Origin of the sequence: Bacillus inaquosorum KCTC 13429 (assembly GCF_000332645.1) — a bacterium.
GTDB lineage: Bacteria > Bacillota > Bacilli > Bacillales > Bacillaceae > Bacillus > Bacillus inaquosorum.
Genome location: NZ_AMXN01000011.1, coordinates 1 through 55795 on the forward strand (window position 1 = coordinate 1; position 55795 = coordinate 55795).

Genomic DNA, 55795 nt, shown 5'->3' on the forward strand with positions numbered 1-55795 from the left:
TTAGTTTTCAAAGATCATTACTGCCGCTTAACGAAGCAGCTTTATTACTATAACATTTAGCTTCTTTTAAGTCAACAACTTTTTTCGAAGCATTTAATGAAGCTTTTAATTGTTGTCAGCTGTTTATCAGCGACGAATAATAATATATCACGGATATTATCAAAAGGTCAACAACTAATTTAAGCTGCATGTGAAGAGACATTTTATCGGTTATATTCAATTGGCCATGCTCATAAGATGTAATACAAGAATGATGGACAAGATAAGGAGGCATCATCAGTGAATCACTTCTATGTGTGGCACATTAAACGAGTGAAACAATTTATCATTATACTTATCGCCGCATTTGCAGCAGCCAGCTTTTTTTATATCCAAAGAGCTGTCCCGCTTCCCGTGTTTTCAACTGACACCGGACCTAAAGCCATTTATAAAGGAGAAACAGCTTCGAAAGACATTGCCCTTACTTTTGATATCAGCTGGGGTGATGAGAAAGCAGAACCCATTCTTAATACCTTAAAAGCAAACGGGATTAAAAATGCGACGTTTTTCCTTTCCGCTTCTTGGGCAGAACGCCACCCCGACACAGTAGCGCGTATCGTAAAGGATGGCCATCAAATAGGGAGCATGGGCTACGCCTATAAAAACTATGCCAATTTAGAGAGCAGCGAAATAAAAAAGGACATTAACCGTGCGCAAACTGCTTTTGAAAAGTTAGGGATCAAAGACATACAGCTATTAAGACCCCCTACAGGACAATTCAATAAGAATGTTCTCACGGTCGCAAACCAATACAATTACACAGTCGTTCATTACAGTGTAAACTCTCAAGATTGGACAAATCCCGGCGTTGAGAAAATCATCGACAATGTGACCAAGCAAGTTTCAGGAGGCGACATTATTCTTTTACACGCCTCCGACTCGGCAAAACAAACAGAAGAAGCGCTGCCTGATATCATCCATCAGCTGAAAAAAAAAGGATTAAAAAATGTAACCGTAGGTGATCTCATTGCAAATTCTGATGCCAAATCCGCAGAGGTAAAGTAATTTACTTCGCTGCAAACTTCGGCAGCATCAGCAATTGGAAAGCATTGCACGCCATTAACGGAAAAAGCATTAAATAAAGCCAGTCCTCATCATTTACTCTTAATGCAGGGAACCATTCTAATGCAGTAATCACAACCATCAAAAACAACGATGACACAAACGTTTTTCTAGAGGACTGCTTTTGCTTTATATAAGCTGTAATCACCCCAAAGATCAACAAAAATACCGGTAACCACGCATAACCAGCCATCGATTCTCCGCTCTCTCCAAAAAATAAAAAACGCACGTACATGAGATCAAAAGCAACAAACAGGATGAAAAATAACTGAAGCAAATTCCACAATGATGAGGATCTTAATATCTCAAGTGCAAACCGGTGAACTGTTAAAAACACGAAAAAGCCCATTTGGCTGATCACACTGAAAATCATACCTACTCCGATAAACCAAAATAAAACAGAGAAAATCTGTCCAGCTTCGAAAGCAAGAAACAGTCCCTTATATTCTCCCCATTTTAAAGCAAAACCCACAATACTCGTGATAAGCGCTCCGACAGCTAAAATAGAAAAGAAAAAACGAACTAGACCACGGCTTTTCATTTCTTTATTCATCCCCTCAAAAATCGCAGACCGCGATATTTTGTTATGTATAAATCCAAACAGATGAATCATATTAAAAGTAAGACAAGTATGTGAAAGGAGCTTAAGCATGTCAAAAGCCAAAACGCTATTGATGAGCTGTTTTTTGTTATTATCTGTAACAGCTTGCGCTCCAAAAGACCAAGCAGCGGATATGGACTATGATCAGACCAAAAAAATGGTTGTTGATATATTAAAAACTGATGATGGAAAGAAAGCCATTAAGGAATTATTAAACGATGATGCGATGAATGAAGCGCTGGTGATTGACCAAGATGCGATTAAAGGAACAATAGAAAAAACACTCACCTCTAAAAAAGGTGAAGAATTTTGGAAAAACATCTTTGAAGACACTGATTTTGCCGAAGGCTTTGCCAAAACTCTTCAGACTGAGCATGAAAAAGTGATTAAAAAACTGATGAAGGATCCGGATTACCAGAAGATGCTGATGGGCGTTATGCAGGATCCGGGCATGAATAAAAAGTACAGCGAACTTGCAAAAAGCCAAGAATTCCGAAGTTATTTAGAAGAGGTTATTAACGAAACACTTTCTAGCCCGCTTTACAAAAAACAGTTCGAAGATGAGCTGAAAAAAGCAGCAAAAGATACTGCCAAAGAAAGTGAATAAAGGGAAGGCCGGGATATAGAATCCCGGTTCGCCTTTTTTTATACTTGCACTGACATTTTTGCGATTATTTTTTTTGCAATATCCTGATATATTTCTCCGATGGGATGATTTTCGTCATAAACAGACGGCGCAAATTGATCCTTATCCCAATCAGGCTGTTTCAACGGGATTCTGCCGAGCAAAGGCACGTTTAGTTCCTCAGCTAGTTTATCTCCGCCGCCTTTACCAAAGACATATTCTCTTTCCCCAGTCTTTGCGCTTTCATAGTAAGCCATGTTCTCTATGACACCAACAACCTCATGATCGGTTTTAATCGCCATAGAGCCCGCTCTGGCCGCGACAAAAGCAGCTGTTGGATGCGGCGTCGATACGATGATTTCTTTGCAGCTCGGAAGCATTGTATGTACATCGAGAGCAACGTCCCCTGTCCCAGGCGGAAGATCAAGAACGATATAGTCTACTTCTCCCCACTCTACTTCGTGGAAAAAGTTATTCAGCATTTTGCCAAGCATCGGGCCTCTCCATACGACGGGTGCATTTTCTTCTACGAAAAAGCCCATTGACATCACCTTTACCCCGAAGCGTTCAACAGGAAGAAGTTTCTCTCCCTCAATGGTTGGACGCACAGTGATACCCATCATATCCGGCACACTGAAGCCATAAATATCAGCATCAATTAAACCGACCTTTTTCCCAAGACGAGCCAGAGAAATAGCAAGGTTTACTGACACAGTAGACTTGCCTACGCCGCCTTTTCCGCTTGCTACAGCAAGAAAGACTGGCGGGTTATCCATATTTAACAGTGTTTTTTTCTCAGCTGACGGCGCCCGGAATTTAGCAACCGTTTCTTCCGGCAGTTCTTCAAATCGAAGGCCGACCGTCTCAGCGCCTGCCCCTTTTAAGACGTTTACGATCTCTTGCTGAATCTGCATTTGCTCTGCAGTTCCGGTTTTGGCAAGAGCGACTTTTACACTGACATGCCGTTTTTCAGGCTTTATTTTAATTTCCTTAACGGCATCCAATTCTCCCAGAGGTCTTTGAAGAAAAGGTTCGCGCATTTCACCGACTAGTTTTCTTACTTCATCTTCTCTTATCATCGAACCTCACCCTTTTGTGTATTCGTTTACAATCATTATTATATCATACATAAATGGCGGGTGTCTTATGCTTAGAACCATACGAAAACCCTCCTTTACTCAGGAGGGTCTCCTTTTTCTGTGAAATATCGCAAAATGCCTTTATATATGGAAGATGCCACCTTGTCCTGGTATTTCGGTTTCCCGAGCAGCATTGCTTCGCTTGGATTGGATAAAAATCCGACTTCTACAAGTGCCCCCGGTTTGGTGACGTTTTGCATTAAGTAGATACCATGAATCCGCTTTGCCTTCCGGGTTGTGTTTTCCAGGTTTCTTCTCAATTCATCCTGAATGTATTTTGCGACTTTCTCATTTTCCGCATATTTTCCGTAATAAAAGCTTTGGGCTCCGCTCCACTTTTGTGATGGAATCGCATTGAGGTGAATGCTGATATAGAGTTCAGCCTCTGAATGGTTTATTAATTTGACTCGCTGTCTTAAGTCTTCCGCTTTTCGTCTGCTGTAGCCCTTCGTTCCTTCTGGAGCGAGATCGGTATCACTTTCCCTGGTCATGATGACAAGCGCTCCTTGTTCCTGAAGGTAATCCCTGACCCTAAAGGCCACTTCCAAGGTTACATCCTTCTCTAACATCTTTCCGCCGACTGCTCCGCCGTCAGGCCCGCCATGACCTGGATCTAGATATATAATTTTTCCGCTCAAGGGCAGGCTCCACGGCTTCCAAGAATCGTTATTGCTGAACTGATACTTGAATAGAAATAGTAATACGATGAAGCCTAGCAAAAAACTGAGCCATTTAAGCTTTTTCCTCATCCCTTCCCCTCCCGCTTGTCCGTTATTACATAACTATGGGACAGGGCCGGGAAATATGATTATCGCATGCGAAGCTTACACTGTTTTTCTCTTTGGACAAATCCCTCTGTCCACCAGTCTTTAATGAACTTGCATGCTGCTTCATAGACCGTATTTTTATCAAATGTTGCGTATTGCTCGTGTATCCAATTATAAAGATAATCAAAAAACTCCAGACGAAGCTCTTCTTCTTCTCTTGCTGAGCGCGCACTGATGCTCTGCATGGATTCTCCGTAATAGCCGAATATCCCAAAACGTCCGCCTAACAAATAAGCTTCTATAGCAAAATCAATACAGCCTTCGCTAATAATATCTCTTTCATCATGTAAAAACGGAAATAATGGTTCCAGACAGTCTTTAACAGACTGAATGATTTGCCTCAGAGAGAGTTCTTTGAGCAAGTTCTTTTCTAATTCAAAATCCTTTTGGCGTTTCACATCCATAAAAGACAGTACCTCTGCCATACAAATTCACTCTCCTTTTACCGGTTATTTTGAGGTTTGGATGGTGAAACCATGCCCGAATTCGGTTGGAAATTCGCCCAAATGAAGGTGCAGAGATTGATAAAAAGAAGAGGATTTAGCAGCTTTCTACAGATTTCGGAACAAGTGTTCTGCAAGTGATTACTAAAAAAGCAGCTCCTCTAATAGGTCGCTGCTTTTCATAATTTCACGCTTCTTGTTGCAGAATATGTATGAATATATTGGTCCAATACAAACCCGCCTTTATCTTCATAAAAACCAGTGACGATAAAACCGGCATCAATTTGGCCCTTGATTTGGTCTTCTAGAGAATGGCCGAATTCCAGAGCCTCATTATTTTCAATCAGTTTTTTCACTTTATGTTTTGGAAGATCTTCTGAGTCGGCATATGGAATGGAGTGTTTTACTTTTAGAATACCTTGCTGTTCTAACTCTACATCAAATAGGAATACGACTGGATTTACAAAACCTGAAATTAGGGTGCCGTTTCTTTTCAGTACTCGGTGCGCTTCCTTCCAGACCGGGAGGACATTCTCAACAAAAACATTGGCAACAGGATGTACAATGACGTCAAATGATTCATCCTGAAATTGACTGAGATCGTCCATGCTTCCTTTGACAGTATGTATTGTGAGGCCGTCGCGTTCAGCAACCATTCTATCCTGGTCCAGCTGTTTTTCCGAGTTATCTAATACAGTGACATCCGCTCCTGCAGCTGCCAAAATCGGACCTTGCTGGCCGCCTCCTGATGCTAAACAAAGCACCTTTAGTCCTTTGACAGGGGGAAACCAATCCTTCGGAACATCTTTCATTGGTGTTACCCTTATATCCCAATTGCCTTTTTTCGCTTGTTCGATGACATGCTGCTCAACAGCAACAGTCCATTCATTGCCTACCTCTACTTTTTGATCCCAGGCTTTGCTATTATGTTTTAACGCATTCATGAATCGTTCTCCTTATTTTATTGTATAGAGTATAACAAATATTTCTAGATTGATATCGCTTTCCCTTTGCATATTTAGAAAAAAATTCATAAAAACGCAAAAAAATCACAAAGGAGATATGTGATTTACGTCAAAAGATTTACACTTATCTCATCAAATGATGTCATTAGTGAAGAACTAATATTCATCCGGACAGATGAAGAATCAGCTGTGAGATTGAACAGGTGGGAGACCAGTTGTTAAAATGAACTGGATTGGCGACATGGCCATTAAAAACTTTGACCACCTTTCCAATCATCATTCAAGTAAATTAGCTGGTAATGAAAATGAAAGATACCATGATTATTACAACAGGGCTGTTTATAATCAAGCAATTTGCTTAGACTTTATTAAGCGTTCATTTATTTATTTTTACTGAATGCGGGGGTATGCCAAGAATTGCATATGGGCATTTTATGAAAATAAAAAAGCTCCCAACACAGGGTCGAGAGCTTTGAAAACGTAAAATTAACGTTTTGAGAACTGAGGTGCACGACGAGCGCCTTTAAGACCGTATTTTTTACGTTCTTTCATACGAGCGTCACGAGTCAGAAGACCTGCACGTTTAAGAGTTGTACGGTATTCTGGATCTGCTTCAAGCAAAGCACGAGCGATACCGTGACGGATTGCTCCAGCTTGACCAGATAAGCCGCCTCCATGTACGTTTACTAAAACATCATAAGTGCCAGCTGTTTCAGTCAAAGTTAATGGTTGTTTGATATCTTCGATTAGAGCTGCAGATGGGATGTGTTCGCTGATTTCACGATTATTAACGACGATACGACCTTCTCCTGGAACTAAACGCACACGCGCTACAGAGCTTTTACGACGGCCAGTACCGTAATATTGAACCTGTGCCAAATTGGTAACCTCCTTTTTAATTAACCGCGAAGTTCGTAAACTTCAGGTTTTTGTGCTTCGTGTGGATGCTCAGAACCACGGTATACGTTCAATTTTTTGAACATTTGACGACCTAGAGAACCTTTTGGAAGCATGCCTTTGATAGCAAGCTCAAGCATTTTCTCAGGGTAGTTTGTACGCATTTCAAGAGCAGTTCTTGATTTTAATCCGCCTGGATGTTGAGTGTGACGGTAGTAGATTTTGTCAGTTAACTTTTTACCAGTTAACTCGATTTTTTCAGCGTTGATGATGATCACATGATCTCCAGTATCAACGTGTGGTGTGTAAGTTGGTTTGTGTTTTCCGCGAAGGATAGCTGCAACTTCTGAAGAAAGACGACCTAAAGTCTTGCCAGCAGCATCAACAACTAACCACTTGCGTTCAATAGTACTTGCGTTAGCCATAGGTGTTGTACGCATTGAATTTCCCTCCTAAATGATCTGTCATTTTCAATAAACTTCGATTACGTTCTATTTCACAACACAATAAGTTCCGGGGCTTATCGTGGGGTTGAAATACATACCATATGATATCTTATAACTTTATGCAGACTCTGTCAAGAAAATATTATACACCTGGTTTAGTTGTCATAGTAAACGTTCCATAAATATAGTCCATGCCCCGGTGCTGTGCGCCCTGCCGCTTCGCGATCCTTCGCTTCCAGCATGGATTTCACATCTTCGGGAGAAATTTTTCCAATACCTGCATCAAGCAAAGTACCCGCAATAATTCTGACCATATTATATAAGAAACCGCTGCCTGTGATCCGCATTTGCAGACCGTCATCCGTCTCAGTCCAATCAAGTTCGTAAATCGTTCTTACCTTGTCCTGTACTTCTGTTTTAGTCGCGCAAAAGCTTGTAAAATCATGTGTTCCTATAAGATGCTTTGCCGCTTCTCTCATGTTCTGCACATTAAGGTGATATGAAAAATGGTAAGCGTAATGCCGTTTAAATACGTCCGGGTGTTTCTCCGTGTATACAAAGTAGCGATATTCTTTTTTGACTGCGCTAAATCGTGCATGGAACCCATCATCCGCAATTTCTGCCTGTTTGACTGCGATATCGTCTGGAAGCAGTGCATTTAAGGCATACGGCCATCTCTCCGTCGGGATAGACAACGAAGTATCAAAATGAATCACCTGTCCGGCTGCGTGAACCCCGCTGTCTGTTCTTCCTGACGAAACGACCGGAATTCTGTCTTTCGACTTATGCAGGACAGCCAAGGCCTTCTCAAGCTCATCCTGAACCGTTCTTTTGCCCGGCTGTACCTGATATCCATTAAACAAATGTCCGTCATAAGAAATCGTGCATTTCAGTCTCATACAGCACCTCTAAGTCCTTAAGAAAAATAACAAAGCAGCCAAAATCATCAAGCTGACAATGACAGAAGTGTCTTTTCCTGTCCATACCAGCTTTCTGTATTTCGTACGTCCCTCTCCGCCTTGATAGCCCCTTGCTTCCATTGCCACAGCAAGCTCTTCGGCGCGTTTGAATGCACTGACGAAGAGAGGGACAAGAAGCGGGACAATAGCCTTCACTCTGTCTTTGACAGGTCCGCTTGTAAAGTCAACGCCTCGCGCCATCTGAGCCTTCATGATCTTATCTGTCTCCTCCATCAAGGTCGGAATAAACCGCAAAGAAATTGACATCATAAGAGCGAGCTCGTGAACAGGAAGCTTTATTTTTTTCAATGGATTCAGCAGCTGCTCCATTCCATCAGTAATCTCAATCGGTGTTGTCGTCAGCGTTAATAGGGTTGTGATTAAAATCAGATAGACGAATCTAAGAGAAATGAATATCCCTTGAACCAAACCGCCCTCGTAGATTTTGAAAACGCCTAATTGAAAGATAACCGGCCCTTCATGTGTCATTAAAATGTGAAGCAAGAACGTAAATAGGACAATCCAGATGATAGGCTTTAACCCTTTCATTAAAAAAGAGAAAGGAACTCTTGTTAATGAAACGACGCCTACTGTAAATAATCCAAGCAGCACATATGTCTGCACATTATTGGCTAGGAATACGATACAGACAAATAAAAAGATCGTGATAAGCTTTGTTCTTGGGTCAAGCCGATGTACAAGTGAAGAGCCCGGTACATACTTGCCGATAATCATGCTGTCCATCATAAGGTCTTCTCCCCCTGAAAAAGAGCACGGATTTCAGCAGCGGCATCTTCAATTGTGAGCATAGGCTCTTTAAATCTGACACCTAGTGCAGCTTCCAGCTGTCTTTGGAATTTTATCGTTTCCGGAAGATCCAGCCCCCAGCCAGCCATCTCTTCACCTTTTAAAAATAAATCACGCGGACTGCCTGATGCTTGGATCGTGCCTTTATGCATGACAATCATTTCATCAGCGTATGCGGCTGCATCCTCCATGCTGTGTGTCACAAGGATCGTCGTCAGGTTCCCCCGTTGATGAAGCTCATAAAACATGTCCATAATCTCTTTTCGCCCTCTTGGGTCCAATCCTGCAGTCGGTTCATCAAGAACAAGCACTTCAGGATCCATTGCAAGTACGCCGGCAATCGCAACTCTGCGCATTTGCCCTCCACTTAATTCAAAAGGCGATCTGTCCAGAAGCTCTTCTGATAAACCTACAAGCTTCAGCATCTCTCTTGCCCTTTGTTCAGCATCCTCTTTTTTCACACCAAAATTCATCGGTCCGAACGAAATATCTTTTAGAACTGTTTCTTCGAATAATTGATGCTCAGGAAATTGGAAAACGATTCCGACTTTTTTACGAAGGGTTTTCAGCTCTTTATTCTTTTTCCCTGCCTGAATAACAGTGCTGCCTAGTGATATCTGTCCCTTCGTCGGCTTCAAAAGACCGTTCAAGTGCTGAAGAAGAGTGGACTTACCAGAGCCTGTATGCCCGATAACAGCTACATAGCTGCCTTCTTTAATCGATGCATTGATATCATACAGTGCAAGGCGCTCAAACGGCGTCTTCATCTGATAACGATGCTCTACATCTTTGATTGTAATGTCCATAGCTCTTTCACCAGCCCTTCCTGGGTCAAATGATTTTCTTCCAAAGCCAGTCCATTTTCTCTTAAAAGCTGGCTAAGCTGGAATGAGAAGGGTAAATCAAGCCCGATTTGAACAAGTTCCTTATTCAATTTAAAAATCTCTTCAGGCAGCCCTTCGGCATATTTTTTACCGCCATTCATGACAATGATCCTGTCTGCTTTTGCTGCCTCATCCAGATCATGTGTGATTGAAATGACAGTCGCCATGCCCTGCTCCTTTAAATGTCTTACCGTTTCAAGCACTTCTTCTCGCCCGATCGGGTCAAGCATAGATGTTGCTTCATCTAAGATAATAATATCAGGACGTGCGGCAATAACCCCCGCAATCGCAACTCTCTGCTTTTGGCCTCCGGAGAGATGGTGCGGCTCTTGATCGAGAAAATCTTGCATATTCACCTGTTTTACTGCCCAGTCTACTCTCTCAATCATTTCTTCCCGCGGTACACCATTGTTTTCTAAACCAAAAGCCACATCATCGCGAACTGTCGTTCCGACAAATTGGTTATCCGGATTTTGAAAGACCATACCTATTTTCTTACGCACTTCCCAAACCGAATCCTCTGTCAATTGAATCCCGGCAACCTTTATGTCGCCTGATTCAGGAAGGATTAAACCATTCAATGCCCGAGCCAGTGTTGATTTCCCTGAACCGTTATGACCTACAATTGCAAGCCATTCACCCTCATACACCTGCAGGGAGACGCCGTCTAGTGCTCGTCTTTCTGCGTCTTTCCGATATCGAAAAACGATATCCTCTACCGATATCAACTGATTTTGATTCATGGAAAACCGGCCTCCTCTCAGCTAATGCTCTGCTTTTCTCTCTATATAAAAAGTTGCAGTATCTAAAAAAAGGGCATAGATCCAGTTAGAAACTGTCCCGCCCTTCTTTAGATACACAAAAAATATGTGATTAAACCAATTCGATAATTGCCATTGGTGCTCCGTCACCACGGCGAGGACCAAGCTTCATAATACGTGTGTATCCACCTTGGCGCTCCTCGTAACGAGTTGCAATGTCAGAGAATAATTTTTGAAGTGCATCTTGGTTATTTTCTTCGTTTGCAACCTCGTTGCGGATGTATGCAGCAGCTTGACGGCGAGCGTGAAGATCACCGCGTTTGCCAAGCGTGATCATTTTTTCAACTACAGAGCGAAGTTCTTTCGCACGTGTTTCAGTTGTTTCGATTCTTTCGTTGATGATCAAATCAGTTGTAAGATCACGAAGCATAGCTTTACGCTGTGCACTCGTACGTCCTAGTTTTCTGTATGACATGTGATGTCCCCTCCTTTATTGAAATGCTGTATCTGAATAATAAACACACGAAAATCCTAGTTCACAAGGGAAACTAGTCAATCGTCTTTGCGAAGTCCGAGTCCAAGTTCTTCTAGTTTCGCTTTCACTTCTTCAAGTGATTTGCGTCCTAGATTACGAACTTTCATCATATCTTCTTCCGTCTTGTTCGCAAGCTCTTGAACCGTGTTAATACCCGCACGCTTTAAGCAGTTGTAAGAGCGAACAGAAAGATCCAATTCTTCAATTGTCATTTCAAGAACTTTCTCTTTTTGATCTTCTTCTTTTTCAACCATGATTTCAGCATGCTGAGCTTCGTCAGTTAAACCAACGAATATATTAAGGTGTTCAGTTAAAATCTTTGAACCAAGCGCAATGGCTTCTTTCGGTCCAGTGCTTCCATCAGTCCAAACATCAAGTGTAAGTTTATCATAGTTTGCAACTTGGCCTACACGAGTGTTCTCTACCTGATAAGATACACGAGAAACTGGCGTATAGATAGAATCGATCGGAATCACGCCGATTGGCTGATCGTCTCTCTTGTTTGCGTCAGCAGGCGTATACCCACGTCCTCTTTGAGCAGTAAGGCGAACTCGGAAACTCGCATTCTCACCAAGAGTTGCGATATGAAGATCAGGATTTAAGATCTCTACATCACTATCGTGTGTAATATCAGCTGCCGTTACAGTTCCTTCACCCTGTACATCAATTTCTAGCGTCTTCTCTTCATCAGAGTAGATTTTCAATGCAAGCTTTTTAATGTGTAAGATAATCGTTGTAACATCTTCCACAACGCCTTCAATTGTCGAGAATTCGTGCAGTACACCATCTATCTGGATTGATGTTACAGCGGCACCAGGGAGTGAGGATAAGAGGATACGACGTAAGGAGTTACCCAGAGTTGTACCATATCCACGCTCAAGTGGCTCTACGACAAACTTACCAAATTTGGCATCGTCGCTGATTTCAACCGTTTCGATTTTTGGTTTTTCAATCTCGATCATTACTTAAAACCCTCCTTCAAAACGTCGAAACCTCGAATAGAATCATATGAGATTCCATCCGAAATTCCCCATTGTTTAGTCCCGTATGTGCTCAGGCAACGAGTCGGTGCATTCGTTTCATAAATAACTGTATCATAACCCATTATTGACAGGGACACAAAATCTATACAAACAAATTACACGCGGCGACGTTTTGGTGGACGGCATCCGTTATGAGGAACAGGAGTTACGTCTCTGATAGCAGTGACTTCTAGTCCAGCAGCTTGAAGTGCACGGATTGCAGCTTCACGGCCTGAACCAGGTCCTTTAACAGTAACCTCTAGAGTTTTAAGACCATGTTCGATTGAACCTTTAGCAGCTGTTTCTGCAGCCATTTGTGCAGCAAAAGGAGTAGATTTACGAGAACCTCTGAATCCTAAAGCTCCGGCACTAGACCAAGAAATAGCATTACCATGAGTGTCAGTGATCGTAACGATCGTGTTATTGAAAGTTGAACGAATATGAGCAATTCCAGACTCAATATTCTTTTTCACGCGACGTTTACGCGTGTTAGATTTACGAGCAGCAGCCATTGTTTAAGAACCTCCCTTACTTATTTTTTCTTGTTAGCTACAGTACGACGCGGACCTTTACGAGTACGCGCATTGTTTTTAGAGTTTTGTCCGCGAACAGGTAATCCTCTGCGATGACGGATTCCGCGGTAGCTTCCGATTTCGATCAGACGTTTGATATTAAGAGAAACTTCACGGCGAAGGTCACCTTCTACTTTCAGTTTGTCAATAATATCACGGATTTTACCAAGTTCTTCTTCAGTAAGATCGCGCACACGAGTATCTTCTGAAACTCCAGCTTCTTTTAAAACTTGCTGAGCCGTTGTGCGGCCAATTCCGAAGATGTATGTTAAAGAAATAACAACACGTTTGTCACGTGGGATATCTACACCAGCAATACGAGCCATTCTCTGGGCACCTCCTTATAAATTATCCTTGTTTTTGTTTATGCTTTGGATTTTCACAGATCACCATTACTTTTCCTTTTCTGCGAATAACTTTACATTTTTCGCAGATTGGTTTAACTGATGGTCTCACTTTCATGTGTTTCCAACCTCCTTCAGTTTCCGGAGTGCTTTATTTGTAACGGTACGTAATCCTGCCACGAGTTAAGTCATATGGAGATAATTCTACCGTAACTTTGTCTCCAGGTAAAATGCGAATGAAGTGCATGCGGATTTTACCAGATACGTGAGCCAAAACAGTGTGGCCATTTTCAAGTTCAACTTTGAACATCGCGTTTGGCAGTGTTTCGACTATCGTACCTTCCACTTCAATTACATCGTCTTTCGCCATTCAAGTGTTCTCCCTTCTTCAAATCAGTAACTTGCTTTCTGACAAATTTCAAAAGAAGTTTGTCACACGCCCTGTTTCGTTTATACTGTTCTGAACTTCCGGAGATACGCAATCATAAAGGGTTAAATGATTGATATTCTTTTTCTTAGGAGAATGTAATGTACGCATTTCTCCGTCTGCTGTTAGTACATTGATGATGGTCAACAATTCCAATGACAACGGCAAGGTGAATTCGGTCCTGCCAATGTTCATCCAAACTTTCTGCCCTATCAAGCCGGAAAAACATCTGTCTTCAGAATTATTTTCATCACCTAGACTCTCGTCAGTATATCAAAACCCGTTTCCGTAATCGCAATCGTATGTTCAAAATGAGCACACTTTTTCCCATCTACCGTTACAACCGTCCAGTTATCAGCCAATGTTTTCACGTAGCGGCTGCCAGCGTTCACCATAGGTTCAATAGCGAGAACCATGCCAGGTTTGAGCCGTGGTCCTTTATTGGGCGGACCGTAATGAGGAATTTGCGGGTCCTCATGCAAGTCTTGACCAACACCATGTCCGACATACTCCCTAACAACTGAAAACTGCTCATTTTCGACATACGTTTGTATTGCGTGGGAAATATTCGACAAACGTTCACCTGGTTTTGCTTCCTGCAAGCCTTTATATAAAGACTCCTCTGTCACTTCCAGAAGTTTTTTGTCATCATCGCTGATGTTTCCTACCGGATATGTCCATGCAGAGTCACCATGATAACCATTTAATTTAGCACCGATATCAATACTGATGATGTCACCGTCCTTCAGCACCCTGCTGCCAGGAATACCGTGAACGAGTTCTTCATTAACTGATACGCAAATGCTCCCGCGAAACCCATTATACCCCTTAAAAGATGGGATTGCACCCTGCTTCTTAATAAAACGTTCGGCAATTTGATCCAATTCTTTTGTCGAGATTCCTGGTTTAATGTGCTTTTTTAACTCTTCATGAGTTAAAGCCACGATTCGCCCTGCTTCCCGCATTATACCAAGTTCACGTGGGGTTTTACAGATAATCATTTTTTTAATCCTCCAAGAAGATCCTTCACATCTGCATAAACGTCTTGAATGTCCTGTTGGCCATTCACGTTTGCAAGATACCCTTTCTCAGAATAGAAATCGAGTAAAGGCTGAGTTTGCTTCATGTTTACCTCAAGCCGTTTAGAGACGGTTTCCTCATTATCATCTGCCCGTTGATAGAGTTCGCCTCCGTCTTTATCACAAATACCCGGCGTTTTCGGCGGATTAAAGACTAAATGATAGGTTGTGCCGCAAACACTGCAAATTCTGCGTCCAGTCAGACGTTCCATCAGAGCATCTTTGTCGACTTCAATGTTAATGACATAATCAATCGGCTTGCCGTATTCCTCAAGAATTTCTTCAAGAGCTTCGGCTTGAGCGACTGTTCGCGGAAATCCGTCCAGAAGAAAACCTCTTTCACAATCGTCTTTGCCAAGTCTTTCTTTTACAATTCCGATTGTGACTTCGTCAGGTACGAGCTCTCCCTTATCAATATAAGATTTTGCTTCGAGTCCGAGTGGTGTTTCTTCTTTCATAGCAGCACGGAACATATCTCCTGTTGAGATATGAGGAATCCCATAATCCTCAACAATTCGTTCGCCCTGTGTGCCTTTACCGGCACCAGGAAGCCCCATTAAGACTAAGTTCATTCGGATTTCCCCCGTCCTCTCTTTATTAAGAGGGAATGGATAAATCCATTTCCTCTAGTTTTTCATAAATCCACGGTAGTTTCGTTTCACCAACTGGCTTTCTAGTTGTTTCATTGTCTCCAAGGCTACCCCGACAACAATTAACAAAGATGTTCCGCCAATTTGTGCACTTTGAGGCAATCCAGCGAATTGAATGAAAAAGATAGGAAGAATGGAAATCACGGCTAAGAATATAGAACCCACAAACGTAAGTCGATACAAAATGCTCGTAATTCTATCTTGAGTCATTTTCCCTGGACGAACCCCCGGGATATAGCCACCCTGTTTTTTAAGGTTATCAGCCATTTGTTCAGGATTAACCTGTACAAAAGCATAAAAGTACGTAAAGGCAATAATCAACGCAACATATATCGCCATACCCACCGGATGCGTATTATCAAAGTAGTTTTGAATCCACTTTGTCACATCGTTTGTTCCAAAGAATGACGCGATCGTCCGCGGCGTTATCAAAAACGCAACCGCAAAGATTACCGGAATAACCCCTGCAGGGTTCACTTTCAATGGAAGGTGTGTAGACTGACCACCGCCAGCAGGTGAACGACCTGTGCCTTTAGCATATTGAATCGCAATTTTCCGTACGGCTTGCTGAATGAAAATAACTCCAACAATAACTGCTAAAATCGCAATCACAAGAAGTGCGACTTTCACAATATGAATAAACAACTGATCGTTGCTGCCGACAAATTGAGTCTCATATATTTGTCCAATCGTTTTTGGAATACTAGCCACAATCCCCGCGAAGATAATGATCGATATTCCGTTGCCTACTCCATGAGACGTAATTTGTTCTCCAAGCCACATTAAAAAGGCAGTTCCGCCAGTGAGCACTAAAGCAATGATGAGATATGTTGATATACCGGATTTTTCAATCAGCATACCGTTTGCCAGATTGTTGAATCCGTATGACATACCTAACGCCTGGATAAAACCAAGCACAATCGTAAAGTACCTTGTGAACTGAGCTAATTTACGGCGGCCAACTTCACCTTGCTTAGACCACTCGGTAAACTTCGACACAACATCCATCTGAAGCAGCTGAATGATGATCGAAGCCGTGATATAAGGAGTAATTCCCATTGCGAAAATGGAGAATTGGTAAAGCGCACCGCCGCCAAATGTATTAAGGAGATCAAAAACACCCATTTGAGACTGTGCCTGTAACGCTTCAGCGTTAACATAAGGCACAGGAATAAACGCACCTATGCGAAAGACGATAAGCATGAGTAAAGTGAATATGATTTTATTCCTGATATCACTCACACGCATAAAGTTGGAGATTGTTTTAAACAAGTTAGATCACCTCAGCTGTACCGCCAGCAGCTTCAACAGCTTCTTTCGCAGAAGCAGAGAATTTATTGGCTTTTACAGTTAATTTTTTCTCTAATTTACCGTTGCCAAGAATCTTTACTCCTGCATTAAGTTTGCTAATAACACCAGTCTCAAGAAGAAGTTCAGGAGTGACTTCCGTTCCTTCTGCAAAACCGTTCAATTTGTCTAGGTTGACTACAGCGTATTCCTTGCGGTTGATGTTAGTAAAACCGCGTTTAGGAAGACGTTGGAATAAAGGCATTTGTCCCCCCTCGAACCCTGGGCGTACACCGCCGCCAGAACGAGCGTTTTGACCTTTGTGACCTTTACCAGCTGTTTTACCGTTGCCAGAACCAATACCACGACCTACGCGATTACGCGTTTTGCGTGAACCTTCTGAAGGTTTTAATTCATGAAGTTTCATTAGGACACCTCCTTATCCGATCAATTATTTTTATTGTTCTTTAACAGAAACTAAATGAGATACTTTATTAATCATGCCACGGATCGCAGCGTTGTCTTCATGAACAACAGTTTGGTTTGTTTTCTTTAAACCAAGCGTTCTAACAGTAACGCGTTGATCTTCCGGGCGACCGATTACACTTCGTTTGAGGGTAATTTCTAATTTAGCCATTAATGTTCCCTCCTTATCCTAACAGTTCTTCTACAGATTTTCCACGAAGCTTCGCAACCTCTTCAGCACGCTTAAGTTCACTTAAGCCTTGAAGTGTTGCACGAATCATGTTGATCGGTGTGTTAGAACCTAAAGACTTAGAAAGGATGTCAGATACACCAGCAAGCTCAAGTACCGCACGTACAGGGCCTCCAGCGATAACTCCAGTACCTTCAGAAGCAGGTTTTAACAAGATGTTACCTGCACCGAAACGTCCGATGATTTCATGTGGAATTGTAGTTCCAACCATTGGTACTTCAATTAAATTCTTTTTCGCATCTTCAACAGCTTTGCGGATCGCTTCTGGTACTTCTTGTGCTTTACCAGTACCGAATCCTACGTGTCCGTTTTTGTCACCGACAACGACTAGAGCTGCGAAGCGGAAACGACGACCACCTTTAACAACTTTCGCTACGCGGTTAACCGTAACTAAGCGTTCTTCTAACTCTAATTTGCTTGGGTCAATACGACGCATAATCATGTGTCCCTCCTTCTTTTATTAAAATTTAAGTCCAGCTTCACGAGCGGCATCAGCCAAAGCTTTTACACGTCCATGGTATAAGTATCCGCCACGGTCAAATACTACGTCAGAAACGCCTTTTTCAGCAGCGCGTTTTGCAACTAATTCTCCAACTTTAGTAGCAGCAGAAGTATCTCCAGTGCTTTCAACGTTCAAGTCTTTATCGAGAGTAGATGCACTAGCAAGTGTAACACCATTTACATCATCGATGATTTGAGCGTAAATGTGCTTGTTAGAACGGAAAACGTTCAGACGCGGTCTTTCAGCAGTACCGGAAAGTTTAGCGCGAACACGAGCATGTCTTTTAAGACGAGCAGCATTTTTGCTAGTTTTCGTAATCATCTAGGTCACTCCTTTCTTCACTTTAAGCGATCTTACTTAGCAGATTTACCTTCTTTGCGGCGAACAACTTCACCTTCGTAGCGGATTCCTTTACCTTTGTAAGGCTCTGGAGAACGTACAGCGCGGATGTTAGCAGCAATAGCTCCTACACGTTCTTTGTCTGTACCTTTTACAACTACTTTAGTTTGAGAAGGAACTTCGATTTCGATGCCTTCTTCAGGAACGATCTCAACAGGGTGAGAGTATCCAACGTTTAAAACAAGTTTATTTCCGGATTTAGACGCACGGTAACCGACACCGACTAATTCCAAACCTCTTTCAAATCCTTTAGATACACCTTCAACCATGTTGCCAAGCAGACTGCGAGTTGTACCATGCAGTGCACGGTGCTCTTTTTGATCAGAAGGACGAGTGACTGTAAGCACATTGTCCTCTACTTTAATTTCCATATCAGGGTGAAACGTACGAGTTAATTCTCCTTTTGGTCCTTTCACAGCTACAGTGTTGTTATCGTTTAACGTTACTGTAACATCAGAAGGAATCTCAAGTAACTTCTTACCTACACGAGACATACCAAACACCTCCATTCATGTTAAACTTCTTACCAAACGTATGCTAGAACTTCTCCACCAGCTTGTTTTGCACGGGCTTCTTTGTCCGTTAAAACACCTTGTGATGTAGAAATAATCGCGATTCCAAGACCGTTAAGTACGCGAGGTACTTCATTTGATTTAGCATAAACACGCAAACCAGGCTTGCTGATTCTTTTAAGACCAGTGATAACGCGCTCGTTGTTTTGTCCGTATTTCAAGAAAACGCGGATGATACCTTGTTTGCTGTCTTCTACGAACTCAACGTCACGAATGAAACCTTCACGCTTTAAAATTTCAGCAATTTCTCTTTTCAATTTAGAAGCAGGAATTTCAAGCTTCTCATGACGTACCATGTTTGCATTGCGAATACGAGTTAGCATATCTGCAATTGGATCTGTCATAACCATTATATAATTACCTCCTTCCCTTTCTTGGGGATTACCAGCTGGCTTTTTTCACGCCAGGAATTTGTCCTTTATATGCAAGCTCACGGAAACAAATACGGCAAAGTTTAAATTTACGAATGACTGAATGCGGACGTCCGCAGCGTTCACAGCGTGTGTACTCTTGCACTTTAAACTTTGGTGTACGTTGTTGTTTCGCAATCATAGACTTTTTAGCCACGATTTCGCCTCCCTTTCATTGATTATTTCTGGAACGGCATACCTACTTGAGTTAATAGCTCACGAGCTTCTTCGTCAGTATTAGCAGTTGTTACGATAACGATGTCCATTCCGCGAACCTTTGTTACTTTATCGTAGTCAATTTCAGGGAAGATTAACTGTTCTTTGATACCAAGTGTGTAGTTACCGCGACCGTCGAAAGATTTTTTAGAAACCCCGCGGAAGTCACGTACACGCGGTAAAGATACAGAAATAAGTTTATCAAGGAAATCATACATGCGCTCTCCGCGAAGAGTTACTTTCGCACCGATAGGCATTCCCTCACGAAGACGGAATCCAGCAATTGATTTCTTCGCACGAGTAACGACAGGTTTTTGACCTGCGATAAACGTTAATTCTTCAACAGCACTGTCGATTGCTTTCGCGTTTTGAACAGCGTCACCAACACCCATGTTGATTACGATTTTTTCGATTTTAGGCACTTGCATGACTGAATCATAGTTGAACTTAGTCATTAAAGCAGGTGCAATTTCTTTATTGTACTTTTCTTTAAGGCGGTTCATGAGATAGACCTCCCTTCCTTTTAATACTATTTATCTAGAACTTGCCCAGATTTTTTTGCAACACGAACTTTTTTGCCATCTTCCACTTTGTATCCTACGCGAGTCACTTCACCTGTTTTAGGATCGAGCGGCATAACGTTTGATACATGAATTGGCGCCTCTTGATTAGAAATACCGCCTTGAGGGTTAGCTTGAGTTGGTTTAGAGTGTTTCTTTACCATGTTAACACCTTCAACTAAAACGCGGTCCTTTTTAGGGAAAGCAGCAAGGATTGTTCCTTGTTTGCCTTTATCTTTACCAGAGATAACCATAACTTTATCGCCTTTTTTTACATGCATCCTGATCGCACCTCCTTGAGTAAGGCATTTATTTCATTAGATAACTTCTGGAGCTAGAGAAACAATTTTCATAAAGTTGTTTTCACGCAATTCACGAGCAACTGGTCCGAAGATACGAGTTCCGCGTGGGCTCTTGTCGTCACGGATGATAACACATGCATTCTCATCGAAGCTGATGTATGAACCGTCACTTCTGCGCGCTCCGCTTTTCGTGCGAACGATAACAGCTTTTACGACTTCACCTTTTTTGACAACGCCTCCTGGTGTTGCTTGTTTAACCGTGCAAACAATTACATCACCAATGTTAGCTGTTTTACGTCCAGAACCACCAAGAACTTTAATAGTAAGTACTTCACGTGCGCCAGAGTTGTCAGCTACTTTTAAACGAGTCTCTTGTTGAATCATTATTTGTTACCTCCCTTCGGAAAAAGAATTCCGAACTTTATTAGATAATAACAGCTTCTTCGACAACTTCAACTAGACGGAAACGCTTAGTTGCAGACAATGGACGAGTTTCCATGATCTTTACGATGTCACCGATTTTAGCTTGATTATTTTCATCATGTGCTTTGAATTTTTTTGAGTATTTTACGCGTTTACCGTAAAGTGTATGTTTTTTGTATGTTTCAACAACAACAGTGATGGTTTTATCCATTTTGTCAGAAACAACACGGCCTTGGTAAACTTTGCGTTGGTTACGTTCGCTCATGCTCACGACCTCCCCTCAGTGATTATTTATTAGCAGCAATTTCTCTTTCACGAATCACAGTTTTCATGCGCGCGATAGCTTTGCGCACTTCACGAATGCGAGCAGTATTTTCAAGTTGTCCTGTCGCTAATTGAAAGCGAAGATTGAAAAGTTCTTCTTTAAGAGACTTTACTTTTTGTTCAATTTCAGCAGTGGTAAGGTCACGAATTTCATTAGCTTTCATTTGATTCACCACCAATTTCTTCACGTTTTACGAACTTCGTTTTAATTGGCAATTTGTGAGATGCAAGACGAAGCGCTTCACGAGCAACCTCTTCAGACACACCAGAAATTTCAAATAAAACTTTGCCCGGTTTTACAACAGCTACCCAACCTTCTGGAGCCCCTTTACCGGATCCCATACGTACCTCAAGTGGTTTAGCAGTGTAAGGTTTAGAAGGGAAAATTTTGATCCAAACTTTACCGCCACGTTTCATGTAACGAGTCATCGCAATACGTGCAGCTTCGATTTGACGGTTAGTGATCCAAGAAGCTTCAAGAGCTTGGATACCGAATTCACCGAAATGTACTTCAGTACCGCCTTTCGCACGACCACGCATTTTTCCGCGATGCTCTCTGCGATATTTAACGCGTTTTGGTAATAACATATTATTTTCCTCCTTCCTCAGTTTTCTTCTTAGTAGGAAGAACCTCTCCACGATAGATCCAGACTTTTACACCAAGCTTACCGTAAGTAGTATCAGCTTCTGATGTTGCATAGTCAATGTCCGCACGTAATGTGTGCAATGGAACAGTTCCTTCACTGTAATATTCAGAACGAGCGATATCTGCACCGCCAAGACGACCAGAAACCATTGTTTTCACACCTTGTGCTCCAGCGCGCATAGTACGTTGGATTTGTTGTTTCTGTGCACGGCGGAAAGAAACACGGTTCTCTAATTGACGAGCGATGTTGTCAGCAACTAGCTGTGCATCAAGATCTGCTCTTTTGATTTCAAGAATGTTAATGTGTACACGCTTGCCAGTAAGGCTGTTAAGGGCTTTGCGAAGTGCTTCAACTTCAGAACCGCCTTTACCAATAACCATACCAGGCTTAGCTGTGTGGATCGTAATGTTAACGCGGTTTGCTGCACGCTCGATTTCTACTTTAGAAACAGAAGCGTCAGAAAGGCGTTTGCTAATGTATTCACGAATTTTTAAATCTTCGTGCAGGAAGTCAGCGTAATCTTTACCAGCGTACCACTTAGATTCCCAATCACGAATGACTCCGATACGAAGACCGACTGGATTTACCTTTTGACCCACTACTTATCCCTCCTTCTTTTCTGATACAACGATTGTAATGTGGCTCGTACGTTTGTTGATTTGGCTCGCACGTCCCATAGCACGTGGGCGGAATCTTTTTAACGTAGGGCCTTCGTCAACGAATGCTTGAGAAATAACCAGGTTGTTAGCGTCCATTTCATAGTTATGCTCAGCATTTGCAATAGCGGATTTTAATACTTTCTCGATAATTGGAGAAGCAGCTCTTGGTGTAAGGTTCAAGATTGATACTGCCTCACCTACTTGCTTGCCTCGAATCAGGTCCATTACTAGACGTGCTTTACGAGGAGCAATACGGACTGTTCTTGCAACAGCTTTAGCTTGCATTTAAAAGCCTCCTCTCTTAGCGTCTTGTTTTTTTGTCATCACTAGCATGACCTTTGTACGTACGAGTTGGAGCGAATTCACCCAACTTGTGCCCTACCATATCTTCAGAGATGAATACAGGCACGTGTTTACGTCCGTCATATACTGCGATTGTGTGACCAATAAACTGTGGGAAAATAGTAGAACGACGAGACCAAGTTTTTACGACTTGTTTCTTGTCTGTTTCATTTAATTTCTCGATTTTTGTCATCAAGTGTCCATCGACAAATGGTCCTTTTTTCAAACTGCGAGCCATTTTGGAACCTCCCTTCGTGATTGCACTACGGTCCGAAGTGAACCGTAGACAACCCCGTTATTTATTTTTACGACGACGTACGATAAATTTATCGGATTTGTTCTTTTTCTTGCGTGTCTTGAATCCAAGAGTCGGTTTGCCCCATGGAGACATTGGTGATTTACGTCCGATTGGCGCACGTCCTTCACCACCACCGTGTGGGTGATCGTTAGGGTTCATTACAGAACCACGAACTGTAGGACGGATGCCTTTCCAGCGAGAACGTCCAGCTTTACCAATGTTGATAAGTTCGTGCTGTTCGTTACCTACTTGACCGATAGAAGCACGGCAAGCAGAAAGAATCATGCGAACTTCTCCAGAGTTAAGACGTACAAGAACGTATTTACCTTCTTTACCAAGAACCTGAGCAGATGTACCAGCTGAACGTACGAGCTGTCCGCCTTTACCAGGTTTTAATTCAATGTTATGCACAACTGTACCAACAGGGATGTTGATAAGTGGTAGTGCATTACCTACTTTAATGTCAGCTTCAGGACCTGACATGATTTCAGTACCCACTTGAATTCCTTTAGGAGCAAGAATGTAACGTTTTTCTCCGTCTGCATAGTTGATTAGAGCGATGTTAGCTGAACGGTTTGGATCGTATTCAACTGTAGCAACGCGTCCAGGTATACCATCTTTATCGCGTTTGAAGTCGATAACACGGTATTGGCGTTTATGTCCGCCACCTTGGTGACGTACAGTCAATTTACCTTGGTTGTTACGTCCACCTTTTTTGTGAAGGGGAGCAAGCAAGGATTTTTCCGGCTTGTCAGTCGTGATTTCAGCAAAATCTGAAGTTGTCATGCCACGACGTCCATTAGAGGTCGGTTTATACTTTTTAATCGCCATTTTGAATTTCCCTCCTTCTTTTTACAGATAATTAAGCTTCAAAAATTTCGATTTCTTTGCTGTCTGCAGTAAGTTTTACGATCGCTTTTCTGCGACGGCTAGTCATACCAGTGTAGCGTCCGACACGTTTTGATTTACCTTTGTAGTTCATGATGTTGACTTTGTCAACTTTCACACCAAAGATGCTTTCAACCGCGTCTTTCACTTCTGTTTTGTTAGCTCTTACATCAACTTCAAAAGTATATTTCTTTTCAGCCATTAAATCAGCAGAACGTTCAGTAATGACGGGGCGCTTTAGAACATCACGAGGATCTTTCATTATGCAAGCACCTCCTCTACTTTTTCAACCGCTGCTTTTGTAATCAGAAGCTTCTCGTGGTTGACAACGTCTAAAACGTTGATTCCGTTAGCTTCAACTACAGTAACTCCAGGAATGTTGCGAGCAGATAAAGCCACTGCTTCGTTAGCATCCGCAGTTACGATTAAAGCTTTTTTCTCAACAGATAACCCTTTAAGGATAGCTGCCATTTCTTTTGTTTTAGCCGTATCAAGAGTAAGATCTTCAAGAACGATGATGTTGTTGTCGTTCACTTTAGAAGACAATACTGATTTGATTGCCAAGCGGCGAACTTTTTTAGGTAATTTATAAGAATAGCTGCGTGGTGTTGGGCCGAATACGACACCACCTCCGCGCCATTGCGGTGAACGGATAGAACCTTGACGGGCACGTCCAGTACCTTTTTGACGCCATGGTTTACGACCTCCGCCGCGTACTTCAGAACGATTTTTTACTTTATGAGATCCTTGACGTAAGGAAGCTCTTTGCATAAGAATAGCGTCGAATACAACACTCTCATTTGGTTCGATACCAAATACAGAAGCGTTTAATTCGATGTCACCAGCAGTAGAACCGTTTTGGTTGTATAATGCTACTTTTGGCATGATCAATTTCCTCCTTTCCTAAGAGAGTTATTTAGATTTAACAGCACTTTTAACAGTGATTAAAGATTTCTTCGCACCAGGTACGTTACCTTTGATCAAAAGAAGATTGCGTTCTGCATCAACTTTTACGATTTCAAGGTTTTGAACAGTGATTTGCTCTCCACCCATACGTCCAGGTAATAATTTACCTTTGAATACACGGTTAGGATCTACAGGTCCCATTGAACCAGGACGACGGTGGTAGCGTGAACCGTGAGACATAGGTCCGCGAGATTGTCCGTGGCGCTTGATCGCACCTTGGAAACCTTTACCTTTAGATACTCCTGTTACATCTACGATTTCTCCAGCAGAGAAAATTTCAACCTTGACTTCCTGACCAACTTCATACGCATCCATTTCCACTCCGCGTAATTCTTTAACGAAGCGCTTAGGAGCAGTTTCCGCTTTTGCAACGTGCCCTTTTTCAGGTTTGTTAGAAAGCTTTTCACGCTTATCGTCAAAACCAAGCTGGATTGCTTCATAACCGTCGTTTTCAGTTGATTTCTTTTGAAGAACAACGTTTGGAGCAGCCTCGATAACAGTTACCGGAATAAGATCACCATTTTCAGCGAATACTTGCGTCATACCAATTTTTCTTCCTAAGATTCCTTTGGTCATTCGTCACACCTCCTATTAAGATCATTCTATATTTTAGAATTAAAGTTTGATTTCGATATCGACACCAGATGGTAAGTCTAATCGCATGAGAGCATCAACAGTTTGTGGTGTTGGGTTCACAATATCGATTAAACGTTTATGTGTACGCATTTCAAATTGCTCACGAGAATCTTTGTATTTGTGCACCGCACGAAGGATTGTGTAAACTGATTTTTCAGTCGGTAACGGGATCGGACCAGATACGCTAGCACCAGAACGTTTTGCCGTTTCAACAATCTTCTCTGCAGATTGATCAAGGATTCTATGATCATATGCTTTCAAACGAATACGAATTTTTTGTTTTGCCATTATTTTCCCTCCTTTTCGCCTACATCAAGTTAGACAGTTCTCCGTGAGAAAAACCTGAACACCTTGCCATGGCAAAGCGGCCGGGTGTGTCAGCAACCTCTCACTTCATCGCAGTCAAAGACCAACATACACCATTATACAGAAAATAGACGTATGTTGCAAGACTTATTTAGAATATGCATGGTTTGCACACTTTTTTTATTATACAGGTGTTTTTCTTATTTATCAAGGATCTATCATAAGTGGTGCAGTGCGTGGCTACTCAGTGTGCTTGCGAATAATGACGGCTCCTCGATATGCGGGGTGTGAGCCGAATTCTCAAATTGAAGCCAGCGCTTTTCAGGTGCCTCAAGCACTTGATAATACTGTTTCGATATTTCAGCAGGAACAATTAAATCATGTCTCCCCGAAATGAAAAAGCACGGCACTTTAATAGAAGGAACTGATTTGAATGCATTAAAATTGTACAACTCATCAGTTAAATGTATTTTTGTGAATCGCTGTCCATTGAGGAATTTGTGCATGTTTTTTATTCCATACTCATTACCATTAAGCATTTGAAATAATATAGCAAGGCTTTGACGACGATGGTGAGTAAATCCTCCCCTGCCCATCTCGACACAAAACCGATAGATAATATGCTGGATATCCTTCTCCCAAGGCGGAGGGCCAATGAAGCGTATAAGCAAAGATACTATACTCACTCTCTTTGTATCAGACATTTCACGTAGATAATGATAAGCAGCTGATTCTTCATAGTGAGGGTTAACAACCTGGCTGATTCCATAATACGCATAAAACAAATCCGGATGCTGCTGCAGTACATGGAGTGCTAGCAGTGAGCCCCAAGAATGGCCAGCAAGATATAGTTTTGTTTTTGAAAAATGGTCTAGGAGCCATTGAGTGACTTGAATTGCATCTTTAACAAAATGGCTGATTGTCATGGAGTGATGAGGAATTCGTTTTGAATAAGAAAGCCCGGATCCTCTTTGATCCCAATGTACTACTGTAAAACGCTGTTCAAGCTCTTTTTGATAATGCCTAACATATCCGCTTTGGGGGGTCCCCGGTCCGCCATGTAAAAAAAGCAGCAATGGATTTTTTACATCAGCCCCATTAATCATCAGCATTTGTTTTGTATTTTCAATGCTCAGTTCTTTCATGATTGCGATTGATCTCTTTTCAGGAATCATAAAAATTAGCCCCTCGGATATGATAGGTCTTATTATACAAGAAAAAGACAAGTAAACAAAAAAACGAGACCCACAGGGGGTCTCGTTTATCAACATACTATTACTCAGTGATTGTAGAAACAACGCCTGAACCAACAGTACGTCCGCCTTCACGAATAGAGAAACGAGTTCCTTCTTCGATAGCGATTGTAGAGATAAGTTCAACGTTCATTTCAGTGTTATCTCCAGGCATAACCATTTCTACGCCTTCTGGAAGATGGATGATACCAGTTACGTCAGTTGTACGGAAGTAGAACTGAGGACGGTAGTTAGAGAAGAATGGAGTATGACGTCCACCCTCTTCTTTAGAAAGAACGTAAACTTCAGCTTTGAATTTGCTGTGCGGAGTGATTGTACCTGGTTTAGCAAGTACTTGACCACGTTGGATTTCTTCACGAGATACACCGCGAAGAAGGGCACCAATGTTGTCACCAGCTTCAGCATAATCAAGAAGCTTACGGAACATTTCAACACCTGTAACAGTTGTTTTCTTGTTCTCTTCTTGAAGACCGATGATTTCAACTTCGTCACCGACTTTAACTTGTCCGCGTTCTACACGGCCAGTTGCTACTGTACCACGACCAGTGATTGAGAATACATCCTCAACTGGCATCATGAATGGTTTTTCAGTGTCACGTTCTGGAGTTGGGATGTACTCATCAACCGCATCCATAAGTTCGAAGATTTTCGCTTCGTACTCAGCGTCACCTTCAAGAGCTTTAAGAGCAGAACCTTTGATTACTGGTACATCATCACCAGGGAAGTCGTATTCGCTAAGAAGATCGCGAACTTCCATTTCAACTAGTTCAAGAAGCTCTTCGTCGTCTACCATGTCGCATTTGTTTAGGAATACAACGATGTATGGTACACCAACGTTTTTAGAAAGAAGGATGTGCTCACGAGTTTGTGGCATTGGGCCATCAGCAGCAGATACTACAAGGATAGCTCCGTCCATTTGCGCAGCACCAGTGATCATGTTTTTAACATAGTCAGCGTGTCCTGGGCAGTCAACGTGTGCATAGTGACGAGTTTCAGTTTCGTACTCAACGTGTGCAGTAGAGATTGTGATACCGCGCTCACGTTCTTCTGGAGCACCATCAATTTGATCGTACGCCATAGCTGTACCTTTACCAGATTTCTTATGAAGTACTGTTGTGATAGCAGCAGTTAAAGTTGTTTTACCATGGTCAACGTGTCCAATTGTACCGATATTGGCATGTGATTTGGAACGGTCGAATTTTTCTTTAGCCATTCTAAAATCCTCCTTAAGAGCTTTTAATTAGTAATGTATAGAGTGATAGGAAGTGAAAGAAAGCTTTCACTTCCTCATCTTACAATAGTAGTTATACTTGAGTTAAGCGGCAAAATCAATTATTCGCCTTTATTTTTTTTGATAATTTCTTCTGCAATGCTCTTCGGCACTTCTTCGTAGTGATCCATGTGCATAGTAAACGTACCGCGACCTTGCGTATTAGAACGAAGTGCAGTAGCGTAACCGAACATTTCAGCAAGAGGAACCATAGCGCGAACAACTTGAGCGTTACCGCGTGCTTCCATACCTTCTACGCGTCCGCGACGTGAAGTAACATCACCCATGATATCTCCCATGTATTCTTCTGGAATAACCACTTCTACTTTCATGATTGGTTCAAGAAGAACTGGGTTACATTTGCTGACTGCATTTTTCAATGCCATAGAAGCAGCAATTTTAAATGCCATTTCGTTTGAGTCAACATCATGGTAAGAACCATCGAAAAGTTTTGCTTTAATGTCGATAAGCGGGAAGCCTGCTAGTACACCATTTTCAAGTGAATCTTCAAGACCTGCTTGAACAGCTGGGATGTATTCACGAGGAACTACCCCACCGACAATCGCATTTTCAAATTCAAAGCCAGCGCCTTCTTCGTTTGGTTCGAATTCGATCCAAACGTGTCCGAACTGACCGCGTCCACCAGACTGACGTACGAATTTACCTTCAACTTTTGCACCGGAACGGAATGTTTCACGGTACGCAACCTGAGGAGCACCAACGTTGGCTTCTACTTTAAATTCGCGTTTCATACGGTCAACAATGATATCAAGGTGAAGTTCACCCATACCAGAGATGATCGTTTGGCCAGTTTCTGGGTTTGTTTGAGTACGGAATGTAGGATCTTCTTCAGCAAGTTTCGCTAAAGCGATACCCATTTTATCTTGGTCGGCTTTTGATTTAGGCTCAATAGCAACGTCGATAACTGGTTCTGGGAATTCCATTGATTCGAGGATAACAAGATCCTTCTCATCACATAGAGTATCTCCAGTAGTCGTATCTTTTAGACCTACAGCAGCTGCGATATCGCCTGCGTATACAGTAGAGATTTCTTCACGGCTGTTAGCGTGCATTTGAAGGATACGTCCAACACGCTCACGTTTGCCTTTAGTAGAGTTTTTCACGTATGAACCGGAATCAAGTGTTCCAGAGTACACACGGAAGAACGTCAACTTACCAACGTAAGGGTCAGTCATAACTTTAAATGCTAATGCAGAGAATGGCTCATCATCAGAAGAATGGCGCTCAATCTCTTCATTTGTATCAGGACGTACACCTTTGATTGCAGCAACGTCAGTTGGTGCAGGAAGGTAGTCAAGAACAGCATCAAGTACTAGTTGAACACCTTTGTTTTTGAAGGCAGAACCAACAAGAACAGGGTAGAATTCAACATTTAATGTACCTTTACGGATACCTGCTTTTAACTCGTCAATAGTGATTTCTTCACCCTCAAGGTATTTGTCCATAAGCTCTTCATCAAGCTCACATACAGCTTCAATGAGGCTGTTGCGAAGCTCTTCAGCTTGCTCTTTGTACTCTTCAGGGATTTCTTTCGCATCAGAGCGAGTTCCGAGGTCATCTTCGTAGAAATACGCAACGTTTTCTACAAGATCGATGATACCTTCGAAGTTATCTTCAGCACCGATCGGCAATTGAATTGCATGAGCGTTTGCTTGAAGACGGTCTCTTAAAGTTCCTACAGAGTAAAGGAAGTCTGCACCGATTTTGTCCATTTTGTTAACAAAAACGATACGCGGTACTCCGTAAGTTGTTGCCTGACGCCAAACAGTTTCTGTTTGAGGCTCAACGCCTGATTGCGCGTCAAGTACAGCAACAGCACCATCAAGTACACGAAGAGAACGTTCAACTTCAACTGTGAAGTCTACGTGTCCTGGAGTATCGATGATGTTTACGCGGTATCCTTTCCACTGTGCAGTTGTCGCAGCGGAAGTGATTGTGATACCACGTTCTTGTTCCTGCTCCATCCAGTCCATTTGTGAAGCTCCTTCGTGAGTTTCACCAATTTTGTGGATACGACCAGTATAGAACAAGATACGTTCTGTAGTAGTCGTTTTACCGGCATCAATGTGAGCCATGATTCCGATATTACGAGTATTTTCTAAGGAGAACTCTCTTGCCATTGGGTAATTTCTCCTTCCTTATTAGGAAATTGTGTTTTTTAGTATATAAATCCTACCAACGATAGTGAGCAAATGCTTTGTTTGCTTCAGCCATTTTATGAGTATCTTCACGTTTCTTAACAGCAGCACCAGTGTTGTTAGCTGCGTCAAGGATTTCGTTAGCTAAACGCTCTTCCATCGTTTTTTCTCCGCGAAGACGCGCGTAGTTAACTAACCAGCGAAGTCCAAGAGTCGTACGACGTTCAGGACGAACTTCTACAGGAACTTGGTAGTTCGCACCACCTACACGGCGTGCTTTTACTTCAAGTACAGGCATGATGTTTTTCAATGCTTGTTCGAAAACCTCCATTGCATCATTGCCAGTACGTTCTTTAATGATATCGAATGACTTGTATAGGATTGTTTGAGACTTACCTTTTTTACCATCGATCATCATTTTGTTGATTAGACGAGATACAAGCTTAGAGTTGTAAATCGGATCAGGTAAAACGTCTCTTTTTGCTACAGGACCTTTACGTGGCATCTGAATATCCTCCCTTCATCAATTATGCGTATTTTCGTTTATTATTTTGCTTTAGGTTTTTTCGTACCGTATTTAGAACGGCCTTGTGCACGGTTTTCAACTCCAGCAGTGTCAAGCGCACCACGAACGATGTGGTAACGTACCCCTGGTAAGTCTTTTACACGTCCGCCGCGGATAAGTACAACACTGTGCTCTTGCAGGTTGTGACCGATACCAGGAATGTAAGCAGTAACCTCGATTCCGTTAGTTAAACGAACACGAGCATATTTACGAAGTGCTGAGTTCGGTTTTTTCGGTGTCATTGTACCAACACGAGTACATACCCCGCGTTTTTGTGGAGAAGATACATTAGTGTGCTCTTTTTTAAAGCTGTTGTATCCTTTGTTAAGTGCAGGAGACTTTGAGTTTTCTACTTTACTCACGCGTCCTTTGCGAATTAGCTGATTAATTGTAGGCATGATTTTTTCCTCCCTTCGTTACGTTTTATAACCCACATACCCAGGTGGTTCATCAAAAGGCAAAAAACAATGTCTTTACATAAGATAAATCTCACGTAAAAACAAAAGTACGTTATAAAATAATGGCAACAGCGGCTGCTCCTACCTCAATTCCGCAGGCTTTGCCGAGCTTTTTCATGGATTCAACCATTAAGACAGAGATACCTTGATCTTCCGCAAGTGAAACAACACTTGACGTGAGGATCGGATCTGCGTCTTTTGCAACGACTACTTCCTTTACTGAACCTCGTTTTAGAGCTTTCACTGTTTGCTTCGTACCAATAATAATTGATTTGGCCTGTGATACTTTATCATAAGACATAAACATATCCTCCAAAGTAACAGGTTTATTTCGAGCACCTTGGTTATATTATCATTCTAGGAGACGAATGTCAACAAGGTATGACATTTTTTAGTTTCGTACTTCTCATAGATAGAGTGATTTTTTATTAAAAATATCTGCTGAAAGACTGTTTTGGCAGTCTTTCAGCAGCTTTAAATCAGTTATTCAACCGGAACCATGTCTTCAGTCGGCTGAACATTTGAAACTGGTTTTACTTTACGGTATTTCATCATACCTGTACCAGCCGGAACAAGCTTACCGATGATAACATTCTCTTTCAAGCCGAGAAGCTCGTCACGCTTACCTTTGATCGCTGCGTCTGTAAGAACACGTGTTGTTTCCTGGAAGGAAGCAGCAGATAAGAATGAATCAGTTTCAAGAGATGCTTTTGTAATACCGAGTAAGACAGGACGGCCTGTAGCAGGACGATTGCCTTCAAGCAATACCTTTTTGTTCGCTTCAGTAAATTGGTGAATATCAAGCAATGTACCTGGAAGCACATCAGTGTCACCAGCGTCAATCACGCGGACTTTGCGAAGCATCTGGCGAACCATTACTTCTACGTGTTTATCACCGATTTCAACACCCTGCATACGGTAAACCTTTTGAACCTCATGGAGAAGATACTCTTGAACAGTTGTCAGGTCAGTCACTTTAAGAAGCTCTTTCGGATCGATTGAACCTTCTGTCAGTACTTGGCCTCGAGTAATTTTATCTCCTTCCGCTACTTTCAGGCGGGAGTTATAAGGTGCCGTATAAGAACGTGTTTCCACTGCGCCTTGAACCACAACTTCCTGTTGCTTATCACGAACTTCATTGATCTCAACGACTGTACCGTCGATTTCTGTAATTGTTGCCTGACCTTTCGGATTACGCGCTTCGAAAAGCTCTTGGATACGCGGAAGACCCTGTGTGATATCGTCTCCGGCAACCCCGCCTGTATGGAATGTACGCATTGTTAACTGTGTACCAGGCTCACCGATTGATTGGGCAGCAATGATACCGACCGCTTCACCGACTTCAACATCGGAGCCAGTTGCAAGATTTCGGCCATAGCATCGTTTACATACACCATGAGGCGTATTACATGTGAAGGCAGAACGGATCCACACTTCTTCAATGCCGGCTTCTACAATCTCCAGTGCTTTATCTTCATCGATCAGTTCGTTTTCATTTACAAGCACTTCACCTGTTTCAGGGTGCTTCACTTGTTTTCGTGCAAAACGGCCGATTAAGCGTTCTTCTAAGCGCTCAATGGTTTCAGTTCCTTCTTTAAGTGGCTTAGCAAGGATGCCTCGGTCAGTTCCGCAATCAGTTTCACGGATGATAACATCCTGCGCAACGTCAACGAGACGGCGTGTAAGGTAACCTGAGTCAGCAGTTTTAAGGGCGGTATCGGCAAGACCTTTACGCGCACCGTGAGTGGAGATAAAGTACTCCAATACTGTCAGACCTTCACGGAAACTTGATTTGATCGGTAATTCAATGATACGTCCAGCCGGGTTGGCCATCAGGCCGCGCATTCCGGCAAGCTGCGTAAAGTTAGACGCGTTACCACGGGCACCAGAGTCACTCATCATGTAGATCGGGTTGAGCTCATCAAGTGATTTCATCAGTTTGCCTTGGATAACGTCTTTTGCAGCACTCCAGATAGAGATAACTCTCTCATAGCGTTCTTCTTCTGTGATTAGACCACGTCGGAATTGCTTCATGACGTTATCAACTTTGCTTTGCGCTTCCTCAAGAATTTCTTGTTTATCATCGAGTACGACGATGTCAGAAACCCCAACTGTAATACCAGCTTTTGTTGAATATTTGAAACCTAGGTTTTTCATGCGGTCAAGCATTTTAGACGTTTCCGTGATATGGAATCGTTTAAAGATTTCCGCGATGATTTTACCCAGAATACCTTTTTTAAACGGTGCATTGATTGGCTGCTGTTCAATGACAGCTTTAACATCAGCACCTTTTTCTAAGAAGAAACGGTCAGGTGTTTTCTCTTCAATGTTGCTCTTCGTTGGCTCATTCATGTAAGGGAATGATTCCGGAAGAATTTCATTGAAGACAAGCTTACCGACAGTTGTAATTAACAATTTTGAGCGCTGTTCTTCGGTAAATGTCACATTCTTAAGGGAGTTAGCTGCAACAGCTACTCTCGTATGAAGGTGAACATATCCGTTTTGATAAGCAAGAAGCGCTTCGTCTGTATTCTTGAAGACCATACCTTCACCGACAGCACCGGCACGCTCAAGTGTCAGGTAATAGTTACCCAGTACCATATCCTGAGACGGTGTTACAACCGGTTTACCATCTTTAGGGTTCAAGATGTTTTGAGCAGCAAGCATCAAGATGCGTGCTTCAGCTTGTGCTTCAGCAGATAATGGTACGTGAACCGCCATTTGGTCACCGTCAAAGTCAGCGTTATAAGCTGTACATACGAGCGGGTGAAGGCGGATTGCGCGTCCTTCAACAAGCGTTGGTTCAAACGCCTGAATACCTAATCTGTGAAGTGTAGGGGCACGGTTCAGAAGTACCGGATGCTCCTTAATAACTGATTCCAGTACATCCCATACTTCAGGCTGTACGCGCTCAATTTTACGTTTCGCACTCTTAATGTTGTGAGCAAGACCTTTTTCAACAAGTTCTTTCATAACGAAAGGTTTGAAAAGCTCAAGCGCCATTTCCTTCGGTAAACCGCATTGGTACATTTTCAAATGAGGACCAACAACGATTACAGAACGTCCGGAGTAATCGACACGTTTACCAAGAAGGTTTTGACGGAAACGGCCTTGCTTCCCTTTCAGCATGTGAGAAAGAGATTTTAACGGTCTGTTACCAGGACCCGTTACAGGACGTCCACGGCGGCCGTTGTCAATTAGGGCATCGACAGCCTCTTGAAGCATACGTTTTTCGTTTTGAACGATAATGCTAGGCGCACCAAGGTCCAAAAGGCGTTTCAAACGATTGTTACGGTTGATGACACGACGATAAAGGTCGTTCAAATCAGAAGTCGCAAAACGTCCGCCATCTAGCTGAACCATCGGTCTAAGCTCAGGAGGAATAACAGGAAGCACATCAAGGATCATCCAAGATGGCTTGTTTCCTGAGTTACGGAAGGCTTCTAAAACTTCAAGGCGTTTGATCGCACGAGTACGGCGCTGTCCTTGTGATGTTTTCAGCTCTTCTTTTAACATATCAACTTCTTTTACAAGATCGATATCTTGAAGAAGTTTGTGAATCGCTTCTGCACCCATTGATGCTTGGAATTTATTACCGTATTTATCGAGATAAGCACGGTATTCTTTCTCAGACAGAAGCTGTTTCTTTTCAAGCGGTGTGTTTGCAGGATCAGTTACAACGTAAGAAGCAAAGTAAATGACTTCTTCTAAAGCACGAGGTGACATATCCAGCACAAGACCCATACGGCTTGGAATACCTTTGAAATACCAAATGTGGGAAACTGGGGCAGCCAGTTCAATGTGCCCCATTCTCTCACGACGGACTTTAGCCCGTGTTACTTCGACTCCGCAGCGGTCACAAACTACGCCTTTATAACGAACTCGCTTGTACTTCCCGCAATGACATTCCCAGTCCTTAGTCGGTCCGAAAATGCGTTCGCAGAATAGACCGTCCTTTTCAGGTTTTAACGTACGATAGTTTATCGTTTCAGGCTTTTTCACTTCACCAAAAGACCATGAACGGATTTTATCCGGTGAAGCAAGACCGATGTTCATATACTCAAAATTGTTCACATCTAGCAAGGGGCCTACCTCCCTTTTTATCTTCGGATTAACCGATGTCACTTGCCTTTATAACTAGAGATTATTCTTTTGTTACTACATCGCGTTCAACGTCTGCAGATGCTGTTTCTTCCGGCTCTTCATCACCTGATAATGCCAGACCGTCAGCTTGTTTCGCATCTTCTTCGTCTTCTAAATCTCTCATTTCTATTTCTTCTTCATCACCGGAAAGGATTTTGACATCCATACCTAAGCTTTGAAGTTCTTTGATCAATACTTTGAATGATTCCGGAACACCTGGTTCTGGAACGTTGTCGCCTTTAACGATGGCTTCATATGTTTTCACACGTCCAACCACGTCATCAGACTTAACAGTCAGAATTTCTTGAAGAGTGTAAGCCGCACCGTAAGCTTCAAGTGCCCAAACCTCCATCTCACCGAAACGCTGTCCGCCAAATTGCGCTTTACCGCCAAGAGGCTGCTGCGTAACAAGTGAGTAAGGACCTGTAGAGCGTGCATGAAGTTTATCGTCAACCATGTGAGCCAGTTTAATCATGTACATGATACCGACAGATACGCGGTTATCAAACGGCTCTCCAGTACGTCCGTCGTAAAGCACCGTTTTGGCGTCACGAGACATGCCGGCTTCTTCAAGTGTTTCCCAAACATCCTCTTCACGCGCTCCGTCAAATACAGGAGATGCAATGTGGATGCCGAGGTAACGAGCGGCCATACCCATATGAAGCTCCAATACCTGCCCGATGTTCATACGTGATGGTACGCCCAGCGGGTTAAGCATGATGTCAATTGGTGTGCCGTCAGGAAGGTAAGGCATATCCTCTTCAGGAAGAATCTTAGAGATAACACCTTTGTTACCGTGACGACCGGCCATTTTGTCCCCTTCAGAAATCTTACGTTTCTGAACGATATATACGCGTACCAACTGGTTTACGCCTGGAGGAAGTTCGTCTCCGTCTTCACGGTTGAAGACTTTAACGTCGTGGATAATTCCGCCGCCGCCGTGAGGCACACGAAGAGAAGTATCACGAACCTCGCGGGCTTTTTCACCAAAGATGGCGTGAAGCAGGCGTTCTTCTGCAGTCAGTTCAGTTACGCCTTTAGGTGTTACTTTACCAACAAGAAGATCTCCGTCTTTTACTTCCGCCCCAATACGGATGATTCCGCGGTCATCAAGATTGCGAAGCGCATCTTCACCGACGTTTGGAATATCGCGAGTGATTTCTTCAGGTCCAAGTTTCGTATCACGTGCTTCTGATTCGTATTCTTCAATGTGGATAGATGTATAAACATCATCCTTCACAAGGCGTTCACTCATGATGATGGCATCCTCATAGTTGTAGCCATCCCATGTCATGAAGCCGACCATTACGTTACGGCCAAGTGCAAGTTCACCAAGCTCCATAGAAGGACCGTCAGCAAGGATTTCTCCTTTTACCACTTCATCGCCGACACTTACGATCGGACGCTGGTTGTAGCACGTACCTTGGTTAGAGCGGACAAATTTCAGCAGGCTGTATTTATCCAGGTTTCCTTTTACTTTTTGACCGTCTACTTCTTCATAACGGCGAACCCAAACGTTTTTCGCTTCTACGCGTTCAACGATACCAGGGTGTTTACAAATAACAGCGGCACCAGAGTCTTTACCTGATACGTATTCCATACCAGTTCCAACGAATGGTGCTTCCGGCTGCATCAAAGGCACAGCCTGACGCTGCATGTTCGCTCCCATGAGGGCACGGTTGGAGTCATCGTTTTCTAGGAACGGGATACATGCTGTCGCAGCAGAAACAACCTGCTTAGGCGATACATCCATGTAGTCCACACGGTTTCTGGAAACAACGGTGTTCTCTCCGCGGAAACGGGCTACGATGCTGTCATCAATAAATCCGCCTTCGTCATCAAGACGAGCGTTCGCTTGAGCGACAACATAGTTATCCTCTTCATCAGCAGTTAAGTAATCGATTCTGCCAGTTACCTTCCCTGTTTCAGGGTCAACACGGCGATATGGCGTTTCGATAAAACCAAAACGGTTTACTTTTGCATAAGATGAAAGTGAGTTGATCAAACCGATGTTCGGGCCCTCAGGCGTTTCAATCGGACACATACGGCCATAGTGGGAGTAGTGAACGTCACGCACTTCCATTCCGGCACGCTCACGTGTTAATCCGCCCGGTCCTAATGCTGACAGACGGCGCTTATGCGTTAATTCAGCAAGCGGGTTCGTCTGATCCATGAATTGAGAAAGCTGAGAGCTTCCAAAGAACTCTTTAATGGACGCAATAACAGGACGAATATTGATCAGCTGCTGAGGTGTAATTGTATTCGTATCTTGAATTGACATTCTCTCACGAACCACACGCTCCATACGGCTTAAACCGATACGGAATTGGTTCTGGAGAAGCTCACCTACAGAACGTAAACGGCGGTTTCCAAGATGATCTATATCATCTGTGTCGCCTACTCCGTGCAGCAGGTTGAAGAAGTAGCTGATAGAAGAAATAATATCAGCAGGTGTAATGTTTTTGATCTCTTCTTCAATGTAAGCATTGCCGATTACATTAATAACCTGTTCTCCTTCTTGATCAGTCGGAGCAAAGATTTTAATTGATTGAAGAGTTACTTCATCTTCAACAACGCCGCCATTCGGATACAGCTTTCTGAAACCGATTCCGTTTTCTAAGTATGGCAGTACTTTATCAAGTGTTCTTCTATCAAGAATCTGACCTTTTTCAGCCAAGATTTCTCCTGTTTCAGGGTCAACAAGCGTTTCAGCAAGTCTCTGATTAAAGAGGCGATTCTTAATATGAAGTTTTTTATTAATTTTATAGCGTCCTACATTTGCAAGATCGTATCGTTTCGGATCAAAGAAACGAGAATCAAGCAAGCTTTTCGCATTTTCTACTGTAGGCGGCTCTCCAGGACGGAGACGCTCGTAAATTTCAAGCAGCGCTTTGTCGCTGTTTTCTGTGTTATCTTTATCAAGCGTATTGCGCAGGTATTCGTTTTCTCCTATGAGATCAAGAATCTCTTGATCGGAGCCGAAGCCGAGAGCACGCAAAAGAACCGTAACCGGCAACTTACGTGTGCGATCAATGCGGACATAAACAACATCTTTCGCATCAGTTTCGTATTCTAACCATGCGCCACGGTTTGGAATGACAGTTGCGGTAAAACCTTTTTTACCGTTTTTGTCTACTTTACCACTGAAATATACACTTGGAGACCGAACAAGCTGGGAAACGATAACGCGTTCCGCACCGTTAATGATAAAAGTACCTGTATCTGTCATAATAGGGAAATCACCCATGAAGACATCTTGGTCTTTTACCTCTCCAGTTTCTTTGTTAATTAAACGAACCTTCACTCTTAGCGGAGCTGAGTAAGTCACATCACGTTCTTTTGATTCCTCTACAGGATATTTAGGCTCACCTAAACTATAATCAATGAACTCAAGAGAGAGGTTACCAGTGAAATCCTCAATTGGTGATATGTCTTGAAACATCTCTCTAAGACCCTCATCAAGAAACCACTGATAAGAAGAGGTTTGAATTTCAATGAGATTTGGTAATTCTAACACTTCGCTAATGCGAGCATAGCTTCTGCGCTGGCGGTGTCGTCCATACTGAACTAGTTGACCTGTCAACTGATTCACCCCTCAAATCATGCGTATTATATGTGTAATAAGCATCTCTTCCAAAGAAAGAAATACTTTTACAAGACAAAAGAAAAAAGGGTTTCTAATTAAGAAAACCACATCCAAAAACAAATACCGATTTTATTAGCATTTCCATACTTGTATAATTTATACATAGATATTGACAATTCATCATATCAAGCAAAATATATACATTGGCATTTTATAATATTAACATAGCTAAAATACCGAGTCAAACTTTTTTTGCTTTTATGATATAATAGCCTTTCTTTTTTTGAACGACAGAAACTTCATCGAACAGTTCCTCGAGCTTTTCAATGGCAGAAGGCGCGCCTTGCTTTTTCTGTATGACGATCCACAACTCACCTGAAGCTTTTAAGTGTTCAGCGCTTTTCTCAAAGATAGCATGGACAACTTTTTTTCCGGCTCGGATTGGGGGATTTGTAAGAATAGAAGCAAATGTTTGAGCAGAATCAACGTTCGAAAACAAATCACTCTGATAAATCTTAACGTTTGTTACTCCGTTTCGTTCCGCATTTTCATTTGATAGCTCTACAGCTCTCTCATTAACGTCAATCATGTGGATGGTCCGGTCTTTAAAGTCGCTGGCCAGCGATAGACCTATCGGGCCGTACCCGCAGCCTACATCAAGAAAGCTGCCCTCAACTTCAGGCTCTTCAAAAGAATCAATCAGCAGACGGGAGCCAAAATCAACTTCCTTTTTAGAAAAAACCCCGCTGTCGCTGGTAAACGTGAAATCTTTATTACGAAGCCTAAAAGACCAGGTTTGCTTGTTGCTTTTTACTGAAGGTTTTTCTGAATAATAATGCTCACTCATACTCGGAACCTCCTTTTTTCATGGCTTAAAGAATGGCAAAGAAAAAGCCCGCCTCATAAAAGCGAGCTTCCCCTACAGGTAAGTGAAGATTACTTAACTTCTACAGAAGCGCCAACTTCTTCAAGTTTAGCTTTAAGCTCTTCAGCTTCTTCTTTAGCAATACCTTCTTTAAGTGGTTTTGGAGTGTTGTCAACAAGTTCTTTAGCTTCTTTCAAGCCAAGACCAGTGATTTCACGTACAACTTTGATAACTTTGATTTTTTGAGAACCTGCACCAGCAAGGATAAGGTCGAATTCGCTTTGCTCTTCAGCAGCTCCGCCTGCAGCAGCTCCGCCAGCTACAGCTACAGGAGCAGCAGCAGTTACGCCAAATTCTTCTTCGATTGCTTTTACTAGGTCGTTCAATTCAAGTACAGTTGCTTCTTTAACGGAAGCAATGATTTCTTCGATATTTAAAGCCATTTGTAATTCCTCCATTTTGTTTTAATTTATGAAAAACTGATTAGATTAAGCGCCTTGTTCTTCCTTTTGTTCTGCCACAGCTTTTGCAGCAAGAGCAAAGTTGCGAACTGGAGCTTGAAGTACGCTAAGCAACATAGAAAGCAAGCCTTCGCGTGATGGAAGTTCAGCAAGAGCTTTCACTTCTTCAACAGTAGAAACTTTACCTTCGATAACGCCAGCTTTGATTTCAAGAGCTTCGTGATTTTTAGCGAACTCATTAAGAACTTTAGCCGGAGCGACAACATCTTCAGTGCTGAATGCGATCGCGTTCGGTCCAGTTAAGAAATCATTCAAACCATTAAGCTCAGCTTGTTCAACCGCACGGCGAGTCATCGTATTTTTGTAAACTTTGAACTCAACGTTAGCTTCGCGAAGCTGTTTACGAAGTTCTGTTACTTCAGAAACGTTAAGTCCGCGATAGTCAACGATGATCGTTGATTTACTTTCTTTCAGTTTAGAAGCAATTTCTTCAACAACAACTTTTTTTGTTTCAATTGCGCTGCTCATGGTTACACCTCCTGTAGATTCTTGTGTAACACTTATACCGTTAGGTGATCACGACTGAGACGACGGATTCCATATAAAAAGCCTCCATGAGACATGGAGGCTGTATATACAAGCATACGTAACGTAATAGCTGTGATAATATACACCTCGGTAGGATAATTAAGCGGTTAGGCCCCTACTGTCTACGGTATAAATGATATTCTATTTTACAACATTTTGAATCATATCAGAATGTTGATGTCATGTCAATATTATTTTACGTTAAAAGTTGAAGAGTCTACTTTGACACCAGGTCCCATAGTAGATGTTACAGCAACGTTTTTCACGTAAACGCCTTTTGCTGCAGCAGGTTTAGCTTTCAGGATTGTATCGTACATTGTTGTGAAGTTCTCAACAAGTTTTTCATCCTCGAAAGAAACTTTACCGATAGGAACATGAATGTTTCCAGCTTTATCAACGCGGTATTCAACTTTACCAGCTTTGATTTCGCCAATTGCTTTTTCAACTTCGAAAGTAACTGTACCAGTTTTAGGGTTTGGCATTAAACCTTTTGGTCCAAGTACACGACCGATTTTACCAACTTCACCCATCATGTCAGGTGTAGCTACGATTACATCGAAATCGAACCAGCCTTGTTGAATTTTGTTGATGTAGTCAGTATCGCCAACGTAATCTGCACCAGCAGCTTCAGCTTCTTTCGCTTTTTCGCCTTTTGCGAAAACGAGAACGCGCTGAGTTTTACCAGTTCCGTTTGGAAGCACAACTGCTCCACGGATTTGCTGGTCGTTTTTACGAGGGTCAACCCCAAGACGGAAAGCCACTTCAACTGTAGCGTCGAATTTAGCTGTGTTTGTTTTTTTAACGAGAGCTACTGCTTCAGAAACGTCGTAAGCTTTTGAACGATCTACAAGCTTAGCAGCTTCAACGTACTTTTTACCTTTTTTAGCCATTTTAAAATTTCCTCCTTATGTGGTTATAGCGGAATAACCTCCCACGAATAAGGGTTGCGAACTTGTTAAAACTCGCAACCCGACAAGAAACAAATTAATCCTCGATTACAATACCCATACTGCGGGCAGTACCTTCAACCATGCGCATTGCCGCTTCAACGTCTGCTGCGTTTAAGTCAGGCATTTTCGTTTCAGCGATTTCGCGTACTTTATCGCGCTTAACGGTTGCCACTTTATTACGGTTTGGTTCACCAGAACCAGACTCAATTCCAGCCGCTTTTTTAAGCAATACTGCAGCAGGTGGAGTTTTTGTAATAAATGTAAATGAACGGTCTTCGTAAACCGAAATTTCAACAGGAATGATTAAACCAGCTTGGTCAGCTGTACGAGCGTTAAACTCCTTACAGAATCCCATGATGTTAACACCGGCTTGACCAAGTGCAGGTCCAACTGGTGGTGCTGGGTTAGCTTTTCCAGCAGGAATTTGCAATTTTACAACTTTTACTACTTTTTTAGCCACGAGACACACCTCCTTAAGTCCGTGATGTGGTAATAGGGTAAACCCTCCCACTCAAGGTTTCATTCTTTATATGAATGACGAAATATCAAGCTAGTTGCCTTGGATAAGTCCAAGACGTACCTTTGCTATATTATCATTTATATATAGCAATTTCAAGTTTTTTCACATTACAATTTATCGATTTGGGTAAATTCCAGCTCAACCGGTGTTTCACGGCCAAACATATTAACGAAAACTTTGACCTTGCTTTTATCATAATCAATCTCTTCAATTGATCCAGTAAAGTTGGCAAAAGGTCCGTCTATCACTTTCACTGTCTCTTTCAGTTCAAAGTCAATGTCAGTTTTGCGTTCGTCCATGCCCATTCTCTTCAGAATGGTTTCTGCTTCGCCTGGAAGAAGCGGCGTCGGTTTTGAACCAGAGCCGGCAGATCCTACGAATCCAGTAACGCCCGGCGTGTTGCGGACAACATACCAAGAGTCGTCTGTCATTACAATTTCTACAAGCACATAACCAGGGAATACTTTCTTTTTCACGACTTTTTTCTTGCCGTTCTTGATATCCGTTTCTTCTTCTTCAGGTACAACTACACGGAAAATTTTATCCTGCATCCCCATTGATTCAACACGTTTTTCCAAGTTGGCTTTTACTTTATTCTCATAACCAGAGTACGTGTGAACAACATACCAATTCTTTTCCATTCTCTTCAGGACTGTCCAGTCCTTCCCTCCCCGCATTTGGTTTTTGTGAATTACCAATAACGCTTCAAGCAAAAAATAGGCGGCAAGCCTATGATAACTTTCATTTTAAGCCACAATAAAAAACCCGCTGAACGGGTTTTGGCAAGTGATATTATGATCTATTATAGCACGTATTGCTGATCATTATTCAACTATTAAACGAATTAATTGAGAAATTCCTGTGTCAAGGAGGGCAAAAAAGATAACAAAAAAGATAACTGTTGAAATCACCGTAATGGTATAACGCGTTAACTCTTTTCCTTTAGGCCAGCTTACCTTTTTCATTTCTTTCCCAACATCTTTAAAGAATCTCATAATACGCATGTAAAAGACCTCCACAATTTAAAAGCGCAAAAACTATTTTGTTTCAAGATGAGCTGTATGTGAATTGCAAGTACTGCAGTATTTCTTTACTTCTAATCGCTCAGCCGCTGATGCAGAGCTCTTCATTGTCGTATAATTACGGTTTCCGCATGTCTTGCATGCTAGCGTAATCTTTTTTCTCATGTCATTACACCTTTTTCTAAATAGACATTATCTTTATCTTTAGTAACATATCATAGTCAGAAAAATACTGTCAATATAACATAAATCCCTATTACAAACTGATTTCGCGAATTTCCAAGTACTTCTCCAGCTTGCGTTTCACACGCTGAAGGGCATTGTCAATCGATTTCACATGTCGGTTCAGTTCATCGGAAATCTCTTGGTAACTTCTTCCGTCGAGATATAAGACGAGTACTTTTCTCTCTAAATCACTTAATAGTTCTCCCATTTTCATTTCAATATCATCAAATTCTTCCTGATTGATGATCATTTCTTCAGGATTTAAGGTTTTCGCTCCTGAAATGACATCAAGCAGCGTTCGGTCTGATTCTTCATCAAAAATCGGTTTATCTAATGAGACGTAGGAATTCAAAGGAATGTGTTTCTGGCGAGTAGCTGTCTTTATTGCGGTAATAATTTGGCGGGTAATACATAATTCTGCGAAAGCTTTGAATGAGGTAAGCTTGTCCTCTTTGAAGTCACGAATAGACTTATAGAGGCCTATCATACCTTCCTGAACAATATCCTCTCTGTCCGCTCCTATTAAAAAATAGGATCTTGCTTTTGCCCGAACAAAGTTTCGGTACTTCGTAATCAAGTAATCTAACGCATCACTGTCCCCAACATGAACCTTTTCAATGACCTGCTCGTCCTCCAACTGGCAAAACTGCTCTTTGTTGAATTTTCCCTTGTTGTTCTGTAGATTCACTCCGATCCCCCCGGCGCACGTAGATAGAAATATTATACAGTATTGGGCAAAAAAGCGTCAACTTAATCTAAGTCTCCCCGCCTCCACTTTTCAAACGTTTTCAAAACCTCTTCCGATAAAGCAATTTTACCCGCCGGCTTTTCGGAAGTGATTTTTCTTACTCGTCTTTCTATTCGCCTTTCAATCGCCTCTACCTCTCTCAAAAGCTCCCGGGCCGATTTCCGCAATGCCCCCTGTCCGAAAATCGCCCACTGCTCAGTGTAGTCAGATGTCGCAACGTGAATTTGAGTCGCGACATTATTCAAAGCCTGAGCAAGCTTTTCTATCCGCTCATCAGCCGTCTCATTTTCTTTTGTAAAAATCACTTCAACTCTGTGGTTGGTGTGTTTTTTCTCAAGCCCTTTTACGAGATGCGCGTCAAAAACAACAATAACCCTGTTTCCTGTATACGATTGATATTCCGCCATTTTCTGAATCAGTACGTCTCGCGCCTCTTCAAAACTGTTCGCTTTTAAATCCTTCAGCTGCGGCCAGGCTCCAATCATGTTGTATCCGTCTACTAACAGGATATCCATGGGTCTTTATTCTCCCAGAGGGTTTCGTTTCCGGTAGACTTCATACATCAAAAGACCAGCCGCAACAGATGCATTCAGTGAAGTTACCTTTCCGGCCATCGGGAGTTTAATGAGAAAATCACACTTTTCTTTAACAAGACGGCCCATCCCTTTTCCTTCGCTTCCGATGACTAAAGCCAAAGGCATGTTGCCGTCCATATTGCGGTAATCCTCACGCGCGGATGCATCCGTTCCGACAACCCAGATACCCCGCTCTTTCATTTCTTCTAACGTCCGCGCCAAATTGGTGACTCTTACTACAGGAATGTGCTCAATTGCCCCTGTTGAAGCTTTTGCCACTGTTGTTGTCAGCCCGACAGCTCTCCGTTTTGGAATCACGATGCCATGGGCGCCGACCGCATCAGCTGTTCTCATAATGGAACCGAGATTATGAGGGTCTTCAAGCTCGTCCAGAATGAGGAAGAAAGGCTGTTCATTTCTTTCTTCGGCCGCTTTATATAAATCGTCCAGTTCCGCATACTCATACGCTGCAACCTGTGCCACTACGCCTTGATGCTGCCCTGTCACCATTTGATCGAGTTTTTTTCTCGGGACATACTGAATCGTGATACCCTGCTTTTTCGCAAGCTCAATCACCTGCTGTGCTTGTCCCTTTACGGTGTTTTCCGCCATCCACAGCTTATACAGCTTACGATCTGATTTTAACGTCTCGATCACTGCATTTTTCCCTATGACGTAATCATGTTGCTGACTCATTTGTTTTCCTCCCTGACGTCCCGAATTGTATAGCTTCGGCAACGAGCTGACTAAGTCTTTCCTCTTTTTTCTCTAGAAAAAGGTAGCCCAGCAGCGCTTCAAATGCTGTACTGTAGCGGTACGTCTGAACATCTGTATTTTTAGGTGTCGTTCCCGACTTTGCATTTCTGCCTCTTTTCAGCACCGCTTCCTCTTCTTCCGTAAAAAATGATTGATCCTGCAGAAAGAATAGGATCTCAGCCTGTGACTTTGCCGAAACGATCCGGCTTGATTTCTTATGAAGATCATTTGGTTTGGTAAAACCCTGCTTAAGCAGGTGATGCCTGACATACACTTCAAAAATGGCATCACCTATATAAGCAAGCGCAAGACCGTTAAGCTGCTTTGAATCTTTTATCGTTTCAAAATCAAGCATCCGTTATTCTCCCCGTTTCCAGCGAGTGCCTTGAGCTGTATCTTCAAGAATGATATTCATGCTTTTCAGCTGGTCGCGGATCTGATCTGACAATGCAAAATCGCGATTCCGGCGCGCTTCATTTCTTTTTTCGATTAAGTCTTCAATCTCTTGATCGAGTAGTTCCTGCTCACCCAATGAAAACCCGAGGACAGACACAATGCGGTCAAACATCTCAATAAACGCCTTAATCACATGATCAGCCGTATGATCTTTCTGAAGGTAGTAATTGGCATGCTTCGCTAAGTCGAACAGGACAGAAATGGCATTCGCCGTATTAAAATCATCGTCCATCGCTTCTTCAAATGCTTTGCGTTGCTCTTCAACTTTCTCCAGCCATTGACCGTCATCTTCCGTTAAATTCGTGCTGCTGTTCAGACGGTGCTGAAGGTTGCTGTACGCTGTTTTTAAACGGTTAAATGCGCTTTTTGTATTCTCAAGAAGCTCTTCTGAATAGTTAATCGGATGACGATAATGAACAGAAAGCATAAAGAATCTCAAAAGCTGCGGATCATGCTGTTTAATGATGTCATGCACAAGCACAAAGTTGCCCAGTGATTTTGACATTTTTTCATTATCAATATTGATATAGCCATTATGGAGCCAGTACTTCGCAAATGTTTTGCCTGTCAGCGCCTCAGATTGCGCAATCTCGTTTTCATGGTGAGGGAAGGTTAAATCCTGTCCGCCCGCATGGATATCAATCTGGTCACCCAGATACTTTTTGACCATCGCTGAGCATTCAATGTGCCAGCCCGGACGTCCTTTTCCCCAAGGGCTATCCCAAGAGATTTCTCCTTCTTTCGCCGCTTTCCACAGTGCAAAATCAAGAGCATCTTCTTTTTTCTCGCCAACCCGGATGCGTGCACCTGATCTCAGTTCATCAATTGATTGCTGAGAAAGCTTACCGTATCCTTCAAATGCTCTTGTTTTGAAATAAACGTCACCTTCTGATTCATAAGCGTAACCCTTTTTCACGAGCTGATCTACGAATTCGATAATCGCATCCATGTTTTCCATCACTCGCGGATGAAGGTCGGCTTTTCGGCAGCCGAGCGCCCCTACATCTTCAAAGTATGCTTTAATAAAACGATCTGAAATGGTAGGTACATCCTCACCGAGTTCATTTGCCGCTTTAATTAATTTATCGTCTACATCTGTGAAGTTAGAGACATACTGCACATCATAGCCTTTATACTCCAGATAGTTTCGAATCGTATCATAAACGATAGCCGGACGCGCGTTCCCGATGTGAATGTAATTGTAAACCGTAGGTCCGCACACGTACATTTTCACTTTCCCCTCTTCTAGAGGAACGAATGTTTCCTTCTGTCTAGTCAATGTATTATAAAGAGTGATTGTCATTTTTGATTGATCCTTTCTTTTCTGTCTTCAAGTTCTGCCTTCAGCTCTAAAATCTGCTGTTCCAATGACTTAAAGCGATCAGCAACCGGATCGGGCAAATCCTGATGGTTTAAATCGCGTCTTACTTTTTTGCCATTTCGTACAACGACCCGTCCAGGAATGCCGACAACTGTTGAAAAATCAGGAACATCGTGCAACACTACTGAACCAGCGCCAATCTTTGAGCCCTCACCGACGGTAATTGAACCGAGCACTTTAGCACCTGTGGCTATCAATGCGTCATCTTTAATCGTTGGGTGCCTTTTTCCCTTTTCTTTCCCCGTTCCCCCGAGGGTAACCCCCTGAAAAACGGTTACGTTATTGCCGATTTCACATGTCTCCCCAATGACAACCCCCATACCGTGGTCTATGAAAAATCTTCTCCCGATTGTAGCGCCGGGGTGGATTTCTATCCCTGTAAAAAATCGGCTTACTTGAGATATAAGGCGTGCAAGGAAATAAAATTTTCGTTTATATAAAGCATGTGCAATCCGATGCGCCCATATAGCATGTAAACCGGAATAAGTTAAAATCACTTCAAAATAGCTTCTTGCTGCTGGATCTTGATCGAACACTGTATCAATGTCTTCTTTTAGCATTCTAAAAAACACATGCTTCCCCCCATTTCTCTATCTGATTTCCTCTTTACCCAATAAAAAAAGCGCCTCTGCATGAAAACATGACAGAGACGCTTTAACCGCGCGGTTCCACTCTGTTTGAAAAGCAGACTTCTGCTCTCCCAACTTCAGCCTGTAACGGCGGCGGCCGCCTTTGAATACTGATTTTGAAAAAACGTTCTTCAAAGGTCTTAAGGGCGCACTTCTAAAACCCGGCTCATGGATCTCTCTCAGCCAATGAAGATCCTTTCTGTAATGGCCTAAAGCTTTATACTCTTCCCTGTCAACAATCATCTATTTAGATGTTTTTTAAACGCTGAATTGCAGTCTCTTTACCGATCAATTCAATTGATTGCGGCAGTTCCGGACCGTGAGTTTGCCCTGTTACAGCAACACGGATCGGCATAAATAATTTTTTCCCTTTATGGCCAGTTTCTTTCTGCACTGCTTTGATCGATGCTTTGATGTTATCCGGAGTGAACTCCTCAAGCTCTTCAAGCTTCGCAGCGAATGTGCTGAGCACTTCAGGGACCTGTTCCTCTTCCAGAACAGCTTTTGCTTCTTGATTATACTCGATCTCATCCGTAAAGAACAAATCAGTCAGCTCAACAATTTCCGCACCGTAGCTTAATTGCTCATGATACAGGGAAATCAGTTTACGAACCCATTCTTGTTCTTCAGCAGTAAGCTCAGTGCCAACTTTGCCGGCTTTTTGCAAATGCGGCAGAGTCAGTTCAACAACCTGATCAAGATCCAGCTTCTTCACATATTGGTTGTTAACCCATTTTAGCTTATGCATATCAAACAAAGCTGGTGATTTAGATAAACGGTTTACATCAAAAATTTCAATAAACTGTTCTTTTGTGAATAACTCTTCTTCTCCAACCGGTGACCATCCAAGCAGGCCGATAAAGTTGAACAGCGCTTCCGGCAAGTAGCCAAGCTCTTTATACTGCTCAATGAATTGAATAATGGACTCATCGCGTTTGCTGAGCTTTTTACGGCTTTCATTTACGATCAGCGTCATGTGTCCGAACTGAGGAATATCCCATCCGAATGCTTGATAAATCATAATCTGTTTTGGTGTGTTAGAAATATGATCCTCACCGCGCAATACGTGTGTCATTTTCATTAAGTAGTCATCAATAGCTACCGCGAAGTTGTAGGTCGGCGTTCCGTCCTTTTTCACAATAACAAAGTCGCCAATGCCATCTGATTCGAAAGAAATCTCGCCTTTTACGATATCGTTGAAGGCAATCACTTTTCCTTCCGGCACTCGGAAACGAATACTTGGCTTTCTGCCTTCAGCAATAAATTTATCCTGTTCTTCTTGAGTCAGATTTCTGTGTTTTCCGGAATAACGCGGCATTTCTCCGCGGGCAATCTGCTCTTCACGCTCTTTTTCAAGCTCTTCTTCCGTACAGTAACATTTATAAGCAAGCCCTTTTTCAAGAAGCTCTTCATAGTACACTTTATAGATATCGTTACGCTCTGACTGACGGTATGGGCCGTACTCACCGCCGACATCCACACTCTCATCCCAGTCAATACCAAGCCATTTCAGATAATTCAACTGGCTTTGTTCTCCACCCTCAATGTTGCGCTTTTTATCAGTGTCCTCAACACGAATAATAAACTTACCGCCTTGATTGCGGGCAAATAAATAATTAAAAAGCGCCGTTCTGGCATTTCCAATATGCAAATGTCCGGTTGGACTCGGTGCATAACGGACGCGTACTTCGTTTCCCATTTTCAAATACTTCCTTTCATGTCATGTATGGCCTCAGGCAAAAATGTATGAATCTATTCTACCACCAAATAGACCCGGCATCAAAACAAGTTAGCCTTTTTGTATCAGTACTGTCGCCTGAGCCGCTATTCCTTCCGCTCGGCCTGTAAATCCAAGCTTTTCTGTCGTTGTTGCTTTTACATTCACTTGAGAAACGTCTGCCTCGAGCCCTTCAGCGATTCTTTTTCTCATATCTTCTATGTACGGCAGCATCTTCGGCTTTTGCGCAATGATGGTGCAGTCAATGTTTCCAAGGACATACCCCTTCTGTTTCACGATCCCCCAGACATGCTGAAGTAATTTAAAAGAGTCAGCGTCCTTGAACTCAGGATCAGTGTCAGGAAAATGCTTGCCGATGTCGCCTTCTCCCACAGCTCCCAAGCATGCGTCAGCGACAGTATGAAGCAATACGTCTGCATCAGAATGGCCGAGCAGCCCTTTTTCATACGGGATTTCAATTCCGCCAATGATCAGAGGACGGCCCTCCACTAATTGATGCACATCAAATCCTTGTCCAATTCTAAACATGTTTACTCCCACTTTCTGATTCCATGATAGCTTCAGCTGACGTCAAATCGTCTGGCGTCGTCAGCTTAATATTTGTATAGCTGCCTTCTACAACACGGACCGAACCGCCTTCCATCTGTTCAACGAGGCTGGCGTCATCCGTCCCTAAAAATCCCTTGTGCTCGGCCTCAGCGTGAGCTTTCATCAATAAAGAAAGACGAAAAGCTTGTGGCGTTTGGACAGCCCACAAGCTTGAACGTTCAATCGTCTCACTGACTTGTAAATCTTGAACGCGTTTAATCGTATCTTTTACCGGGACAGCAAGGATGGCCGCTCCTGTCTGTGCCGCTTCTGCGATCAGTTCGTCAATTTGTTCATGTTTTATAAAAGGGCGGGCGCCGTCATGTACAAGGACAATCTTTTCTTGCTTTACGGCTTTCAGCCCCTTATAAACACTGTGCTGGCGCTCATCTCCGCCTGCCACAAGCTCAATAGCGGTTTGAAACGGATAATCCGTCAGCAATTTCTGAAAGTGCTCCCGCTCGCGCTCGTTTATCACCAAAATAATTTTTTCGCACGGCCGGTGGCTGTCAAACACTCTTAACGTGTGAATGATCACCGGGTCTCCTTTCAGCTCAATGAACAGTTTATTTCTCCCTGCCTTCATCCGTTTTCCCTGTCCGGCTGCAGGAATGACCACATCATAACTCATTGTTTTTTCTCCCTTTACAGCGCCTTCTCCAACAGCTTGGGCTTAGCAAAAATCATTCGTCCCGCTGCTGTCTGCAGCACACTTGTAACGAGTACATCAATATGTTTGCCGATATAATTGCGTCCTTCTTCAACGACAATCATCGTACCGTCATCCAAGTAGGCAACTCCCTGATTATGCTCTTTCCCGTCCTTAATGACCTGAACATTCATTTCCTCGCCAGGAAGCACAACAGGCTTGACCGCATTGGCAAGGTCATTAATGTTTAATACTGCTACCTTTTGAAGCTCGCATACTTTATTTAAATTAAAATCATTCGTCACGACGACCCCGGATGTCAGCTTAGCGAGTTTGACGAGCTTGCTGTCAACCTCCTGAATATCTTCAAAGTCGCCTTCATAAATTTCAACTTCAATGTCTAGTTCTTTTTGAATGCGGTTCAGGATATCCAGACCGCGGCGTCCTCTGTTTCGTTTTAAAACATCTGAAGAGTCAGCAATGTGCTGCAATTCCTCAAGGACAAACTGCGGTATCACGATTATTCCCTCTAAAAAACCAGTCTGACAAATATCTGCTATTCTCCCATCAATAATAACACTTGTGTCCAAAATTTTCAGCTTCTTGTCCTGAACCTCATGTTCTTCATCGGCTGTTCCTTTTTTCTTTTGCATTCTGGCAGAAATAGAAAACAGGCTGATCAGTTCATCCTTTTTCTTAAAGCCTACCTGGAAGCCGAGATAACCGAGGAAGAACGCTAAAAATACAGGGATGATTGTGCTGAATATGCGGTAAGGTATATTGTCTAAAGGAATAACATTTACGATAAGATAAGCGATTATAAGTCCAAAAACCAGGCCAAGACTTCCAAATAACAAATCTGGAACCGGCGCTTTTAACAATGAATCCTCTATCCACTTCACCCAGTTCACAACGTAATCTGTACCCCATATACTGATGAGAAAAAAGATAATTGCACCTATTGCCGCAGACGTATATGCGTTAGTTATTAAAGGTATGTCCTGTATACTTAACAGTACAAACAATTCAGGTATTAAAAATATACCAACAACGCCGCCAAAGATAATGAAGAACGCCTGAACTATTCGTTTTAACATACCCCCACCTCCTTTTTAAACATTTTATTTCACAAGGTTTTATGCATCCTACGAATATCAGAATAAACAAAAACCAACATTTATATACCCGTATTCATAAGGTTTTAACCGAAATCACAGCTGTCTGTCTAAATAGTGCTTCTCTTGCAGGCGTTTTAAACCTTTTTTGATTTTTTGGGCTCGTACTTCACCGATTCCCTCTACTTCATCTAATTCTTCTGCACTCGCCTCAATAATCCTTGGGAGGACTCCAAATGCTTCTACAACATTTTCAACAATCGGCATCGGAAGACGCGGTATCTTATTTAACAGCCTGTATCCTCTAGGCAATACATAATCATCAAGATTTGTAGAAGCCGGATAACCGAGAAGCTTATAAACAATGGAATCATCCAGCAAATCATAACTGGACATATCCTGCAGCTCTTTCAAGAGAACAAATGGATCTTTAATCTTTTCTTTCACATAATCCTTAATAAATAAAGCGGCCTCTTCTTCCATATCCGTAATCAGTTCAATGACTTGCAGCTTAATCAAATGACCTTCTGTTCCCAGTTCCCTGATATACATGTTAATTTCATTTTTGATTCTCAATACCATTTCATAACGGTGCATCACAGACAGAACGTCGCTGAATGTAACAAGTTCCTCAAACTCTAAAGCATTCAATGCATTAATGGTTTTGTCCAGAATCGTTTTATATTTTTCAAGAGTTTGAATGGCTTGATTCGCTTTTGTTAAAATAAACCCTATGTCTTTTAGTGTATACTTCATGCTTTCCTGATATAACGTTATAACATTCCTTCTTTCAGAAATGGCGATCACAAGGCAGCCGGTCTGCTTAGCTACTCTTTCGGCGGTGCGGTGCCGCATTCCTGTTTCTGATGAAGAAATTGTGGCTTCAGGCATCAGCTGTGTATTGGCGTATAGGATCTTTTGACCAGAATCACTTAAAATGATCGCCCCATCCATTTTAGCCAGCTCATATAAATGTGCCGGAGAAAAAGCAGTGTTAATGTGGAAACCGCCATCCACAACTTCTTTTACTTTATCATTATATCCAACAACAATCAGACCGCCTGTATTTGCTCTCAGTACATTTTCGATTCCAGCTCTGAGCGGAGTACCCGGAGCAACAAACTGCAATATAGATGACAGGTCTAACTCGTGTTTCGCCCCTTTTTTCTCTTTTTCCATCTATTATCCTCCTAATGAAGTACGAAGCGCCTCTGCAACATTTGCTACTCCGATAACCTCAATCCCTTTTGGTTTTGTCCATCCATCCAGATTTGCCGCGGGTATGATCATGCGTTTAAAACCAAGCTTAGCCGCTTCTTTCACACGCTGTTCAATTCTTGAAACCCGCCGGACTTCTCCGGTTAATCCCACTTCTCCTATAAAACAATCTGCAGGATTTGGAGGTGTGTCTCTAAAGCTTGACGCAATACTGATCGCAATGGCAAGATCAATTGCCGGTTCATCAAGCTTAACGCCGCCGGCCACTTTCAAATAAGCATCCTGATTTTGCAGCAGCAGCCCAACTCTTTTTTCTAACACAGCCATTAACAGTGAAACCCTGTTATGGTCTATTCCCGTTGCCATACGCCGCGGATTGCCAAAGCTTGTTGGCGAGATGAGCGCCTGGATTTCAACGAGAATCGGTCTTGTGCCTTCCATAGAAGCAGTTATGCTCGAGCCTGCGGATCCCGCCGAGCGTTCTTCTAAGAAAATTTCTGAAGGATTCAAAACCTCAGTGAGTCCCTCTTCGCGCATTTCGAAAATGCCCATTTCGTTTGTAGATCCAAAACGGTTTTTTACAGCCCGCAAAATACGGAAAGTATGGTGACGTTCTCCTTCAAAATATAAAACAGTGTCAACCATATGCTCCAGCAGTCTAGGCCCTGCGATGGACCCTTCTTTCGTCACGTGCCCTACGATAAAAATCGGAATGCCTTTTGTTTTTGCAATTTTCATCAGCTCAGCCGTACATTCCCTGACCTGTGACACACTGCCGGGAGCTGATGTGATATCGCTTTGGTAAACCGTTTGAATAGAGTCAACAACGACAAACGCTGGATTCATCTCTTGTATAGCAGACGAAATATACTCCATATCGGTTTCAGATAAAACATGCAGCGACGGATTATTTATGCCGAGACGGTCTGCTCTCAGTTTCGTTTGTTTGACCGATTCTTCTCCCGAAATGTACAGCACACTGTTCGATGAATCTGATAATTGAGCGGAAACCTGCAGTAATAACGTTGACTTTCCGATACCGGGATCGCCGCCGATTAGAACGAGTGAACCTTTAACGACGCCCCCGCCGAGCACTCTGTTAAATTCGCCAAGCTGGGTTTTAACCCGGGGTTCTTCTGATGTTTCGATTGATGTAATAGGTGAAGGTTTCTGTACGGTTTGAACAGAATGAGAAAAAGCCGCTCTCCGATTGGCAGGTGCTTTTTTAATCATTTCTTCCACCATTGTATTCCAAGCACCGCATCCCGGACATTTCCCCATCCATTTTGGAGACTCGTAGCCGCAGGATTGGCAGATGAATTTCGATTTTGTTTTAGCCATATATAGTGTAAGACCTCTCCCTTGTTCTATTTCTTGATATGAAAGTGAGGCATACACTTACATGCTGTATGCCTCATTTCCGTCTCTATATTAATTCGTTTTAGCAGTCGTTTTTACGACAAATTCGCCATCTTCTACATCGAGAACAATATGCTGTCCTTTATGAATATTTCCTCTGAGGAGTTCTTCAGATAAACGGTCCTCGACATGTTTTTGGATAGCTCTTCTTAACGGACGTGCACCGTATTCCAGATCAACGCCCTCTTCCGCGACTTTCGCTTTTGCAGCTTCTGTCAATTCGATAGAAAGATCCTGTTCTTTCAGGCGTTTCGTTAATTGATCAGACATCAGTGACACGATTTCAGTCAGGTGTTTTTTCTCAAGTGAATGGAAGACGATGATTTCATCAATACGGTTGATGAACTCCGGCCTGAACGCACGTTTCAGCTCACCCATCACTTTATCTTTCATGTCTTTATGATTCTGCGTCTCATCCTGAACGTTAAAGCCGACATATTTATTGCGTTTCAGCTCACTTGCTCCGACGTTTGACGTCATAATTAAAATGGTATTCCGGAAATCGACTGTACGTCCTTTAGAATCAGTCAACCGCCCGTCTTCAAGAACTTGCAGAAGAATATTGAAAACATCAGGGTGCGCTTTCTCAATCTCATCAAGAAGCACGACAGAGTAAGGTTTTCTTCTGACTTTCTCTGTTAATTGGCCGCCTTCATCGTATCCTACGTATCCCGGAGGTGAACCGACAAGTCTTGAAGTTGAGTGTTTTTCCATGTATTCAGACATATCAATTCTGATCATGGCTTCTTCATCGCCGAAAATGGATTCAGCAAGTGCTCGCGCAAGCTCTGTTTTACCTACACCTGTAGGGCCTAAGAAAATAAATGAGCCGATTGGGCGTTTAGGGTCTTTTAACCCTGCTCTTGCACGTCTGACTGCTTTTGCAACAGCTACAACTGCTTCATCCTGACCGATGACACGA

The 55795-nt window shown here is 42.5% G+C and carries 72 protein-coding genes and 2 other annotated features (1 of these 74 cut by a window edge); of the genes, 2 read left to right on the forward strand and 70 right to left on the reverse strand.

The window, feature by feature from the left end; all coding sequences use genetic code 11:
* Window positions 1-279: 279 nt before the first annotated feature.
* Complete coding sequence (pdaB, locus tag BSI_RS01190) at window positions 280-1044, forward strand: polysaccharide deacetylase family sporulation protein PdaB (protein WP_003241951.1); 765 nt, start codon at window positions 280-282, stop codon at window positions 1042-1044.
* Window position 1045: 1 nt separating this feature from the next.
* Here the strand turns inward: pdaB and kbaA are convergent, their stop codons facing one another.
* Entirely contained in the window at window positions 1046-1642 is a 597-nt protein-coding gene (gene kbaA, locus BSI_RS01185) for a KinB-signaling pathway activation protein (RefSeq protein WP_019257288.1), read from the reverse strand.
* A gap of 109 nt (window positions 1643-1751) precedes the next feature.
* Between kbaA and gerD the strand changes: the two genes are divergently transcribed.
* Window positions 1752-2309 carry a spore germination lipoprotein GerD gene (gene gerD / locus BSI_RS01180; protein WP_003241955.1) on the forward strand — a complete coding sequence of 186 codons (558 nt, stop codon included), beginning with the start codon at window positions 1752-1754 and terminating at the stop codon, window positions 2307-2309.
* A 38-nt stretch (window positions 2310-2347) separates the two neighbouring features.
* Here gerD and salA read toward each other — a convergent pair whose 3' ends face one another.
* The 69 genes from salA to clpC all read right to left on the reverse strand — a co-directional run.
* Complete coding sequence (salA, locus tag BSI_RS01175; RefSeq protein ID WP_003241957.1) at window positions 2348-3406, reverse strand: iron-sulfur carrier protein/transcriptional regulator SalA; 1059 nt, start codon at window positions 3404-3406, stop codon at window positions 2348-2350.
* 95 nt (window positions 3407-3501) lie between these two features.
* A complete protein-coding gene (gene cwlD / locus BSI_RS01170) occupies window positions 3502-4215 on the reverse strand; it encodes an N-acetylmuramoyl-L-alanine amidase CwlD (RefSeq protein ID WP_003241959.1) in 714 nt (237 codons plus the stop codon).
* Between the two features lie 59 nt (window positions 4216-4274).
* The gene (locus BSI_RS01165; RefSeq protein ID WP_003241961.1) at window positions 4275-4718 is read right to left on the reverse strand and encodes a YbaK family protein; all 444 of its coding nucleotides are present in this window, start codon (window positions 4716-4718) and stop codon (window positions 4275-4277) included.
* A 197-nt stretch (window positions 4719-4915) separates the two neighbouring features.
* Complete coding sequence (locus tag BSI_RS01160; protein ID WP_003241962.1) at window positions 4916-5680, reverse strand: class I SAM-dependent methyltransferase; 765 nt, start codon at window positions 5678-5680, stop codon at window positions 4916-4918.
* A 507-nt stretch (window positions 5681-6187) separates the two neighbouring features.
* Window positions 6188-6580 (reverse strand): 30S ribosomal protein S9, encoded by a 393-nt coding sequence (rpsI, locus tag BSI_RS0121725; RefSeq protein ID WP_004399691.1) that lies wholly within the window; start codon window positions 6578-6580, stop codon window positions 6188-6190.
* A gap of 20 nt (window positions 6581-6600) precedes the next feature.
* Window positions 6601-7038 (reverse strand): 50S ribosomal protein L13, encoded by a 438-nt coding sequence (gene rplM, locus BSI_RS01155; RefSeq protein WP_003241966.1) that lies wholly within the window; start codon window positions 7036-7038, stop codon window positions 6601-6603.
* A gap of 161 nt (window positions 7039-7199) precedes the next feature.
* Entirely contained in the window at window positions 7200-7943 is a 744-nt protein-coding gene (gene truA / locus BSI_RS01150) for a tRNA pseudouridine(38-40) synthase TruA (RefSeq protein WP_003241969.1), read from the reverse strand.
* A 9-nt stretch (window positions 7944-7952) separates the two neighbouring features.
* Window positions 7953-8750 (reverse strand): energy-coupling factor transporter transmembrane component T family protein, encoded by a 798-nt coding sequence (locus BSI_RS01145; protein ID WP_003241971.1) that lies wholly within the window; start codon window positions 8748-8750, stop codon window positions 7953-7955.
* Window positions 8747-9616, reverse strand: a complete 870-nt coding sequence (locus BSI_RS01140) for an energy-coupling factor ABC transporter ATP-binding protein (RefSeq protein ID WP_003241974.1) — start codon at window positions 9614-9616, stop codon at window positions 8747-8749. Before BSI_RS01140 ends, BSI_RS01145 begins: the two co-directional genes overlap by 4 nt.
* Window positions 9592-10437, reverse strand: coding sequence for an energy-coupling factor ABC transporter ATP-binding protein (locus BSI_RS01135; RefSeq protein WP_003241976.1), 846 nt, complete (start codon window positions 10435-10437; stop codon window positions 9592-9594). The genes BSI_RS01140 and BSI_RS01135 overlap by 25 nt, the downstream gene beginning before the upstream one ends.
* Window positions 10438-10567: 130 nt before the next feature.
* A complete protein-coding gene (gene rplQ / locus BSI_RS01130; protein WP_003225836.1) occupies window positions 10568-10930 on the reverse strand; it encodes a 50S ribosomal protein L17 in 363 nt (120 codons plus the stop codon).
* A gap of 77 nt (window positions 10931-11007) precedes the next feature.
* A complete protein-coding gene (locus tag BSI_RS01125; protein WP_003225835.1) occupies window positions 11008-11952 on the reverse strand; it encodes a DNA-directed RNA polymerase subunit alpha in 945 nt (314 codons plus the stop codon).
* A 176-nt stretch (window positions 11953-12128) separates the two neighbouring features.
* Complete coding sequence (gene rpsK / locus BSI_RS0121730) at window positions 12129-12524, reverse strand: 30S ribosomal protein S11 (protein ID WP_009966385.1); 396 nt, start codon at window positions 12522-12524, stop codon at window positions 12129-12131.
* Window positions 12525-12544: 20 nt separating this feature from the next.
* The gene (rpsM, locus tag BSI_RS01120; protein ID WP_003235095.1) at window positions 12545-12910 is read right to left on the reverse strand and encodes a 30S ribosomal protein S13; all 366 of its coding nucleotides are present in this window, start codon (window positions 12908-12910) and stop codon (window positions 12545-12547) included.
* Between the two features lie 22 nt (window positions 12911-12932).
* Window positions 12933-13046, reverse strand: coding sequence for a 50S ribosomal protein L36 (rpmJ, locus tag BSI_RS01115; protein ID WP_003156543.1), 114 nt, complete (start codon window positions 13044-13046; stop codon window positions 12933-12935).
* 33 nt (window positions 13047-13079) lie between these two features.
* Complete coding sequence (gene infA / locus BSI_RS01110; RefSeq protein WP_003156508.1) at window positions 13080-13298, reverse strand: translation initiation factor IF-1; 219 nt, start codon at window positions 13296-13298, stop codon at window positions 13080-13082.
* A gap of 311 nt (window positions 13299-13609) precedes the next feature.
* Window positions 13610-14356, reverse strand: a complete 747-nt coding sequence (gene map / locus BSI_RS01105; protein WP_003225828.1) for a type I methionyl aminopeptidase — start codon at window positions 14354-14356, stop codon at window positions 13610-13612.
* Window positions 14353-15006, reverse strand: coding sequence for an adenylate kinase (locus BSI_RS01100; RefSeq protein ID WP_003241987.1), 654 nt, complete (start codon window positions 15004-15006; stop codon window positions 14353-14355). The genes map and BSI_RS01100 overlap by 4 nt, the downstream gene beginning before the upstream one ends.
* 54 nt (window positions 15007-15060) lie before the next feature.
* Window positions 15061-16356, reverse strand: a complete 1296-nt coding sequence (gene secY, locus BSI_RS01095; RefSeq protein ID WP_003241989.1) for a preprotein translocase subunit SecY — start codon at window positions 16354-16356, stop codon at window positions 15061-15063.
* 1 nt (window position 16357) lies between these two features.
* The gene (rplO, locus tag BSI_RS0121740; protein WP_003225819.1) at window positions 16358-16798 is read right to left on the reverse strand and encodes a 50S ribosomal protein L15; all 441 of its coding nucleotides are present in this window, start codon (window positions 16796-16798) and stop codon (window positions 16358-16360) included.
* Window positions 16799-16828: 30 nt separating this feature from the next.
* On the reverse strand, window positions 16829-17008 hold the full coding sequence (gene rpmD / locus BSI_RS01090) for a 50S ribosomal protein L30 (protein ID WP_003156497.1): 180 nt from the start codon (window positions 17006-17008) through the stop codon (window positions 16829-16831).
* A gap of 13 nt (window positions 17009-17021) precedes the next feature.
* Window positions 17022-17522, reverse strand: coding sequence for a 30S ribosomal protein S5 (gene rpsE / locus BSI_RS01085; protein ID WP_029316747.1), 501 nt, complete (start codon window positions 17520-17522; stop codon window positions 17022-17024).
* A gap of 24 nt (window positions 17523-17546) precedes the next feature.
* Window positions 17547-17909: a 50S ribosomal protein L18 gene (gene rplR, locus BSI_RS01080; RefSeq protein ID WP_003241994.1), complete on the reverse strand. Its 363-nt coding sequence runs from the start codon at window positions 17907-17909 to the stop codon at window positions 17547-17549.
* Window positions 17910-17941: 32 nt separating this feature from the next.
* On the reverse strand, window positions 17942-18481 hold the full coding sequence (gene rplF, locus BSI_RS01075; protein WP_003241996.1) for a 50S ribosomal protein L6: 540 nt from the start codon (window positions 18479-18481) through the stop codon (window positions 17942-17944).
* Between the two features lie 29 nt (window positions 18482-18510).
* A complete protein-coding gene (rpsH, locus tag BSI_RS01070) occupies window positions 18511-18909 on the reverse strand; it encodes a 30S ribosomal protein S8 (RefSeq protein WP_003241998.1) in 399 nt (132 codons plus the stop codon).
* Window positions 18910-18940: 31 nt separating this feature from the next.
* Entirely contained in the window at window positions 18941-19126 is a 186-nt protein-coding gene (gene rpsN, locus BSI_RS01065) for a 30S ribosomal protein S14 (RefSeq protein WP_003156488.1), read from the reverse strand.
* A 22-nt stretch (window positions 19127-19148) separates the two neighbouring features.
* Entirely contained in the window at window positions 19149-19688 is a 540-nt protein-coding gene (gene rplE, locus BSI_RS01060; protein ID WP_003225809.1) for a 50S ribosomal protein L5, read from the reverse strand.
* A gap of 26 nt (window positions 19689-19714) precedes the next feature.
* On the reverse strand, window positions 19715-20026 hold the full coding sequence (gene rplX, locus BSI_RS01055; protein WP_003156486.1) for a 50S ribosomal protein L24: 312 nt from the start codon (window positions 20024-20026) through the stop codon (window positions 19715-19717).
* Between the two features lie 36 nt (window positions 20027-20062).
* Complete coding sequence (rplN, locus tag BSI_RS01050) at window positions 20063-20431, reverse strand: 50S ribosomal protein L14 (protein WP_003225805.1); 369 nt, start codon at window positions 20429-20431, stop codon at window positions 20063-20065.
* 40 nt (window positions 20432-20471) lie between these two features.
* Window positions 20472-20735 (reverse strand): 30S ribosomal protein S17, encoded by a 264-nt coding sequence (gene rpsQ / locus BSI_RS01045; RefSeq protein WP_003225804.1) that lies wholly within the window; start codon window positions 20733-20735, stop codon window positions 20472-20474.
* 22 nt (window positions 20736-20757) lie between these two features.
* Complete coding sequence (rpmC, locus tag BSI_RS01040; protein WP_003156482.1) at window positions 20758-20958, reverse strand: 50S ribosomal protein L29; 201 nt, start codon at window positions 20956-20958, stop codon at window positions 20758-20760.
* Window positions 20948-21382, reverse strand: a complete 435-nt coding sequence (rplP, locus tag BSI_RS0121745) for a 50S ribosomal protein L16 (RefSeq protein ID WP_003225801.1) — start codon at window positions 21380-21382, stop codon at window positions 20948-20950. Before rplP ends, rpmC begins: the two co-directional genes overlap by 11 nt.
* A gap of 1 nt (window position 21383) precedes the next feature.
* Complete coding sequence (gene rpsC, locus BSI_RS01035; RefSeq protein WP_003242001.1) at window positions 21384-22040, reverse strand: 30S ribosomal protein S3; 657 nt, start codon at window positions 22038-22040, stop codon at window positions 21384-21386.
* A 3-nt stretch (window positions 22041-22043) separates the two neighbouring features.
* A complete protein-coding gene (rplV, locus tag BSI_RS01030) occupies window positions 22044-22385 on the reverse strand; it encodes a 50S ribosomal protein L22 (RefSeq protein ID WP_003156475.1) in 342 nt (113 codons plus the stop codon).
* Window positions 22386-22401: 16 nt separating this feature from the next.
* A complete protein-coding gene (rpsS, locus tag BSI_RS0121750; protein ID WP_003156472.1) occupies window positions 22402-22680 on the reverse strand; it encodes a 30S ribosomal protein S19 in 279 nt (92 codons plus the stop codon).
* A 57-nt stretch (window positions 22681-22737) separates the two neighbouring features.
* Window positions 22738-23571: a 50S ribosomal protein L2 gene (gene rplB / locus BSI_RS01025; RefSeq protein ID WP_003225795.1), complete on the reverse strand. Its 834-nt coding sequence runs from the start codon at window positions 23569-23571 to the stop codon at window positions 22738-22740.
* 31 nt (window positions 23572-23602) lie between these two features.
* Window positions 23603-23890: a 50S ribosomal protein L23 gene (gene rplW / locus BSI_RS01020; protein ID WP_003225793.1), complete on the reverse strand. Its 288-nt coding sequence runs from the start codon at window positions 23888-23890 to the stop codon at window positions 23603-23605.
* Entirely contained in the window at window positions 23890-24513 is a 624-nt protein-coding gene (gene rplD, locus BSI_RS01015; RefSeq protein ID WP_003242004.1) for a 50S ribosomal protein L4, read from the reverse strand. The genes rplW and rplD overlap by 1 nt, the downstream gene beginning before the upstream one ends.
* 27 nt (window positions 24514-24540) lie before the next feature.
* Window positions 24541-25170, reverse strand: a complete 630-nt coding sequence (gene rplC, locus BSI_RS01010; RefSeq protein ID WP_003225791.1) for a 50S ribosomal protein L3 — start codon at window positions 25168-25170, stop codon at window positions 24541-24543.
* 39 nt (window positions 25171-25209) lie between these two features.
* On the reverse strand, window positions 25210-25518 hold the full coding sequence (gene rpsJ, locus BSI_RS01005; protein WP_003156464.1) for a 30S ribosomal protein S10: 309 nt from the start codon (window positions 25516-25518) through the stop codon (window positions 25210-25212).
* Between the two features lie 236 nt (window positions 25519-25754).
* Entirely contained in the window at window positions 25755-26711 is a 957-nt protein-coding gene (locus BSI_RS01000; RefSeq protein ID WP_032732363.1) for an alpha/beta fold hydrolase, read from the reverse strand.
* Between the two features lie 100 nt (window positions 26712-26811).
* Entirely contained in the window at window positions 26812-28002 is a 1191-nt protein-coding gene (gene tuf / locus BSI_RS00995) for an elongation factor Tu (RefSeq protein WP_003242008.1), read from the reverse strand.
* Between the two features lie 119 nt (window positions 28003-28121).
* Window positions 28122-30200, reverse strand: coding sequence for an elongation factor G (gene fusA, locus BSI_RS00990; protein WP_019257279.1), 2079 nt, complete (start codon window positions 30198-30200; stop codon window positions 28122-28124).
* Between the two features lie 52 nt (window positions 30201-30252).
* The gene (gene rpsG / locus BSI_RS00985; protein ID WP_003225784.1) at window positions 30253-30723 is read right to left on the reverse strand and encodes a 30S ribosomal protein S7; all 471 of its coding nucleotides are present in this window, start codon (window positions 30721-30723) and stop codon (window positions 30253-30255) included.
* A 41-nt stretch (window positions 30724-30764) separates the two neighbouring features.
* A complete protein-coding gene (gene rpsL / locus BSI_RS0121755) occupies window positions 30765-31181 on the reverse strand; it encodes a 30S ribosomal protein S12 (RefSeq protein ID WP_003225781.1) in 417 nt (138 codons plus the stop codon).
* Between the two features lie 112 nt (window positions 31182-31293).
* A complete protein-coding gene (locus tag BSI_RS00980) occupies window positions 31294-31542 on the reverse strand; it encodes a 50S ribosomal protein L7ae-like protein (protein ID WP_003242012.1) in 249 nt (82 codons plus the stop codon).
* Window positions 31543-31724: 182 nt separating this feature from the next.
* Window positions 31725-35324, reverse strand: a complete 3600-nt coding sequence (gene rpoC, locus BSI_RS00975) for a DNA-directed RNA polymerase subunit beta' (RefSeq protein ID WP_003242014.1) — start codon at window positions 35322-35324, stop codon at window positions 31725-31727.
* Between the two features lie 61 nt (window positions 35325-35385).
* Window positions 35386-38967 carry a DNA-directed RNA polymerase subunit beta gene (gene rpoB, locus BSI_RS00970; protein ID WP_032732364.1) on the reverse strand — a complete coding sequence of 1194 codons (3582 nt, stop codon included), beginning with the start codon at window positions 38965-38967 and terminating at the stop codon, window positions 35386-35388.
* A gap of 244 nt (window positions 38968-39211) precedes the next feature.
* Complete coding sequence (locus BSI_RS00965) at window positions 39212-39817, reverse strand: class I SAM-dependent methyltransferase (RefSeq protein WP_003242018.1); 606 nt, start codon at window positions 39815-39817, stop codon at window positions 39212-39214.
* Window positions 39818-39906: 89 nt separating this feature from the next.
* Complete coding sequence (rplL, locus tag BSI_RS00960) at window positions 39907-40278, reverse strand: 50S ribosomal protein L7/L12 (RefSeq protein WP_003156436.1); 372 nt, start codon at window positions 40276-40278, stop codon at window positions 39907-39909.
* Between the two features lie 45 nt (window positions 40279-40323).
* Window positions 40324-40824, reverse strand: coding sequence for a 50S ribosomal protein L10 (gene rplJ / locus BSI_RS00955; RefSeq protein ID WP_003242020.1), 501 nt, complete (start codon window positions 40822-40824; stop codon window positions 40324-40326).
* 65 nt (window positions 40825-40889) lie between these two features.
* Window positions 40890-41030 (reverse strand) — a sequence feature (ribosomal protein L10 leader region).
* Between the two features lie 45 nt (window positions 41031-41075).
* Window positions 41076-41774, reverse strand: coding sequence for a 50S ribosomal protein L1 (rplA, locus tag BSI_RS00950; protein ID WP_003242022.1), 699 nt, complete (start codon window positions 41772-41774; stop codon window positions 41076-41078).
* 94 nt (window positions 41775-41868) lie between these two features.
* Window positions 41869-42294: a 50S ribosomal protein L11 gene (gene rplK / locus BSI_RS00945; protein WP_003156430.1), complete on the reverse strand. Its 426-nt coding sequence runs from the start codon at window positions 42292-42294 to the stop codon at window positions 41869-41871.
* Between the two features lie 167 nt (window positions 42295-42461).
* The gene (nusG, locus tag BSI_RS00940) at window positions 42462-42995 is read right to left on the reverse strand and encodes a transcription termination/antitermination protein NusG (RefSeq protein ID WP_003225764.1); all 534 of its coding nucleotides are present in this window, start codon (window positions 42993-42995) and stop codon (window positions 42462-42464) included.
* A 183-nt stretch (window positions 42996-43178) separates the two neighbouring features.
* A complete protein-coding gene (gene secE, locus BSI_RS00935) occupies window positions 43179-43358 on the reverse strand; it encodes a preprotein translocase subunit SecE (RefSeq protein ID WP_003242024.1) in 180 nt (59 codons plus the stop codon).
* A 33-nt stretch (window positions 43359-43391) separates the two neighbouring features.
* The gene (rpmG, locus tag BSI_RS00930; protein WP_003156421.1) at window positions 43392-43541 is read right to left on the reverse strand and encodes a 50S ribosomal protein L33; all 150 of its coding nucleotides are present in this window, start codon (window positions 43539-43541) and stop codon (window positions 43392-43394) included.
* 91 nt (window positions 43542-43632) lie between these two features.
* The gene (sigH, locus tag BSI_RS00925) at window positions 43633-44289 is read right to left on the reverse strand and encodes an RNA polymerase sporulation sigma factor SigH (RefSeq protein WP_003225758.1); all 657 of its coding nucleotides are present in this window, start codon (window positions 44287-44289) and stop codon (window positions 43633-43635) included.
* A 62-nt stretch (window positions 44290-44351) separates the two neighbouring features.
* The gene (rae1, locus tag BSI_RS00920) at window positions 44352-44864 is read right to left on the reverse strand and encodes a ribosome-dependent mRNA decay endonuclease Rae1/YacP (RefSeq protein ID WP_003242027.1); all 513 of its coding nucleotides are present in this window, start codon (window positions 44862-44864) and stop codon (window positions 44352-44354) included.
* Between the two features lie 6 nt (window positions 44865-44870).
* Complete coding sequence (gene rlmB / locus BSI_RS00915) at window positions 44871-45620, reverse strand: 23S rRNA (guanosine(2251)-2'-O)-methyltransferase RlmB (RefSeq protein ID WP_003242028.1); 750 nt, start codon at window positions 45618-45620, stop codon at window positions 44871-44873.
* On the reverse strand, window positions 45604-46035 hold the full coding sequence (locus tag BSI_RS00910) for a mini-ribonuclease 3 (RefSeq protein ID WP_003242030.1): 432 nt from the start codon (window positions 46033-46035) through the stop codon (window positions 45604-45606). Before BSI_RS00910 ends, rlmB begins: the two co-directional genes overlap by 17 nt.
* Before the next feature lie 3 nt (window positions 46036-46038).
* Window positions 46039-47439 (reverse strand): cysteine--tRNA ligase, encoded by a 1401-nt coding sequence (cysS, locus tag BSI_RS00905; RefSeq protein WP_003242032.1) that lies wholly within the window; start codon window positions 47437-47439, stop codon window positions 46039-46041.
* Complete coding sequence (cysE, locus tag BSI_RS00900) at window positions 47436-48089, reverse strand: serine O-acetyltransferase (RefSeq protein WP_019257276.1); 654 nt, start codon at window positions 48087-48089, stop codon at window positions 47436-47438. The genes cysS and cysE overlap by 4 nt, the downstream gene beginning before the upstream one ends.
* Window positions 48090-48159: 70 nt before the next feature.
* Window positions 48160-48391 (reverse strand) — a binding site (T-box leader).
* A gap of 2 nt (window positions 48392-48393) precedes the next feature.
* Window positions 48394-49845 carry a glutamate--tRNA ligase gene (gltX, locus tag BSI_RS00895; protein ID WP_003242037.1) on the reverse strand — a complete coding sequence of 484 codons (1452 nt, stop codon included), beginning with the start codon at window positions 49843-49845 and terminating at the stop codon, window positions 48394-48396.
* Window positions 49846-49935: 90 nt separating this feature from the next.
* Window positions 49936-50412: a 2-C-methyl-D-erythritol 2,4-cyclodiphosphate synthase gene (gene ispF, locus BSI_RS00890; RefSeq protein ID WP_003225745.1), complete on the reverse strand. Its 477-nt coding sequence runs from the start codon at window positions 50410-50412 to the stop codon at window positions 49936-49938.
* Window positions 50405-51103 carry a 2-C-methyl-D-erythritol 4-phosphate cytidylyltransferase gene (ispD, locus tag BSI_RS00885; protein ID WP_003242038.1) on the reverse strand — a complete coding sequence of 233 codons (699 nt, stop codon included), beginning with the start codon at window positions 51101-51103 and terminating at the stop codon, window positions 50405-50407. Before ispD ends, ispF begins: the two co-directional genes overlap by 8 nt.
* A 14-nt stretch (window positions 51104-51117) precedes the next feature.
* The gene (locus BSI_RS00880; RefSeq protein WP_003242040.1) at window positions 51118-52218 is read right to left on the reverse strand and encodes a PIN/TRAM domain-containing protein; all 1101 of its coding nucleotides are present in this window, start codon (window positions 52216-52218) and stop codon (window positions 51118-51120) included.
* 114 nt (window positions 52219-52332) lie between these two features.
* The gene (gene disA / locus BSI_RS00875; RefSeq protein WP_003242042.1) at window positions 52333-53415 is read right to left on the reverse strand and encodes a DNA integrity scanning diadenylate cyclase DisA; all 1083 of its coding nucleotides are present in this window, start codon (window positions 53413-53415) and stop codon (window positions 52333-52335) included.
* A 3-nt stretch (window positions 53416-53418) separates the two neighbouring features.
* Window positions 53419-54795, reverse strand: coding sequence for a DNA repair protein RadA (gene radA, locus BSI_RS00870; protein ID WP_003242044.1), 1377 nt, complete (start codon window positions 54793-54795; stop codon window positions 53419-53421).
* 90 nt (window positions 54796-54885) lie between these two features.
* A protein-coding gene (clpC, locus tag BSI_RS23345; RefSeq protein WP_003242047.1) for an ATP-dependent protease ATP-binding subunit ClpC crosses the window boundary here: on the reverse strand, window positions 54886-55795 show its 3' end. Its footprint extends 1523 nt past the window's final position; 910 of the gene's 2433 nt are visible here — the last part of the coding sequence; the start codon falls outside the window, past its right edge — the gene reads right to left on this strand; its stop codon occupies window positions 54886-54888.

What these genes read in the sequence shown, in the direction of transcription:
- kbaA (WP_019257288.1), bottom strand. Translation starts at nt 1,642, where the DNA reads ATGAAAAGCCGTGGTCTAGTTCGTTTTTTCTTTTCTATTTTAGCTGTC.
- gerD (WP_003241955.1), top strand. Translation starts at nt 1,752, where the DNA reads ATGTCAAAAGCCAAAACGCTATTGATGAGCTGTTTTTTGTTATTATCT.
- salA (WP_003241957.1), bottom strand. Translation starts at nt 3,406, where the DNA reads ATGATAAGAGAAGATGAAGTAAGAAAACTAGTCGGTGAAATGCGCGAA.
- cwlD (WP_003241959.1), bottom strand. Translation starts at nt 4,215, where the DNA reads ATGAGGAAAAAGCTTAAATGGCTCAGTTTTTTGCTAGGCTTCATCGTA.
- BSI_RS01165 (WP_003241961.1), bottom strand. Translation starts at nt 4,718, where the DNA reads ATGGCAGAGGTACTGTCTTTTATGGATGTGAAACGCCAAAAGGATTTT.
- BSI_RS01160 (WP_003241962.1), bottom strand. Translation starts at nt 5,680, where the DNA reads ATGAATGCGTTAAAACATAATAGCAAAGCCTGGGATCAAAAAGTAGAG.
- rplM (WP_003241966.1), bottom strand. Translation starts at nt 7,038, where the DNA reads ATGCGTACAACACCTATGGCTAACGCAAGTACTATTGAACGCAAGTGG.
- truA (WP_003241969.1), bottom strand. Translation starts at nt 7,943, where the DNA reads ATGAGACTGAAATGCACGATTTCTTATGACGGACATTTGTTTAATGGA.
- BSI_RS01145 (WP_003241971.1), bottom strand. Translation starts at nt 8,750, where the DNA reads ATGATGGACAGCATGATTATCGGCAAGTATGTACCGGGCTCTTCACTT.
- BSI_RS01140 (WP_003241974.1), bottom strand. Translation starts at nt 9,616, where the DNA reads ATGGACATTACAATCAAAGATGTAGAGCATCGTTATCAGATGAAGACG.
- BSI_RS01135 (WP_003241976.1), bottom strand. Translation starts at nt 10,437, where the DNA reads ATGAATCAAAATCAGTTGATATCGGTAGAGGATATCGTTTTTCGATAT.
- rplQ (WP_003225836.1), bottom strand. Translation starts at nt 10,930, where the DNA reads ATGTCATACAGAAAACTAGGACGTACGAGTGCACAGCGTAAAGCTATG.
- BSI_RS01125 (WP_003225835.1), bottom strand. Translation starts at nt 11,952, where the DNA reads ATGATCGAGATTGAAAAACCAAAAATCGAAACGGTTGAAATCAGCGAC.
- rpsK (WP_009966385.1), bottom strand. Translation starts at nt 12,524, where the DNA reads ATGGCTGCTGCTCGTAAATCTAACACGCGTAAACGTCGCGTGAAAAAG.
- rpsM (WP_003235095.1), bottom strand. Translation starts at nt 12,910, where the DNA reads ATGGCTCGTATTGCTGGTGTAGATATCCCACGTGACAAACGTGTTGTT.
- rpmJ (WP_003156543.1), bottom strand. Translation starts at nt 13,046, where the DNA reads ATGAAAGTGAGACCATCAGTTAAACCAATCTGCGAAAAATGTAAAGTT.
- infA (WP_003156508.1), bottom strand. Translation starts at nt 13,298, where the DNA reads ATGGCGAAAGACGATGTAATTGAAGTGGAAGGTACGATAGTCGAAACA.
- map (WP_003225828.1), bottom strand. Translation starts at nt 14,356, where the DNA reads ATGATTATCTGTAAAACCCCACGTGAACTTGGTATAATGCGGGAAGCA.
- BSI_RS01100 (WP_003241987.1), bottom strand. Translation starts at nt 15,006, where the DNA reads ATGAACTTAGTCTTAATGGGGCTTCCTGGTGCCGGTAAAGGCACACAG.
- rplO (WP_003225819.1), bottom strand. Translation starts at nt 16,798, where the DNA reads ATGAAACTTCATGAATTAAAACCTTCAGAAGGTTCACGCAAAACGCGT.
- rpmD (WP_003156497.1), bottom strand. Translation starts at nt 17,008, where the DNA reads ATGGCTAAATTAGAAATTACCCTCAAACGAAGTGTAATCGGTCGCCCG.
- rpsE (WP_029316747.1), bottom strand. Translation starts at nt 17,522, where the DNA reads ATGCGTCGTATTGACCCAAGCAAATTAGAGTTAGAAGAACGCTTAGTT.
- rplR (WP_003241994.1), bottom strand. Translation starts at nt 17,909, where the DNA reads ATGATTACGAAAACTAGCAAAAATGCTGCTCGTCTTAAAAGACATGCT.
- rplF (WP_003241996.1), bottom strand. Translation starts at nt 18,481, where the DNA reads ATGTCTCGTGTAGGTAAGAAGTTACTTGAGATTCCTTCTGATGTTACA.
- rpsH (WP_003241998.1), bottom strand. Translation starts at nt 18,909, where the DNA reads ATGGTTATGACAGATCCAATTGCAGATATGCTAACTCGTATTCGCAAT.
- rplE (WP_003225809.1), bottom strand. Translation starts at nt 19,688, where the DNA reads ATGAACCGCCTTAAAGAAAAGTACAATAAAGAAATTGCACCTGCTTTA.
- rplX (WP_003156486.1), bottom strand. Translation starts at nt 20,026, where the DNA reads ATGCATGTAAAAAAAGGCGATAAAGTTATGGTTATCTCTGGTAAAGAT.
- rplN (WP_003225805.1), bottom strand. Translation starts at nt 20,431, where the DNA reads ATGATTCAACAAGAGACTCGTTTAAAAGTAGCTGACAACTCTGGCGCA.
- rpsQ (WP_003225804.1), bottom strand. Translation starts at nt 20,735, where the DNA reads ATGAGCGAACGTAACCAACGCAAAGTTTACCAAGGCCGTGTTGTTTCT.
- rpmC (WP_003156482.1), bottom strand. Translation starts at nt 20,958, where the DNA reads ATGAAAGCTAATGAAATTCGTGACCTTACCACTGCTGAAATTGAACAA.
- rplP (WP_003225801.1), bottom strand. Translation starts at nt 21,382, where the DNA reads ATGTTATTACCAAAACGCGTTAAATATCGCAGAGAGCATCGCGGAAAA.
- rplV (WP_003156475.1), bottom strand. Translation starts at nt 22,385, where the DNA reads ATGCAAGCTAAAGCTGTTGCAAGAACAGTCCGTATTGCTCCTCGTAAA.
- rpsS (WP_003156472.1), bottom strand. Translation starts at nt 22,680, where the DNA reads ATGGCTCGCAGTTTGAAAAAAGGACCATTTGTCGATGGACACTTGATG.
- rplB (WP_003225795.1), bottom strand. Translation starts at nt 23,571, where the DNA reads ATGGCGATTAAAAAGTATAAACCGACCTCTAATGGACGTCGTGGCATG.
- rplW (WP_003225793.1), bottom strand. Translation starts at nt 23,890, where the DNA reads ATGAAAGATCCTCGTGATGTTCTAAAGCGCCCCGTCATTACTGAACGT.
- rplD (WP_003242004.1), bottom strand. Translation starts at nt 24,513, where the DNA reads ATGCCAAAAGTAGCATTATACAACCAAAACGGTTCTACTGCTGGTGAC.
- rplC (WP_003225791.1), bottom strand. Translation starts at nt 25,170, where the DNA reads ATGACCAAAGGAATCTTAGGAAGAAAAATTGGTATGACGCAAGTATTC.
- rpsJ (WP_003156464.1), bottom strand. Translation starts at nt 25,518, where the DNA reads ATGGCAAAACAAAAAATTCGTATTCGTTTGAAAGCATATGATCATAGA.
- BSI_RS01000 (WP_032732363.1), bottom strand. Translation starts at nt 26,711, where the DNA reads ATGATTCCTGAAAAGAGATCAATCGCAATCATGAAAGAACTGAGCATT.
- tuf (WP_003242008.1), bottom strand. Translation starts at nt 28,002, where the DNA reads ATGGCTAAAGAAAAATTCGACCGTTCCAAATCACATGCCAATATCGGT.
- fusA (WP_019257279.1), bottom strand. Translation starts at nt 30,200, where the DNA reads ATGGCAAGAGAGTTCTCCTTAGAAAATACTCGTAATATCGGAATCATG.
- rpsG (WP_003225784.1), bottom strand. Translation starts at nt 30,723, where the DNA reads ATGCCACGTAAAGGTCCTGTAGCAAAAAGAGACGTTTTACCTGATCCG.
- rpsL (WP_003225781.1), bottom strand. Translation starts at nt 31,181, where the DNA reads ATGCCTACAATTAATCAGCTAATTCGCAAAGGACGCGTGAGTAAAGTA.
- BSI_RS00980 (WP_003242012.1), bottom strand. Translation starts at nt 31,542, where the DNA reads ATGTCTTATGATAAAGTATCACAGGCCAAATCAATTATTATTGGTACG.
- BSI_RS00965 (WP_003242018.1), bottom strand. Translation starts at nt 39,817, where the DNA reads ATGAGTGAGCATTATTATTCAGAAAAACCTTCAGTAAAAAGCAACAAG.
- rplL (WP_003156436.1), bottom strand. Translation starts at nt 40,278, where the DNA reads ATGGCTTTAAATATCGAAGAAATCATTGCTTCCGTTAAAGAAGCAACT.
- rplJ (WP_003242020.1), bottom strand. Translation starts at nt 40,824, where the DNA reads ATGAGCAGCGCAATTGAAACAAAAAAAGTTGTTGTTGAAGAAATTGCT.
- rplA (WP_003242022.1), bottom strand. Translation starts at nt 41,774, where the DNA reads ATGGCTAAAAAAGGTAAAAAGTACGTTGAAGCTGCTAAGCTTGTAGAT.
- nusG (WP_003225764.1), bottom strand. Translation starts at nt 42,995, where the DNA reads ATGGAAAAGAATTGGTATGTTGTTCACACGTACTCTGGTTATGAGAAT.
- secE (WP_003242024.1), bottom strand. Translation starts at nt 43,358, where the DNA reads ATGCGTATTATGAGATTCTTTAAAGATGTTGGGAAAGAAATGAAAAAG.
- rpmG (WP_003156421.1), bottom strand. Translation starts at nt 43,541, where the DNA reads ATGAGAAAAAAGATTACGCTAGCATGCAAGACATGCGGAAACCGTAAT.
- rae1 (WP_003242027.1), bottom strand. Translation starts at nt 44,864, where the DNA reads ATGGATATCCTGTTAGTAGACGGATACAACATGATTGGAGCCTGGCCG.
- rlmB (WP_003242028.1), bottom strand. Translation starts at nt 45,620, where the DNA reads ATGAGTCAGCAACATGATTACGTCATAGGGAAAAATGCAGTGATCGAG.
- BSI_RS00910 (WP_003242030.1), bottom strand. Translation starts at nt 46,035, where the DNA reads ATGCTTGATTTTGAAACGATAAAAGATTCAAAGCAGCTTAACGGTCTT.
- cysS (WP_003242032.1), bottom strand. Translation starts at nt 47,439, where the DNA reads ATGACAATCACTCTTTATAATACATTGACTAGACAGAAGGAAACATTC.
- gltX (WP_003242037.1), bottom strand. Translation starts at nt 49,845, where the DNA reads ATGGGAAACGAAGTACGCGTCCGTTATGCACCGAGTCCAACCGGACAT.
- ispF (WP_003225745.1), bottom strand. Translation starts at nt 50,412, where the DNA reads ATGTTTAGAATTGGACAAGGATTTGATGTGCATCAATTAGTGGAGGGC.
- ispD (WP_003242038.1), bottom strand. Translation starts at nt 51,103, where the DNA reads ATGAGTTATGATGTGGTCATTCCTGCAGCCGGACAGGGAAAACGGATG.
- BSI_RS00880 (WP_003242040.1), bottom strand. Translation starts at nt 52,218, where the DNA reads ATGTTAAAACGAATAGTTCAGGCGTTCTTCATTATCTTTGGCGGCGTT.
- disA (WP_003242042.1), bottom strand. Translation starts at nt 53,415, where the DNA reads ATGGAAAAAGAGAAAAAAGGGGCGAAACACGAGTTAGACCTGTCATCT.
- radA (WP_003242044.1), bottom strand. Translation starts at nt 54,795, where the DNA reads ATGGCTAAAACAAAATCGAAATTCATCTGCCAATCCTGCGGCTACGAG.